Annotated in this window: 62 protein-coding genes and 1 pseudogene (1 of these 63 running past the window's edge); 35 read left to right on the top strand and 28 right to left on the bottom strand. The window is 58.8% G+C overall.

The genetic code is table 11. The features are described 5' to 3' along the window. The 3 genes from AC2FFD_RS09285 to AC2FFD_RS09295 all read right to left on the bottom strand — a co-directional run. Positions 1 to 2,330 carry the 5' portion of a chromosome segregation SMC family protein gene (locus tag AC2FFD_RS09285; protein WP_496872902.1) on the bottom strand. 1,126 nt of this gene lie to the left of the window's left edge, so only the first 2,330 of its 3,456 coding nucleotides appear in the window; its start codon is at positions 2,328 to 2,330; its stop codon lies off the left edge, out of view. A 140-nt stretch (positions 2,331 to 2,470) separates the two neighbouring features. Beyond that, positions 2,471 to 2,878 (bottom strand): hypothetical protein, encoded by a 408-nt coding sequence (locus tag AC2FFD_RS09290; protein ID WP_170344808.1) that lies wholly within the window; start codon positions 2,876 to 2,878, stop codon positions 2,471 to 2,473. A 44-nt stretch (positions 2,879 to 2,922) separates the two neighbouring features. Beyond that, complete coding sequence (locus AC2FFD_RS09295) at positions 2,923 to 4,116, bottom strand: aminotransferase-like domain-containing protein (protein WP_496872903.1); 1,194 nt, start codon at positions 4,114 to 4,116, stop codon at positions 2,923 to 2,925. A 150-nt stretch (positions 4,117 to 4,266) separates the two neighbouring features. On the opposite strand from AC2FFD_RS09295, the gene AC2FFD_RS09300 reads away from it, so the two are divergent. Then, positions 4,267 to 5,037: a FadR/GntR family transcriptional regulator gene (locus AC2FFD_RS09300; protein WP_257600105.1), complete on the top strand. Its 771-nt coding sequence runs from the start codon at positions 4,267 to 4,269 to the stop codon at positions 5,035 to 5,037. A gap of 42 nt (positions 5,038 to 5,079) precedes the next feature. Here AC2FFD_RS09300 and AC2FFD_RS09305 read toward each other — a convergent pair whose 3' ends face one another. From AC2FFD_RS09305 to AC2FFD_RS09330, 6 genes are all read right to left on the bottom strand, one after another. Next, positions 5,080 to 5,913 (bottom strand): hypothetical protein, encoded by an 834-nt coding sequence (locus AC2FFD_RS09305; RefSeq protein ID WP_480685263.1) that lies wholly within the window; start codon positions 5,911 to 5,913, stop codon positions 5,080 to 5,082. Positions 5,914 to 6,114: 201 nt separating this feature from the next. Further along, positions 6,115 to 6,675 carry a F0F1 ATP synthase subunit B gene (locus AC2FFD_RS09310; protein ID WP_170344804.1) on the bottom strand — a complete coding sequence of 187 codons (561 nt, stop codon included), beginning with the start codon at positions 6,673 to 6,675 and terminating at the stop codon, positions 6,115 to 6,117. A 5-nt stretch (positions 6,676 to 6,680) separates the two neighbouring features. Continuing rightward, positions 6,681 to 7,232 (bottom strand): F0F1 ATP synthase subunit B', encoded by a 552-nt coding sequence (locus AC2FFD_RS09315; protein WP_171205726.1) that lies wholly within the window; start codon positions 7,230 to 7,232, stop codon positions 6,681 to 6,683. Between the two features lie 86 nt (positions 7,233 to 7,318). Continuing rightward, positions 7,319 to 7,543 carry a F0F1 ATP synthase subunit C gene (locus AC2FFD_RS09320; protein ID WP_005981269.1) on the bottom strand — a complete coding sequence of 75 codons (225 nt, stop codon included), beginning with the start codon at positions 7,541 to 7,543 and terminating at the stop codon, positions 7,319 to 7,321. Between the two features lie 48 nt (positions 7,544 to 7,591). Beyond that, entirely contained in the window at positions 7,592 to 8,350 is a 759-nt protein-coding gene (locus tag AC2FFD_RS09325) for a F0F1 ATP synthase subunit A (protein ID WP_171205725.1), read from the bottom strand. A gap of 2 nt (positions 8,351 to 8,352) precedes the next feature. Next, positions 8,353 to 8,685, bottom strand: coding sequence for an AtpZ/AtpI family protein (locus AC2FFD_RS09330; RefSeq protein ID WP_170344799.1), 333 nt, complete (start codon positions 8,683 to 8,685; stop codon positions 8,353 to 8,355). A 231-nt stretch (positions 8,686 to 8,916) separates the two neighbouring features. Here AC2FFD_RS09330 and AC2FFD_RS09335 point away from each other — a divergent pair, with 231 nt between their 5' ends. Further along, the gene (locus tag AC2FFD_RS09335) at positions 8,917 to 9,252 is read left to right on the top strand and encodes an ArsR/SmtB family transcription factor (protein ID WP_170344797.1); all 336 of its coding nucleotides are present in this window, start codon (positions 8,917 to 8,919) and stop codon (positions 9,250 to 9,252) included. Here the strand turns inward: AC2FFD_RS09335 and AC2FFD_RS09340 are convergent. The 3 genes from AC2FFD_RS09340 to AC2FFD_RS09350 form a co-directional block, all read right to left on the bottom strand. Continuing rightward, positions 9,249 to 9,662 carry a universal stress protein gene (locus AC2FFD_RS09340; RefSeq protein ID WP_170344796.1) on the bottom strand — a complete coding sequence of 138 codons (414 nt, stop codon included), beginning with the start codon at positions 9,660 to 9,662 and terminating at the stop codon, positions 9,249 to 9,251. The two genes, AC2FFD_RS09335 and AC2FFD_RS09340, sit on opposite strands and share 4 nt — an antisense overlap. A gap of 126 nt (positions 9,663 to 9,788) precedes the next feature. Beyond that, positions 9,789 to 10,703: a DMT family transporter gene (locus AC2FFD_RS09345; protein ID WP_496872904.1), complete on the bottom strand. Its 915-nt coding sequence runs from the start codon at positions 10,701 to 10,703 to the stop codon at positions 9,789 to 9,791. Continuing rightward, a complete protein-coding gene (locus AC2FFD_RS09350; protein ID WP_425080183.1) occupies positions 10,700 to 11,578 on the bottom strand; it encodes a LysR family transcriptional regulator in 879 nt (292 codons plus the stop codon). The genes AC2FFD_RS09345 and AC2FFD_RS09350 overlap by 4 nt, the downstream gene beginning before the upstream one ends. Positions 11,579 to 11,698: 120 nt before the next feature. On the opposite strand from AC2FFD_RS09350, the gene AC2FFD_RS09355 reads away from it, so the two are divergent. Both AC2FFD_RS09355 and AC2FFD_RS09360 read left to right on the top strand, forming a co-directional pair. After that, a complete protein-coding gene (locus tag AC2FFD_RS09355) occupies positions 11,699 to 12,280 on the top strand; it encodes an FMN-dependent NADH-azoreductase (RefSeq protein WP_257600101.1) in 582 nt (193 codons plus the stop codon). Between the two features lie 70 nt (positions 12,281 to 12,350). After that, positions 12,351 to 13,088, top strand: coding sequence for an aspartate/glutamate racemase family protein (locus tag AC2FFD_RS09360; protein ID WP_425080184.1), 738 nt, complete (start codon positions 12,351 to 12,353; stop codon positions 13,086 to 13,088). Here the strand turns inward: AC2FFD_RS09360 and AC2FFD_RS09365 are convergent, their stop codons facing one another. Continuing rightward, positions 13,089 to 13,619, bottom strand: coding sequence for a prolyl-tRNA synthetase associated domain-containing protein (locus AC2FFD_RS09365; RefSeq protein ID WP_425080185.1), 531 nt, complete (start codon positions 13,617 to 13,619; stop codon positions 13,089 to 13,091). It lies immediately after the preceding gene. A gap of 89 nt (positions 13,620 to 13,708) precedes the next feature. On the opposite strand from AC2FFD_RS09365, the gene AC2FFD_RS09370 reads away from it, so the two are divergent. Then, the gene (locus AC2FFD_RS09370) at positions 13,709 to 14,227 is read left to right on the top strand and encodes a hypothetical protein (RefSeq protein ID WP_496872905.1); all 519 of its coding nucleotides are present in this window, start codon (positions 13,709 to 13,711) and stop codon (positions 14,225 to 14,227) included. Between the two features lie 107 nt (positions 14,228 to 14,334). Next, positions 14,335 to 14,859: a hypothetical protein gene (locus AC2FFD_RS09375; RefSeq protein WP_496872906.1), complete on the top strand. Its 525-nt coding sequence runs from the start codon at positions 14,335 to 14,337 to the stop codon at positions 14,857 to 14,859. Here AC2FFD_RS09375 and AC2FFD_RS09380 read toward each other — a convergent pair. Beyond that, on the bottom strand, positions 14,856 to 15,743 hold the full coding sequence (locus AC2FFD_RS09380) for a sulfotransferase domain-containing protein (RefSeq protein ID WP_496872907.1): 888 nt from the start codon (positions 15,741 to 15,743) through the stop codon (positions 14,856 to 14,858). The two genes, AC2FFD_RS09375 and AC2FFD_RS09380, sit on opposite strands and share 4 nt — an antisense overlap. 250 nt (positions 15,744 to 15,993) lie before the next feature. Between AC2FFD_RS09380 and ffh the strand changes: the two genes are divergently transcribed. The 12 genes from ffh (at position 15,994) to AC2FFD_RS09440 (ending at position 23,364) form a co-directional block, all read left to right on the top strand. Then, positions 15,994 to 17,490, top strand: a complete 1,497-nt coding sequence (gene ffh / locus AC2FFD_RS09385; RefSeq protein WP_170344787.1) for a signal recognition particle protein — start codon at positions 15,994 to 15,996, stop codon at positions 17,488 to 17,490. Positions 17,491 to 17,531: 41 nt separating this feature from the next. Beyond that, complete coding sequence (locus AC2FFD_RS09390; protein ID WP_496872908.1) at positions 17,532 to 18,044, top strand: GNAT family N-acetyltransferase; 513 nt, start codon at positions 17,532 to 17,534, stop codon at positions 18,042 to 18,044. Beyond that, a complete protein-coding gene (locus AC2FFD_RS09395; RefSeq protein ID WP_496872909.1) occupies positions 18,041 to 18,592 on the top strand; it encodes a GNAT family N-acetyltransferase in 552 nt (183 codons plus the stop codon). Before AC2FFD_RS09390 ends, AC2FFD_RS09395 begins: the two co-directional genes overlap by 4 nt. Then, the gene (locus AC2FFD_RS09400) at positions 18,589 to 19,128 is read left to right on the top strand and encodes a GNAT family N-acetyltransferase (RefSeq protein ID WP_425080191.1); all 540 of its coding nucleotides are present in this window, start codon (positions 18,589 to 18,591) and stop codon (positions 19,126 to 19,128) included. The genes AC2FFD_RS09395 and AC2FFD_RS09400 overlap by 4 nt, the downstream gene beginning before the upstream one ends. Next, the gene (locus AC2FFD_RS09405; RefSeq protein ID WP_170344783.1) at positions 19,125 to 19,421 is read left to right on the top strand and encodes a chorismate mutase; all 297 of its coding nucleotides are present in this window, start codon (positions 19,125 to 19,127) and stop codon (positions 19,419 to 19,421) included. The genes AC2FFD_RS09400 and AC2FFD_RS09405 overlap by 4 nt, the downstream gene beginning before the upstream one ends. 71 nt (positions 19,422 to 19,492) lie before the next feature. Next, positions 19,493 to 19,882, top strand: a complete 390-nt coding sequence (rpsP, locus tag AC2FFD_RS09410; RefSeq protein ID WP_010437590.1) for a 30S ribosomal protein S16 — start codon at positions 19,493 to 19,495, stop codon at positions 19,880 to 19,882. A 12-nt stretch (positions 19,883 to 19,894) separates the two neighbouring features. Further along, on the top strand, positions 19,895 to 20,530 hold the full coding sequence (bluB, locus tag AC2FFD_RS09415) for a 5,6-dimethylbenzimidazole synthase (protein ID WP_480486700.1): 636 nt from the start codon (positions 19,895 to 19,897) through the stop codon (positions 20,528 to 20,530). Between the two features lie 6 nt (positions 20,531 to 20,536). Further along, positions 20,537 to 20,686 (top strand): hypothetical protein, encoded by a 150-nt coding sequence (locus AC2FFD_RS09420; protein ID WP_162896811.1) that lies wholly within the window; start codon positions 20,537 to 20,539, stop codon positions 20,684 to 20,686. Beyond that, positions 20,679 to 21,182, top strand: a complete 504-nt coding sequence (gene rimM / locus AC2FFD_RS09425; protein ID WP_171205715.1) for a ribosome maturation factor RimM — start codon at positions 20,679 to 20,681, stop codon at positions 21,180 to 21,182. Before AC2FFD_RS09420 ends, rimM begins: the two co-directional genes overlap by 8 nt. Further along, the gene (locus AC2FFD_RS09430) at positions 21,182 to 21,997 is read left to right on the top strand and encodes a hypothetical protein (protein ID WP_496872910.1); all 816 of its coding nucleotides are present in this window, start codon (positions 21,182 to 21,184) and stop codon (positions 21,995 to 21,997) included. Before rimM ends, AC2FFD_RS09430 begins: the two co-directional genes overlap by 1 nt. Then, positions 21,994 to 22,803, top strand: coding sequence for a tRNA (guanosine(37)-N1)-methyltransferase TrmD (gene trmD, locus AC2FFD_RS09435; protein ID WP_496872911.1), 810 nt, complete (start codon positions 21,994 to 21,996; stop codon positions 22,801 to 22,803). Before AC2FFD_RS09430 ends, trmD begins: the two co-directional genes overlap by 4 nt. A gap of 135 nt (positions 22,804 to 22,938) precedes the next feature. Continuing rightward, a complete protein-coding gene (locus tag AC2FFD_RS09440) occupies positions 22,939 to 23,364 on the top strand; it encodes a hypothetical protein (protein WP_496872912.1) in 426 nt (141 codons plus the stop codon). Here AC2FFD_RS09440 and AC2FFD_RS09445 read toward each other — a convergent pair. Beyond that, positions 23,361 to 24,161, bottom strand: coding sequence for a glycoside hydrolase family 25 protein (locus AC2FFD_RS09445; RefSeq protein WP_496872913.1), 801 nt, complete (start codon positions 24,159 to 24,161; stop codon positions 23,361 to 23,363). The genes AC2FFD_RS09440 and AC2FFD_RS09445 overlap by 4 nt on opposite strands. Before the next feature lie 369 nt (positions 24,162 to 24,530). Here AC2FFD_RS09445 and rplS point away from each other — a divergent pair, with 369 nt between their 5' ends. The 3 genes from rplS (at position 24,531) to AC2FFD_RS09460 (ending at position 25,540) form a co-directional block, all read left to right on the top strand. Beyond that, the gene (gene rplS / locus AC2FFD_RS09450) at positions 24,531 to 24,914 is read left to right on the top strand and encodes a 50S ribosomal protein L19 (RefSeq protein ID WP_152457026.1); all 384 of its coding nucleotides are present in this window, start codon (positions 24,531 to 24,533) and stop codon (positions 24,912 to 24,914) included. Positions 24,915 to 24,925: 11 nt separating this feature from the next. Beyond that, the gene (rpmE, locus tag AC2FFD_RS09455; RefSeq protein WP_050605278.1) at positions 24,926 to 25,147 is read left to right on the top strand and encodes a 50S ribosomal protein L31; all 222 of its coding nucleotides are present in this window, start codon (positions 24,926 to 24,928) and stop codon (positions 25,145 to 25,147) included. A gap of 165 nt (positions 25,148 to 25,312) precedes the next feature. Then, positions 25,313 to 25,540 (top strand): hypothetical protein, encoded by a 228-nt coding sequence (locus tag AC2FFD_RS09460; RefSeq protein WP_496872914.1) that lies wholly within the window; start codon positions 25,313 to 25,315, stop codon positions 25,538 to 25,540. An 8-nt stretch (positions 25,541 to 25,548) separates the two neighbouring features. Here AC2FFD_RS09460 and AC2FFD_RS09465 read toward each other — a convergent pair whose 3' ends face one another. Beyond that, complete coding sequence (locus tag AC2FFD_RS09465) at positions 25,549 to 27,144, bottom strand: MFS transporter (RefSeq protein WP_496872915.1); 1,596 nt, start codon at positions 27,142 to 27,144, stop codon at positions 25,549 to 25,551. Positions 27,145 to 27,221: 77 nt separating this feature from the next. Beyond that, a complete protein-coding gene (locus tag AC2FFD_RS09470) occupies positions 27,222 to 28,109 on the bottom strand; it encodes an AEC family transporter (protein ID WP_496872916.1) in 888 nt (295 codons plus the stop codon). Positions 28,110 to 28,326: 217 nt separating this feature from the next. Here AC2FFD_RS09470 and AC2FFD_RS09475 point away from each other — a divergent pair, with 217 nt between their 5' ends. Next, the gene (locus AC2FFD_RS09475; protein ID WP_152457022.1) at positions 28,327 to 29,136 is read left to right on the top strand and encodes a division plane positioning ATPase MipZ; all 810 of its coding nucleotides are present in this window, start codon (positions 28,327 to 28,329) and stop codon (positions 29,134 to 29,136) included. A gap of 91 nt (positions 29,137 to 29,227) precedes the next feature. Here the strand turns inward: AC2FFD_RS09475 and AC2FFD_RS09480 are convergent, their stop codons facing one another. Beyond that, positions 29,228 to 29,713, bottom strand: a complete 486-nt coding sequence (locus tag AC2FFD_RS09480; RefSeq protein WP_170344772.1) for a GNAT family N-acetyltransferase — start codon at positions 29,711 to 29,713, stop codon at positions 29,228 to 29,230. Positions 29,714 to 30,191: 478 nt separating this feature from the next. Between AC2FFD_RS09480 and AC2FFD_RS09485 the strand changes: the two are divergent. Then, positions 30,192 to 30,432, top strand: a pseudogene (locus AC2FFD_RS09485) (transposase); the annotation flags it as partial. A gap of 285 nt (positions 30,433 to 30,717) precedes the next feature. On the opposite strand, the gene AC2FFD_RS09490 reads toward AC2FFD_RS09485, so the two are convergent. Further along, a complete protein-coding gene (locus AC2FFD_RS09490; RefSeq protein WP_257600083.1) occupies positions 30,718 to 31,968 on the bottom strand; it encodes an adenylate/guanylate cyclase domain-containing protein in 1,251 nt (416 codons plus the stop codon). A 60-nt stretch (positions 31,969 to 32,028) separates the two neighbouring features. After that, on the bottom strand, positions 32,029 to 32,481 hold the full coding sequence (locus AC2FFD_RS09495) for a MarR family winged helix-turn-helix transcriptional regulator (protein WP_170344770.1): 453 nt from the start codon (positions 32,479 to 32,481) through the stop codon (positions 32,029 to 32,031). A gap of 57 nt (positions 32,482 to 32,538) precedes the next feature. Here AC2FFD_RS09495 and hmgA point away from each other — a divergent pair, with 57 nt between their 5' ends. The 7 genes from hmgA to AC2FFD_RS09530 all read left to right on the top strand — a co-directional run bounded on the left by hmgA (position 32,539) and on the right by AC2FFD_RS09530 (position 39,444). Beyond that, positions 32,539 to 33,894 carry a homogentisate 1,2-dioxygenase gene (gene hmgA / locus AC2FFD_RS09500; protein ID WP_170344769.1) on the top strand — a complete coding sequence of 452 codons (1,356 nt, stop codon included), beginning with the start codon at positions 32,539 to 32,541 and terminating at the stop codon, positions 33,892 to 33,894. A gap of 217 nt (positions 33,895 to 34,111) precedes the next feature. Next, positions 34,112 to 35,368, top strand: a complete 1,257-nt coding sequence (gene fahA, locus AC2FFD_RS09505; RefSeq protein WP_496872917.1) for a fumarylacetoacetase — start codon at positions 34,112 to 34,114, stop codon at positions 35,366 to 35,368. Between the two features lie 87 nt (positions 35,369 to 35,455). Then, positions 35,456 to 36,406 (top strand): MBL fold metallo-hydrolase, encoded by a 951-nt coding sequence (locus tag AC2FFD_RS09510; protein ID WP_039541551.1) that lies wholly within the window; start codon positions 35,456 to 35,458, stop codon positions 36,404 to 36,406. Positions 36,407 to 36,540: 134 nt separating this feature from the next. Beyond that, on the top strand, positions 36,541 to 38,151 hold the full coding sequence (locus tag AC2FFD_RS09515) for an FAD-dependent oxidoreductase (RefSeq protein ID WP_496872918.1): 1,611 nt from the start codon (positions 36,541 to 36,543) through the stop codon (positions 38,149 to 38,151). 5 nt (positions 38,152 to 38,156) lie between these two features. Further along, positions 38,157 to 38,354 carry a DUF2783 domain-containing protein gene (locus AC2FFD_RS09520; RefSeq protein WP_496872919.1) on the top strand — a complete coding sequence of 66 codons (198 nt, stop codon included), beginning with the start codon at positions 38,157 to 38,159 and terminating at the stop codon, positions 38,352 to 38,354. An 11-nt stretch (positions 38,355 to 38,365) separates the two neighbouring features. Further along, a complete protein-coding gene (gene maiA, locus AC2FFD_RS09525; RefSeq protein WP_496872920.1) occupies positions 38,366 to 39,004 on the top strand; it encodes a maleylacetoacetate isomerase in 639 nt (212 codons plus the stop codon). Positions 39,005 to 39,090: 86 nt separating this feature from the next. After that, positions 39,091 to 39,444, top strand: a complete 354-nt coding sequence (locus tag AC2FFD_RS09530; protein WP_171329913.1) for a DOPA 4,5-dioxygenase family protein — start codon at positions 39,091 to 39,093, stop codon at positions 39,442 to 39,444. On the opposite strand, the gene AC2FFD_RS09535 is transcribed toward AC2FFD_RS09530, so the two are convergent. Next, positions 39,423 to 41,051 carry an acyl-CoA synthetase gene (locus AC2FFD_RS09535; RefSeq protein WP_496872921.1) on the bottom strand — a complete coding sequence of 543 codons (1,629 nt, stop codon included), beginning with the start codon at positions 41,049 to 41,051 and terminating at the stop codon, positions 39,423 to 39,425. The two genes, AC2FFD_RS09530 and AC2FFD_RS09535, sit on opposite strands and share 22 nt — an antisense overlap. Positions 41,052 to 41,272: 221 nt before the next feature. Here AC2FFD_RS09535 and AC2FFD_RS09540 point away from each other — a divergent pair, with 221 nt between their 5' ends. Next, positions 41,273 to 42,664 carry an aminotransferase family protein gene (locus AC2FFD_RS09540; RefSeq protein WP_496872922.1) on the top strand — a complete coding sequence of 464 codons (1,392 nt, stop codon included), beginning with the start codon at positions 41,273 to 41,275 and terminating at the stop codon, positions 42,662 to 42,664. Between the two features lie 97 nt (positions 42,665 to 42,761). Here the strand turns inward: AC2FFD_RS09540 and AC2FFD_RS09545 are convergent, their stop codons facing one another. The 6 genes from AC2FFD_RS09545 to AC2FFD_RS09570 all read right to left on the bottom strand — a co-directional run bounded on the left by AC2FFD_RS09545 (position 42,762) and on the right by AC2FFD_RS09570 (position 46,897). Further along, entirely contained in the window at positions 42,762 to 43,352 is a 591-nt protein-coding gene (locus AC2FFD_RS09545) for a YeeE/YedE thiosulfate transporter family protein (protein ID WP_496872923.1), read from the bottom strand. A gap of 4 nt (positions 43,353 to 43,356) precedes the next feature. After that, positions 43,357 to 43,905, bottom strand: coding sequence for a YeeE/YedE thiosulfate transporter family protein (locus AC2FFD_RS09550; RefSeq protein WP_496872924.1), 549 nt, complete (start codon positions 43,903 to 43,905; stop codon positions 43,357 to 43,359). A gap of 226 nt (positions 43,906 to 44,131) precedes the next feature. Continuing rightward, positions 44,132 to 44,497, bottom strand: a complete 366-nt coding sequence (gene rplT, locus AC2FFD_RS09555; RefSeq protein ID WP_170344760.1) for a 50S ribosomal protein L20 — start codon at positions 44,495 to 44,497, stop codon at positions 44,132 to 44,134. A 14-nt stretch (positions 44,498 to 44,511) separates the two neighbouring features. Continuing rightward, on the bottom strand, positions 44,512 to 44,712 hold the full coding sequence (gene rpmI, locus AC2FFD_RS09560; protein ID WP_010443552.1) for a 50S ribosomal protein L35: 201 nt from the start codon (positions 44,710 to 44,712) through the stop codon (positions 44,512 to 44,514). Positions 44,713 to 44,895: 183 nt separating this feature from the next. Continuing rightward, entirely contained in the window at positions 44,896 to 46,446 is a 1,551-nt protein-coding gene (locus tag AC2FFD_RS09565) for an alanine/glycine:cation symporter family protein (RefSeq protein WP_170344759.1), read from the bottom strand. Between the two features lie 13 nt (positions 46,447 to 46,459). Then, positions 46,460 to 46,897 (bottom strand): universal stress protein, encoded by a 438-nt coding sequence (locus AC2FFD_RS09570; RefSeq protein ID WP_170344758.1) that lies wholly within the window; start codon positions 46,895 to 46,897, stop codon positions 46,460 to 46,462. A 197-nt stretch (positions 46,898 to 47,094) separates the two neighbouring features. Between AC2FFD_RS09570 and AC2FFD_RS09575 the strand changes: the two genes are divergently transcribed. After that, positions 47,095 to 47,556 carry an Lrp/AsnC family transcriptional regulator gene (locus AC2FFD_RS09575; RefSeq protein ID WP_496872925.1) on the top strand — a complete coding sequence of 154 codons (462 nt, stop codon included), beginning with the start codon at positions 47,095 to 47,097 and terminating at the stop codon, positions 47,554 to 47,556. Between the two features lie 12 nt (positions 47,557 to 47,568). Here AC2FFD_RS09575 and pyk read toward each other — a convergent pair whose 3' ends face one another. Beyond that, positions 47,569 to 49,014 (bottom strand): pyruvate kinase, encoded by a 1,446-nt coding sequence (pyk, locus tag AC2FFD_RS09580; RefSeq protein ID WP_496872926.1) that lies wholly within the window; start codon positions 49,012 to 49,014, stop codon positions 47,569 to 47,571. Positions 49,015 to 49,156: 142 nt separating this feature from the next. Here pyk and AC2FFD_RS09585 point away from each other — a divergent pair, with 142 nt between their 5' ends. The 3 genes from AC2FFD_RS09585 to AC2FFD_RS09595 all read left to right on the top strand — a co-directional run bounded on the left by AC2FFD_RS09585 (position 49,157) and on the right by AC2FFD_RS09595 (position 50,623). After that, positions 49,157 to 49,894 carry an N-formylglutamate amidohydrolase gene (locus AC2FFD_RS09585; protein WP_496872927.1) on the top strand — a complete coding sequence of 246 codons (738 nt, stop codon included), beginning with the start codon at positions 49,157 to 49,159 and terminating at the stop codon, positions 49,892 to 49,894. An 87-nt stretch (positions 49,895 to 49,981) separates the two neighbouring features. Then, positions 49,982 to 50,221 carry a DUF6868 family protein gene (locus AC2FFD_RS09590; RefSeq protein WP_152456995.1) on the top strand — a complete coding sequence of 80 codons (240 nt, stop codon included), beginning with the start codon at positions 49,982 to 49,984 and terminating at the stop codon, positions 50,219 to 50,221. Positions 50,222 to 50,308: 87 nt separating this feature from the next. After that, a complete protein-coding gene (locus tag AC2FFD_RS09595; RefSeq protein WP_257600073.1) occupies positions 50,309 to 50,623 on the top strand; it encodes a DUF1244 domain-containing protein in 315 nt (104 codons plus the stop codon). Positions 50,624 to 50,827 lie beyond the last annotated feature (204 nt).

Below are 50,827 nucleotides of genomic sequence, written 5' to 3' on the forward strand. Positions count from 1 at the left end.
TCGCGGCGCAATTCGTCATGGGTCGAGCGGTGGGTCAGCATGGTGATCCGCGCCGCCTCGACGGTCTGCTTGATGTCTTCCACTTCCGCGCGGGCGCTGTCGAGATCGCCCAGACCGGCCAAAGCCGCTTCGGCCTCGCGCAGTTGCGCACGGGCGGCCATGGCATCGTCCTTGTGGCGATCAACGGCGAGGGTCAGGGTTTCCAGCTTGCCCTGCGCCAGATTGCGGTCGGCCTCGGCCCGCGACAGTGCGCGCGCGGTTTCGGCCATGCGCTGGTCAGCAGCACGGCGGGCTTCTCGCGCACGGCGGTCTGCCTCGGTCACATCCGCCAATTGCTGAGACAGTGCTTCATGTGCGGCACGGGCACCGTCAGCCTGTGCTTCGGCACGGGCAAGGTCCTGTTTCAGCGCTTCCAGCCTGTTGAGCTGCTCCAACCGCAGAGCAGCAGCACTTGGCGCGTCTTCTGCCCAGGCACGGAACCCATCCCAGCGCCACAGGTCGCCCGAGCGGGACACCAGACGCTGGCCGGGTTTCAACGACGCCTGCAACCGTGCGCCCTGATCCGCATCCACCAACCCGATCTGGGCAATTCGGCGGCTGAGACGATCCGGCCCCGACACATGAAGCGCCAGTGGTTCAGCCCCTTCAGGCAACGGCTGGTCGCTGTCATATCCAGCCACCTGCACCCAGCCGGACGGGCCGTCGCCCTCGACCAGCGGTGCGCGCAGATCGTCAGCCAGAGCAGCACCCAGAGCCTTTTCATAGCCGGGTTCGACGCGCAGCAGATCCAGCACCTGACCACCTTCCGCCGTGTCGCGTTCCACCAGCTTGGCCAGCGCCGTGGTTTCGGCCCGGATCGCCCCCAGCTCGCCTTCCGCTTCGGAACGTCGCGCCCGGGCCTCGGCTTCGCGCCCTTGTGTTTCGTTGCGCAGTTCATCCGCCGCGGCAAGTGCCTCTTCAGCGGCTTCGACCGCTTCTCGGGCTTCTTCCTCGCCCATTTGGGCTTCTGCAAACGCCTCGCTGGCGCGGATCAGGGCGGTTTTCGCCTCGTCCACGGCCTGCCGGGCTTTTTCCTCTTCACCCTCGGATCGGGCCAGCGTCTTGCGACTGTCTTCGACCAGACGCTGGGCTGACTGGTGCCGGGCGACCAGGCGGGCCATATCCTCGGTTTGCTGCGACAGGTTGTCTTCGCGTTCCTGTAGGATCGAGGCCGCCTCGCGGGCGATTTCCGCCGCCTCGGCCACTTTTTCATCGTGACCTTCAGCTGCCTTGGCCAACTCGCGCGCTTCCCATTCCAGCCGTTCAATCATTTGTCCCGCATCGCGGTTCAGACCGGCTTCGCGTTCGATATCGTTGCCCAGCTGCTGGATTCGGTTGGTCAGTGTTTCGATCGTCTGACGCGCGCGGGTTTCCTGATCGGACAATTGATCGCGCTGCACCTGCTGGCGTTGCAGCACGGCGGCGGCAATGGCCTCTTCCTCGCGCAGCGGCGGAAGGGTTTCCTCGATCTCGGCACGTTTCGCGGCAGCAGCGCGGGCTTCAGCCTCGGCACGGGACGCTTCGGTGATCCGCTCACGCAGTTTTTCTTCGGCCTGCTGGCGGGCCATGTCGGCCTCTTTCCAGCGTCGATAAAGCAGCATCCCCTCGGCCTGACGCAGCTGTTCGCCAATTTCCCGATAGCGGGCCGCCTGACGGGCCTGACGCGCAAGCTGGGCCAGTTGTCCGCCCAACTGCTCCAGCACGTCATCGACGCGGGTCAGGTTGGCTTCGGTGCCTTTCAGCTTGAGCTCGGCCTCATGGCGACGCTGATAGAGGCCCGAGATCCCGGCGGCCTCTTCCAGAATGCGGCGACGGGCGCGCGGCTTGGCGTTGATCAACTCGGCAATGCGGTTCTGTCCGACCAACGCGGGCGAATGCGCGCCGGTCGAAGCATCGGCAAACAGCATCTGCACATCACGCGCCCGAACGTCTTTACCATTGGTCTTGTAGGCACTGCCCACATCGCGGGTGATGCGGCGTACGATTTCCAGTTGATCGCTGTCGTTGAACCCCGACGGTGCCAGCCTTTCCGAGTTGTCCAAGGTCAGAACGACTTCGGCAAAGTTGCGCGCCGGGCGTGTCGCCGCACCGGCAAAGATCACGTCTTCCATCGCGCCGCCGCGCATGGATTTGGGGCGGTTTTCCCCCATCACCCAGCGCAACGCTTCCAGAAGGTTGGACTTGCCGCAGCCGTTCGGGCCCACCACACCGGTCAACCCGTCCGCGATGATCAGATCGGTCGGATCAACAAAGCTTTTGAAGCCGGTCAGTTTGAGCTTGCTGAAACGCAATGGCTGCGTGTCCCATGATTCCTGTGCATTGGAAGTCTGCGCAAGGGATGGGGTCTGAGTCAACGGAGTTGCGCAGGATATGGGATATCACCCCGAGTTATCCACAACATCTTGCCGAAGTACTCAAGAATGCACGTGTTTTAATAAGGGGTGCATTCAAAGACCTGGTAACCGTAGTCGTCACCGACATTTTCATAGGTACCGTAGTCGATGCACTCGTAGTTCGGGGTCGAGACGGCCGTCAGCAACAGCCGTTCACCCGCTTCCCGGTCACACCCCAGAACACCAACCGTGACCGCCGCATCACCCAGAACATCCAGGATCGGACAGCCTGAAACCTGCGCCATCGCCAACCCGGCCCGATCCCGGACCGGTCCCAGCCGAGGGGCGTATTGTGCGTTGATCCGCACAGCCTCGGCCAGATCGCCGCGCACGCGCACGTCGAACACACTGCCGTTTACGGCCACGCGTGTGGCAGGAACATCGCGAAAATGCGGAGTGCCGGCGGCACAGGCGGCCAGAAAGAGAGGTGCGAGAAACCTGATCATGCCTCAGAATTGCAGCATTTTGGTTAACAGAACCTTTCCGGACGTCAGGCCCGCAGCACCTCTCCCAGTCGGCGAATGCCTTCGCGGATCGTCGCCTCGTCGGAATTTGAAAAACTGAGACGGATCGTGTTTGCACCGCTGCCATCCGGGAAAAACGCCTGGCCCGGAACAAATGCCACTTTGACGGTGTCCAGCGCACGCGCCAGCAGGTCAGAGCCAATCATCCCCTCGGGCAACGTGACCCAGATGAACATTCCACCCTCGGGACGTGTCCAATCCACCCCCTCCGGCATATGCTGTTCCAACGCGTTCAGCATCACATCACGACGGGCGCGATAGACGTTTCGTACTTTCGGAATATGGGTGTCAAAACAGGCCTGCGCCACCTGATGCACGGCCATCTGGTTGATGGTCGCGGAATGAAGGTCGGCTGCCTGTTTCAGCAGTACCATCTGAGAAATGACTGGCTTGGATGCAACGACCCATCCCATGCGCAAACCCGGCGACAGCGTTTTCGAGAAACTGCCGCAATAGATCGTCCGGCAGTCCTCGATTGACCCTTTGCGGGCCTGCTCCAATGACAGTATGGGGGGGATCGGGTCCCCGTCATAGCGCAGAGCCTGATAGGCTCCGTCCTCGATCAACGCGCAATCCAGTTCCTCGGCCAGATCCAGCAGAGCCTCCCTGCCCTGCAAATCCACGGTTTCTCCTGTCGGGTTTGCAAAATCCGCCGACAGATAGGCGAATTTAACTGCGCCTTCGCCTGCTGCGGCCTTGTATTCCTTGGCCCCCTGATTGCCATTGAGCCGGTCAAAGCGCGGCTCATAAGCGTTGAATGCCGCCAGCGCACCCAGGTAAGTGGGCCACCCAACCAGGGCCGTATCGCCGGGGGACAGGAACAGCTTTCCCAGATAGTCCAGCGCCTGCTGCGAGCCCGAGGTGATCAGGATGTTGTCGATGTCACACTCCACCCCGATTTCGTGCATGTGCTGCACCAGCCATTGCCGCAAGGGGACATAGCCTTCGCTGACCGAATATTGCAGCGCCTGCGCTTGCATATCTGGCCCCAGGGCCTGCTGAAACGCCTGTGCAAATGCATCGGCGGGAAACAGGGCGGGATCAGGAATCCCTCCGGCAAAGGAAATGATGCCGGGTTGGTTGAGCAGCTTCAGCAATTCGCGAATCTCTGACGCTTTCATCCGCGAAGTCCGGGTGGCAAACAAAGGGTGTTGGGACATGAGGCTCCTCCGATCTCAATTCGACGCAGCTTATGCCCTCTTGTATTAAAGTCAACATTGCTGACCTTATTTTTCGGCGGATGTGAACGGGGTTTCTTGAACAGCACCGGCGTCCATGGTCAAATGAATTGACCAATTTCGGAAGATGAGATGCCCTTTCACAAAGTTCAGACGGAAAAGCTGTCGCTCGCGGTCGTTCGCCAGATCGAGCTTCTGATCCTGCGTGGCATCCTGCGCCCCGGCGAGCGCCTGCCATCCGAGCGGGAGTTGGCAGAGCGCATGGGCGTTTCGCGCCCGTCCTTGCGTGATGCGATTTCCGAACTTCAGGAACAGGGGCTTTTGACCGCGAAAGCCGGATCCGGGATCTATGTGGCCGAGGTTCTGGGCTCTGCCTTTTCCCCGGCGCTGATCCGTTTGTTCGGCAGCCACGAGGAAGCGGTATTCGATTACCTGTCCTTTCGCCGTGACATGGAAGGGCTGGCGGCAGAACGGGCCGCGCGGTTGGGATCAGACAGCGACCTGAAAGTCGTTCAGGCGATCTTTGACAAGATGCAGGCGGCCCACAACCGAAACGCCGCGAATGACGAGGCGCAGCTGGACGCCGAGTTCCACATGGCCATCATCGAAGCCAGCCACAATGTGGTGATGCTGCACATGATGCGGTCGATGTATGACCTTCTGGTGCAGGGGGTGTTCTACAACCGTCAGACCATGTTCCGTCAGCGCGCCACCCGCGAGGCCATCCTGGATCAGCACCGCGCCATCAATGTGGCGCTGCAAGAGCGTGATCCTTTGGCTGCACGAAATGCAATTGAACGCCATTTGGACTTTGTGGAACGCTGTATGGCGGACCAGCAAAAGGCCGATCGAAACGAAGCTATTGCGCAACAAAGGCTGCAACACGAAACCGGGCGGACCTAAAGGCCATCCCGATTTTTAAGACAGTGCAGCGCAAGGCCGGGACTAGGCAGCCCCTGACGCGGCTGGCAGCAGATGTCGGGGGAACGGAGCGCCGCTGCCTTCTCCCAGACGGTCCTCGGTGGCCAGAGTTGTCAGCGCCGGGTCGATGAACAGCCTTGCGCCGCGATCCCTCAGACGTTTGTGCAGCATAACATGTTCGCACACCTGTTGGCCTTTTTCGTCCCGGCAAGAATAGCGCACCCCCCGCAGCGCGCGGGATTTATACAACCCGGCGCCGCCGAATGCGCTGTCGACCGGGATCAGGGGCGTGTCGGCAGGAATGTGAAACTGGCGGTCGAAAACTGCGGACTTCATGACAGACCGGCGCCACTTGCGACGCCCGAACAGCGGCCTGCGTGTGCTTTGAATGCGTTGCCACACGTCTTCATCACACCAACCCGAACACCGCAGAGCGTAGATATCGTCATACGCTGGTTTGGGGTTGGCGAAAACGCCCTCCCACAAAGGGGCGACCCGCTGCGCTGCTGTCAGAACCGCCTGAGCATCCAGGCAGGTATTCGGGCCATCCAGATCCAACACCAGCGTCAACTCCAGGTCCCTGTCCTGATCCTCGAGTTTTTTGAGAACCGCGTTTCTGGCCGCCGTGATACGCTCGACCCGGTTTGGCAATTCTGACGCCAGACCATCCAGTCGCATGATATCGACATGCCGGCTTTGGCCCGCATAGTCGGACAACACTTGATCCGTGCCATCCGTGTTGTCGTTCGTGGCAATGGTGACGGTGAACCGATGCAACTGCGCAGACAGGTTTTCGATCCTGTTGATCGTGTCGATCAGCGCCGACCCGCCATTTCGGACGACACCGACAATATTCATCGAAACTGCGTTGCCTGACACCGCCTGTCTTTCCCTGTAAATGTCACGCCCCCATCAGGGCGCTCCTATCAACCTGATCCCCGGCAGGTCGTAGGATTCGGAGTGTTTGAAACAACAGAAACAGAAGCACGACAAAAACAAAAGACCCGACAGCCAAAAGCTCTCGGGTCGTCTGTATCACTTGTCTGTCGGGGTCACCCGTCAGTGCAGCTTGGCATCCACGTCTGCAATCGATGCATCGATCAGCTTGTTGGCCTGCGCTGCGGTCATTTGCTTTGCCAGAACCGAGCTGGCCGCCGAAACCGCAACCGAAACGGCCTGATCGCGCACTTCCTTCAGTGCAGACGCTTCGGCCGAAGCGATCTGGTCCTGAGCTGCGGCAAGACGACGCTCGATCGACTTTTCCAAGTCAGCTTTCGCCTGTTCTGCCGCCAAGGCTGCGTCTTCCTTCGCTGCCGCGACAATCGCATCGGCCTGCCCCTGAACTTCACGCTGCTTGCGCTCGTACGAGGCCAGCAAACTGCGTGCTTCTTCATGCAGAGCACGGGCTTCGTCCAGTTCGGATTTGATGCCTTCGGCACGGTTGTCCAGCGCGCCGCCGATCATACCGGGGACCTTGAAGTAGAACAGGACCGCGATGAAGACGATAAAGCCCAGCAGGACGACAAAGTCGGTATTGCCAAGCGAAAAGAACGGGCCGCTTGCCGCCAGCGCGGGGCTGGCTGCACCAACGGTCAGGATAAGGGCAAGAGTGTTCCGCATGTCACTTATCCTTTCGTCTGTGCGTCTACTGCACTGTTGATGGCTTTGGCATCTGCCTCGCCGCCCAGTGCGGTGACCAGTTCAGCCGCCGTATCCTTGGCAACCACTTGAATGCTTTCCAGTGCACCGGCACGGATTTCGGCGATTGCCTTTTCCGATTCAGCCGCCTTGGCAGCGATTTCCGCATCCGCCTTGGCAATCGCGTCATCCAGTCCAGCCTGAATTTCAGCGCGTGCTTCGGCAGCGATCCGCTGCGCTTCGGCACGGGCATCGGCCAGCGCCTTGTTATAGGCCTCTTCGGCCTCGACCGCCTTGGCCTTCAGATCTTCGGCCGCAGCCAGGTCATTTGTAATGGTCCCCTGACGTTCAGCCAGGATTGCCGCGATGCGCGGCAGGGCCACGCGGGACAGGACCAGAAAGATGACGACCAGCGTAATGACCAGCCAGAAAATCTGGTTGGGGAACCAATCGAAGCAGAGCTGCGGCATCCCGATGGCAGAGCCATGCGAGTCGACGCACGAGCCAACCACTTCTTCGCTAATGGGTTCAGTCGCCATGATGTCCTCCGTCGGAACGTTGTCTTTACAACAGGTGGGCCGCTATGGCTTGGGCCCACCTGCGCGTAAGGATCAGGTTCCGCAGATCAGACGGCGAACATCAGCAGCAGCGAGACCAGGAATGCGAAGATGCCCAGCGCTTCTGCGAATGCGATACCGATGAACAGGGTCGCGGTCTGCGAAGCAGCCGCCGAAGGGTTGCGCAGGGCGCCGGCCAGGAAGTTGCCTGCTACGTTGCCCACCCCGATTGCGGCTGCGCCGGAACCGATTGCTGCCAGGCCTGCGCCGATGTGTGCGAGATCGCCTTCCATGATGTATCTCCTTACGAATTGGAAGTTTCGATGTTGGGGTATCGGACCTTAGTGCGAAGGATGCAGCGCATCTTTCAGATAAACACAGGTCAGAATGGTGAATACGTAGGCCTGAATGAAGGCCACCAGGACCTCAAGGCCGTACATTGCGGTGATCGCCAGAACCGACACGGGCGAGATCACGGCAATCGCGGCGAAGCCTGCGAAAACCTTGATAACCGCGTGGCCTGCCATGACGTTGCCGGCAAGACGAATGGAGTGGCTGACCGGCCGCACGAAGTACGAGATCAGCTCGATGATCGCCAGAATCGGACGCAGCGCCAGCGGCGCGCTGGACACCCAGAACAGACCCAGGAACGCGGCGCCGTTCTTGACGAAACCCAGAATGGTCACAGTCAGGAACACGGCCAGTGCCAGCGGGATGGTCACGGCGAAATGCGACGTGGTGGTGAACGAGGTCGGGATCAGACCCAGGAAGTTCGCCACGACAATGAACATGAACAGGGTCATGACATAAGGGAAGTACTTGACGCCTTCCTTGCCGCAGATGTCTTCCAGCATCTTGTAGATGAAGCCATAGGCCAGCTCGGCCACCGACTGCATACGCGTCGGCACAATGGCACGTTTGGATGTGGGCAGAACCAGCAGAGCTGTTACGGCCAGCACCGCAAAGAACAACCACAGAGTCACGTTGGTGACCGTGAACATGCCTACCGCACCGTCGCCGAACAGCGGCTTGACGATGAACTGATCCATCGGGTGGAATACCAGGCTGCTGCCTTCTGCTGCGGTGGTCTCAGTTGCCACGTTCAGTCCCTCTCGTCCTTCTCGGCAGCCGATGCCGCCGTTTGTTTATCTTGAGCCTCTTTCGCGCTGCGGAGCATAACCTTCACGCCCGCGACAAGGCCCAGCAGTGTGAACAGCACCAGAAAGATCGGGATCGTCCCGAGCAGGCTGTCCAGCCCGTATCCGATGCCAAATCCGATCCCAAGACCGGAAACCATTTCGATGACCATCCGCCAGGCAAGCTCGCCCCCGGACACGTCAGCGTCCGCACGAGGTTTTGGCGCCTTGGCCTTTTTCGCCGCCTCGATCTTGGCCTCCAGCTGCGCCATACGCTGCTTTTGGTCATCATCGGTCACGGGCGTTTCCCTCGTACAGTCTTGGGCATGGTGCTAAGGCGCGGCGCGCGCAGAGTCAACGACCTTGAATGCCCTCGTTGACGCAGCCTAAAATATTGAATTTGTTATGATTTTCACAATACCCAAGACGCGCCATTCGTTTCGATGACCGCCGTTGCACCGCCAAAGCCCTGAATCCGCATATTCAACCAAATGGTTGACCAATCCCGACGGCTATGGTTGAGCGGTCACATGTCCAACGATCTCGACACAGTCTTTGCGGCCCTCGCCGACCCCACCCGCCGCGCCATTCTGGCGATGCTGCTGGAGGATGACATGGCGGTGACGGATGTGGCCGAACCGTTCGAGATGTCGCTGGCCGCGATCTCCAAACACCTGGTCATCCTGACCAAGGCCGGTCTGATCAGTCAGGAAAAACGCGGGCGGGTAAAATGGTGCAAGCTGGAACCTGACGCCTTGCGCGCCGCCTCGGTCTGGATGCAGGGGTTCGGACAATTCGAGCCTGTCAATCTGGACGCGTTCGAGCGGTTTCTGGAAGCTGAACTGCCAAAGTCGGGCGAGGCCTAGCGCACCACAAAAACCGACATGCTGGCGTGTTTCGCCAGATAACCGGCGTGGCTGGAAAAAATATAGTCGGTGATCCGGGGCGCGTGGGTGCCGACAATGACCAGATCTGCGCCGATCTCCTCGGCCGCGCGGGTCAGATCGCTGTCCACCTCTGCGGCAACGTCGACCGAGTGGATTTTGCGCATGGAAACGTCTGATCCACTTTCTGCGGCCAACTGTTCGGTGAACTCTGCCAGTTCCTTGTCAATCTCGGCTTCGGTTTCCGAGGATTCGCCCATATGGGCCCCGGTGACGCTGACCAGAGTGATTTTGGCCCCCTGCCATTTCGCAACTTGTGCAGCGACATCGGCCGCTTTGCGAACCTCGGGCGGTAGATGCCGGTCAACCGGCAACATGATGTGTTTGAACATGATCTCCTCCTTTAGCCTGCTGACGAAGCTAATGGAGGTGCCGCAGGGGCGCCTTGATCTGGCTCAACAAATTTCACCTCTGGAATACATCTTGGACCTGCCGTGTATTTCCAGCGCAGATGTGGCTTATTCCCTGGCGCGACGAACTGGAACCGAGGGCGGGACTTCCTCTTTCAACAACATCAGCAGGGCGATGATTGTCAGCGCCACACCACCCAGGATCAAACCCGGTGGCACGCCTTTGCCCAGCGCAATCTCCCACAGAATGACCCAGCTGGGTACCAGATAGGTATAGGCCATGACCTTGGCCGACGGCAGCCGGAGTGAGGAAAACTGCACCAGCACAAAACTGGCTGCCGTGGCAAAGAACGAAATATAGAACAGGCCGATCCAGACAATAGCCGGAAGCGCAACCCAATCGGTGGCCATCAGGTCGGACCAGCCGAACACGACCAACAACAGGCACCCGGCGACCAGCGTTCCGAAGGTGAACACCACGGCGGGCTCTCCTCGGTTCAGTTTGCGGATCATGGGCGTGTAGATCGCATGGGCGACGCAGCCCCAGAAATAGATGATTTCTCCGCCACCGATTTCAAAGGCGCGGAACATCTGCCAGTCGGCCCGAAAGATCACCCATAGCGCGCCCACAGCGCCAATGCTCAGGGCCAGCGCCATGCGCGGCGTGGTGATCTGACGCAACAAGACCCACCCCGCCATGGCAGAGACAACTGGTGTCAGGGTGAACACCGCCGCCGCACTGACAGGCGGGGCGGTTTGCAACCCATAAAACATCAGGACGAAATAGGTGGCGAACAAAGCCCCGAGCACCAGATAGCGCCAAGGGGCCTGCGCGGCGCTGCGCGGCAGGCCGGTTGTCGCCAGTGCGGCCAAACCAATCACGGCAGCGGCAATGGCAAAGCGCACCGCGTTCAGAGCAGCCGGGGCGATTTCGTTGGCGATCATGGACCCCAGCGAAAAGCTGCCTGCCACAAGGGCTGAAAAAGCGAGCATGGCCAGATGGCCACGCATCTGCGGGCTCATGGCTGCCAGCCTTTGGCTTCTTCCTTCAGAAAGCTCAGGAACGCCTGTACCTTTGTGGTGCGGTGCAAATCCACGTGGGTCACCAGCCACAGATTGCCGAACCATTCCGGCAGCGGATCAATCACCTCGACCAGATTGTCGTGGCGGGCGGCCTCCCAACGGGCCATGAAGCCGATGCCGGCACCAGCCAGAACGGCCTCGCGCATGCAGAAGTTGTTGGTGCAGCGGAAAGTGATGCGTTCGGCGGGTACCGTCGCGCGCAGCCAGCGTGTGAACGGCGCGCGGCTGGTCTCATCATCGGAACTGACGAAGTGATGGCGTGTGAAATCCTCGATTCCGGATGGTTTGCCGAACCGTTCGATGTACGAGGTGCTGGCATAAAGACCAACCTCCTGCTGCCGGAAAGGCTGGACAACGTTGTCAGGTTGGTCGGGGGCCGATCCGGCGCGGATCGCCACATGCGCCTCGCCATACTCCAGCCGGAACAGCCGGTCGCCCGTCAGGTATCGCACGATCAGGTCCGGATGCATCTTTTGAAACGTGGTGAGCGTCGGCACGACCAACGGCGCAAGAGACCCCAGAGAAGTCACGACCAATTCACCCGAGACGTCGTCTCCGCGACCCTTCATCCGGCCGACAAGCTGATTGAACTGATCTTCGGTCGCCTGCGCCACACGCAGCAGATCGTCGCCTGCTTCGGTCGGCGTATACCCACGCGCGTGGCGCTGGAATAATTTGACACCCAACCGCGACTCGATCGCATCGATGTGACGGATCACGGTGGCATGGTGAACGCCCAGAACCTCTGCCGCGCCGCTGACCGTCCCCATGCGCGCCACCTGATAGGCGGTTCTCACTTCATCCCAATTGTCCATGGCAATGTCGTCACTGTGCAATTTCCAACAATAACTGTTGATATATCCGAGTTTTGTTCACCAGCGCAATAATCATATTGGGCGCAGGACAAGATTCCCGTGACCCAAAGGACCAGAACAATGGCTAAAACTATCCTTCATATCGACTCTTCCGCCCGCCGCGTGAACTCGACCACGCGCGATCTGTCTGACCGTGTGGTCAAGCAACTGGGCGCATATCGCATCATCCGTCGTGATCTGGCTACCCCCCTGCCCCTGCTGACGGAAGACTGGATCGCCGCCAATTTCACCCCCGCCGACCAGCGCGACGATCTTCAACGCGACCGGCTGGCCCTGTCGGATGAACTGGTTTCCGAATTGCAAGACGCCGACACCATCGTCATCGGCCTGCCGATCTACAACTTCTCGGTCCCCGCGGCGTTCAAGGCGTGGATCGACCTGGTTGCCCGCGCGGGTCTGACCTTTTCCTACACGGAAAACGGCCCCAAAGGCCTGCTGGAAGGAAAACGTGCCATTCTGGCCATTGCATCGGGCGGTGTTCCCGTCGGATCCGAAGCAGATTTCGCCACCAATTACGCACGCCACGTTCTGGGTTTCATCGGCATTCATGACGTCGACGTCATCGCCGCGGATCAGATGGCCGTGAACCCGGATGCGGCGCTGGAACATGCCCACAAGGCCGTAGCCGAGCTTGCTGCCTGATCGCCTCTGGCCAACAGGCGCTGAAACGTCCAGTCTGCCAGCGAGCAAACAGGCAGACTGGATGGGCCGCATGAAGAAAATCGGCATTCTGGGCGGTGTGGGCTGGGCCTCGACCGTCGATTACTACCGGGCGATTGCCGAAGGGGCTGGGCGTTGTTTCGCTGAACGTGGTCACGGCTCGCCTTTGCCAATCCCACCGATGACCATCGAATCCGTTACGCAGGCCAGAACGCGCGCCCTGCGCGGTGTCGCCGGGGATGAGGCAAGCTGGGCGGATTTTGACGCGGTGTTCCGCGACGCCCTGCTGACTCTCGAACGCGCCGGGTGCGATTTCGGCATCATCGCGTCCAACACCCCCCATGCGCGGCTTCACGCGATACGGCAGGGTGTCTCGATGCCGATCCTCAGCATCTTTGACGCGACCGCCGAAGCCACTGCAAGAACCGGCGCGTCCAAGGCTCTGGTCTTGGGAACAGCCGTGACGATGCAGGCCGCCAACTATGCGGATCGTCTGGCCGCCGAAGGCATTGCCGCAAATGAACGGCTGCCCGAACCCGAGATTTCCCAGATGCAGGCCATGATCGACAGTGATTTCTATGGTGGTGCGTCTGACATGGCCCGCGCCCGACTTCTGGCGTTTTGCGACAAGCATGCCAGCCCCGGAACCGCGATCCTGCTGGCCTGTACCGAGCTTCCACTGGCTTTTCCGAACCACCTGGACGATCCGGTGTTCGAGGCTGACGGACACCTGTTCGTCAACCCGTCAGCCGCGCATGTCGCCGCCGCACTGAAAGAGGCACTGACGTAATCAGGGCAACCAGGTGATCTCGCACCCGATGCGATCGAAGAAGGCCATCATATCGGCCCGCGTCAGGGCCACGGTGCGGTCGTTGACAAGGGGGTGCATGTAAATCACCTCGGCCTGCTGCGCCGCCGCATCCATGAAGAACCGTACATCATTCTGAACACCGTTGATCATCGCCAGCGGACTGACCGCGCCGGGGCGTATGCCGAGGTTCTGCAACAGCCGGTCCGCCGAGCCGAAGGACAGGTTGCCTAGGCCCAGCTCGGCCCCCAAAGCTTTGAGATCAATCTCGCGGCTTTGTTCCAAGGTCACCAGATAGTTACGCTTTTTCTTGTCGCGCAGATACAGATTCTTGACCCGCAGCGCGTTCTCTCCCGGCACCTTGAACTGGTCTTCGACGGCCTTGGCATCCTCAACCGTACGCAAAGGCACATGGGTATGCAGGCGATAGGCCAGCCCCCAATCTTCCATCTGCGTCAACAATGCGTCGGAGCTCAGCGGTAGTGTGTCCTGATAGGCGGATGAAGCGTCCATGAAACCCTCCTGTTTGGACTGCTCATCGCGCACCAAGGCTTGGAATTCAAGCGCGGGACATACAATCGCCCGGGTGATATCCTGCCCGAATGAAAGTCGCGCGCAACACACTCCAACAGCTGATCCTCAGCGATACCCCTTGGTTCTTCGGAATTCTGTTTGCTTTGAACACCCTGATTTTCGCAGCGCTTGGCCTGTTGCTGACATGGGCTGGCGGGTCGGCTTTCTGGTACGGGTTGAGCATGATCATCTTTGGTGGCGCTATGGGTTTATGGAGCTTTCACCTGCTGGTGAGACGCGTTCAGGTAATATTTGACCGGACCAAGGGCACGTTGGTGATCCGTCAGAAATCCATTTTCGGATATGAAGCCATAGAGCACGCTCTGTCCGACCTGTCCCATGCAGAAGTTGAAACCATACTGAACAAGCCCGCATGGTTGTTCGCAAGCCGTCATCGTCCGGTTCTGTTGCTGGACAAGGGTATGAGTGCGGGTCGTCATCCGATCATCCAAGCTTTTTCGACCGGAACCTGTGCCGAACGCATCACCGGCACGGTCAATGACTGGCTTGCTGCGCGTGGAAGTGACCCCGGCAACCGCTCTGCCTGAAATCAACGAGATTCGGTCTTTTTGCCCGCCTGCTTGCAATTCCATTCGCGCAAGGCGCGGGCAAATCAAACTGGAACAGGGTGTTGGAACGGTGCTAGCGTACCGCCATGAAAGTGACCCGAGACACCCCGAACCAACTGATCATCGCCAATACGCCCTGGTTCATCGGTATCATGTTGGTCATTTTCATTCTGGCCTTTGTCGGCCCCGGTATTTTCCTGATGAGCACGGGCGGCGAAGGCATCTGGTTCGGCCTGATCTTCGCCCTTGGCGGAGGTGGTCTTGGCTTTGGTGCGTTTTGCGTTTTCGTAAGGCGGGTTCAGATCATCCTGGATCGGCACAAGGACAGTATCCTGATCCGCCGCCAATCCGTTTTCGGGTATCAAGCGGTTGAACACAAACTGTCCAACCTGTCCCACGCTGAAGTCGAAAGTACGACATCCCGCGGCAAAAACGGCACCTCGACGCTGTATCGCCCGGTCCTTGTTCTTGAGAAAGGCATGAGTTCGGGTCGCCATCCCATTGTCGAAGCGTTTTCCAGCGGCTCCGGCTCTCACCGGTTGGCCGAGGCGGTGAATGACTGGCTTCCATCGAAGCCTGCCCAAGACCATCGCGAAGCCGGGACGGATTAAGCGGCCAGGCCGCGTTCCAGCCACAAGCGTTCTTCGGCTGAGACCAGCCGGGACATGCAGGCGTCATATCGTGCCATGTCCTGCTCGGCCAGCTTGCCCTCCCACTTGTTGCTTGTGCCCGAAGAGAAGAACTGCGCAAAGTCGTGAAACCCACTGGTGAATCCGGGGGTTTGCTTTAGACGAATGGCATTGTCTTTCATCGATCCGAAACTGCCGGCTTCGGCGATATCCTTGACCAGGTCCGGGTCAATTTCGATGTCCATGATCCGTGCAAGCCGCGCGACCTGTCCCGGAAGATCCCGGCTGAGCTCGGCATAGTGCAGAAAATGTATGTTGGGCAGGTCGCGATACACCCAAAAGGAATGGAAGTGATGAATGATCGATCTGAGGGTCAGGTCATCTGTGCCCTTGGACGACGCGGGCCGGGTCAAAAACATGTCGAAAGCTTCCGACAGATCGTCGGGGAACAGGTAATCAAGCCAGTCATGCTTCATATTCTCGACATGGCGGCGCAGGGAAAAATGAATGTCAACCGGATGACGGTGAACAACCAGATATTGCGCATTTGGCGAGAACACGATGCCATCAAGCGGGGTATGTGTCTTGATACAGCGCCGATGGCTTTGCGCACTCAGGTCATCCGCCTGCGCGACCCGATCGCGAAAACTGCAATCAAGCCACGGTGAGACCTTGTTGTCGTACACGCCGGGGTCGGCCGTTTCGGTGATGAGCATGCGCACCAGTGTTTGCGTCCAAGTGGTGCCGCATTTGGGCGGTGTGCACACAAAGACGTCGCTGGGCCGTATCTCGAATCCGGACCAGATATCGGTGTTGGTGACTTCGCCGACATAGTCGGTCGTCTTTCGCGGCGGACCGTTCTTCATTGCCCCCTCCCTCTGCTGCATTCACGCAGAATAACCCGCAATGTGACACCCATACAGCTTATCTTGACTCACGCGGCCCAGAGGCGTAGATGACGCCCCAACATCCGGAAGCGTTTGATCTTCCGGTCCCTCGAGTCGTTCAGGGATCGCCCCCCACCAGCGAGTTTCGCCCGTGGGGGCGTTTGTGCATTGACCCGTCTGCCCTTATCTATGGGGCGCCAAATCAGAACCGGCTAAGGAGGCCGCAGGCATGTTTGAAAATCTATCCGAACGCCTCTCTGGCGTCTTCGACCGGTTGACCAAACAGGGCGCCCTGTCTGAAGAAGACGTCAAAACCGCCCTGCGCGAGGTCCGCGTTGCCCTGCTTGAGGCCGACGTCTCGCTGCCGGTTGCCCGGGAATTCGTCAAGAAGGTGCAGGAACAGGCGACCGGTCAGGCGGTCACCAAGTCGATCACACCCGGCCAGCAGGTCGTCAAGATCGTGCATGACGCTTTGGTTGACACCCTGCGTGGCGAGGAAGACCCCGGTGCGTTGAAGATCGACAACCCGCCTGCCCCGATCCTGATGGTCGGCTTGCAGGGCTCGGGCAAGACGACGACCACCGGCAAGCTGGCGAAACGTCTGAAAGAGAAAGAGGGCAAGAAGGTCCTGATGGCCTCGCTGGACGTCTACCGCCCGGCGGCGATGGATCAGCTGGCGGTTCTGGGCACGCAGGTTGGTGTGGACACTCTGCCGATCGTGCCGGGCCAGAAACCGGTCGATATTGCCAAACGCGCCAAGCAACAGGCAACGCTGGGCGGCTATGACGTCTATATGCTGGACACCGCGGGTCGTCTGCATATCGACGAGGTTCTGATGGACGAGGTCGAGCAGGTCCGCAACGCCGTTGACCCGCGCGAGACGCTGCTGGTGGTTGACGGCCTGACCGGTCAGGTCGCCGTCGAGGTGGCCGAGGAGTTCGACGCCAAGGTCGGCATCTCGGGCGTGGTCCTGACCCGGATGGACGGTGACGGGCGCGGCGGTGCGGCCCTGTCGATGCGCGCCGTGACCGGCAAGCCGATCCGCTTTGTCGGTCTGGGCGAGAAGATGGACGCGCTCGAAACTTTCGAGCCGGACCGGATCGCCGGTCGTATTCTGGGCATGGGCGACATCGTTGCCCTGGTCGAAAAGGCCCAGGAAACGATGGAGATGGAACAGACCGAGCGCATGATGAAGCGCATGGTCAAGGGTCAGTTCAACATGAACGACCTGAAGATGCAGCTTGAACAGATGATCCAGATGGGCGGCATGCAGGGCATGATGGGCATGATGCCGGGCATGGGCAAGATGGCCAAGCAGATGGATCAGGCCGGTCTGGACGACAGGATTCTGCGCCAGCAGATCGCCATGATCCAGTCGATGACCAAGCGCGAACGCGCGAACCCGCAGATCCTTCAGGCCAGCCGCAAAAAGCGTATCGCAGCGGGGTCCGGGATGGAGGTCAGCGACCTCAACAAGCTGCTCAAGATGCACCGGCAGATGTCGGACATGATGAAGAAGATGGGCAAGATGGGCAAAGGCAAGATGCTGAAACAGGCCATGAAAGGCATGTTCGGCAAAGGCGGCCCCAGCCCCGAGGACATGGCCGCAGGCATGGATCCCAAGGCGCTGGAACAGGCGGCCAAGGCCATGGGCGGCAAGATGCCCGGTCTGGGTGGCGGCATGGGTCTGCCACCGGGCCTGAGCGGGTTCGGAAAGAAAAAGTGACGCCAGCACGCTGCACCCAGCCCCCGCCCGGAAAGGCGGCGATGGCAGCAGCGCAATACCGCGCAGCTCTGCCGGTCATTCAGACCCGGCGGCTGGTACTGCGTGTGCCCACTCTGGACGACCTGCCGGTGTGGACGTCGATCTGCAAAGACAGCTTTGGCGATACCGACCGAGAAGCCTGGACCGAGTTTTCCTATTATACCTCGGGCTGGCTTCTGCATGGTCACGGGCTGTTTTCGGTCACGCTCAGGGGTGATGATCGGGCAATTGGCTTCGTCGTTCTGGGCCTGGAATGGGACGATCACGAACCGGAACTTGGCTATATGTTCAGCGCTGAACACCGCATGCAGGGCTATGCCACCGAAGCTTGCGCCGCCGTGCGTGATTTCGGATTTGACCTGCTCGGATCGGGGCAGTTCGTAAGCTACGTTTCACAATCCAACACCCGTTCGAACGCACTTGCACAACGACTGGGCGCAGCGCGTGATGCCAACGCAGAAAGCGCCTTTGGACCAACCCAGCATGTCTGGCGGTACAGCGAGGTGCAGGAATGACATTCGCGATGCCAATCCCGACGCTGGAAACCGAACGTCTGATCATGCGTGCGCCGTCCGAGGCTGATGTCAACGCGGACACTACCTTCTTTGCCAGCGACGCCGCGAAGTTCGTCGGCGGTCCCCTGCGCAAGGATGAGGTATGGCGGGTGGTTGCCTCTCTGCTGGGCCACTGGGCCCTGCGCGGCTATGGGTATTGGAGCGTCGATGAAAAGGACACCGGCACCTATGTCGGGCGGATCGGGCTTTGGTTTCCCGAAGGCTGGCCGGAACCCGAGGTCGGCTGGACCCTGTTGAACCACGCCACAGGCAAGGGCTATGCGACCGAGGCCGCGCTGACTGCACGCGCCTACGCCTATGATGTACTGGGTTGGGAAACCGCGATTTCACTGATCGACCAGGACAATCACGCCAGCAAGGCCGTGGCCAAGCGTCTGGGCGCACAGTTCGAGCATCACTATGACCACCCCAAATTCGGAAAGTCCGAAATCTGGCGGCACCCGGCACCCTCGGATCTGGTGAATGGCGGAGTGGAGGCTTACGCATGACCTCTTTCACCATCCCCACGCTCGAGACCGAACGCCTGATCCTGCGTGCGCCGCATCTGGATGACCTGCCGGCGATGACCGCATTCTTCGCGACCGCGCGCAGCCATATGGTGGGCGGCCCCAGGGATGCGTTCGAATGCTGGAACTCGTTGTCGAACCGGCTGGGTCATTGGGCGCTGCGGGGTTATGGCCTGTGGCACCTGACCGAAAAGGCCGGCGGCACATTCGTCGGCTGGGCCGGAATGATCTACGTGCCGGGCTGGGCCGAACCGGAACTGGGTTGGACCCTGATGGAAGAAGCCGAAGGCAAGGGGCTGGCCTTTGAAGCTGCATCGGCTGCGCGTGACCATGCCGCCCGGCACCAGGGCCTGAACGGTGTGATCTCGTACATCGCCCATGCAAATGATCGTTCGCGCGCTTTGGCTGAACGGCTTGGTGCAACGCTTGAGCTTGAGAATGCCGAACTTCTGGGCAAGCACGCTCAGATCTGGCGCCACCCGCAGATAGACTTGACCACCGAGAGGACCGGCCAATGACCAACCCCGTGACACAGGCTGCCACGCTGTTGAAAGAGCATCGCGAAAGCATCGACCGGCTGGACGCGATCCTCGTCTATACGCTGGGCGAGCGGTTCAAGCACACGCAGGCCGTTGGCAAGCTCAAGGCCGAACACGACCTTCCCCCGTCCGATCCCTCGCGCGAAGCTGCGCAGATCGCACGGTTAGAAGACCTGGCGAATGAAGCCGATCTGGACCCCGATTTCGCCAAGGCTTTCCTGAATTTCATCATTCAGGAAGTCATCCGACACCACCGGAAGCATCAAGAGTGAACCTCTGGTTCAACAAACACCAGAACTAACCGGCACCCACGCCGGATACGCCATTCAAAGGAGATACCACCATGGCAATGAAAATTCGTCTCGCCCGCGGCGGCTCGAAAAAGCGTCCCTTCTACCGCATCGTGGCTGCTGACAGCCGCATGCCGCGCGATGGCCGTTTCATCGAGAAACTGGGCACCTACAACCCGCTGCTACCGAAAGACAGCGAAGAGCGCGTGAAAATGAACATGGAGCGCATCCAGTACTGGCTGGACCAGGGCGCACAGCCCACCGACCGTATCGCGCGTATGCTGGAAGCGGCCGGTGCCCGTGACAAGGCCGAGCGCAACAACCCCAACAAGGGCACCCCGGGCAAGAAAGCCCAGGAGCGCGCCGAAGAGAAAGCCGCCAAGGCTGCTGAAGCAGCCGAAGCCGCTGCTGCTCCGGCAGAAGAAGCCGCAGCAGAAGAATAAGCAGGCGCACGCGTGCGGGATCACCCCTTTACAGACGATTTTCGCACGCAGTTCGACCTGTTGTTGCGGCTCCGGCGGGATGTGCGCCGGTTCCGCACCGATGCGATTGACGAGGCAGTGCTGGCGCGCTGCCTCGACGCATTTCGACTGGCCCCTTCAGTGGGGCTCAGCGAACCCTGGCGCGTGATCCGCGTCGAAAGCGAAGCGGCAAGGGCCGCAGCGCTGAAGAATTTTCGCACCGCCAATGACCACGCTTTGGCGGGCTACTCGGGTGACAAGGCGCAGCTGTACAGCAGCCTGAAGCTGTCCGGGATGCAGGAAGCGCCCGTGCAACTGGCCGTCTTCTGCGACGACAGCACCGAAAAAGGGCTGGGACTTGGCGCCGGCACGATGCCCGAGATGCGGCGCTATTCTGTCGTGTCCGCGATCACTTTGTTCTGGCTTGCACTTCGGGTGGAAGGTCTGGGGCTGGGCTGGGTTTCCATTCTGGATCCCGACCAGATGAAGCGCGATCTGAATGTTCCTGAAACCTGGCGCCTGATCGGCTATTTCTGTGTCGGCCGGCCGGAACAGATGTCGGATACGCCTGAACTGGAACAGGTCGGCTGGGAAACCCGGGCGCAGGGCCTGGCGATCGAAACACGGTAAGACCTCATGTTCGGATTGATACGACTTCCCATTCTGCTGCTGATCGCCTTTATTGTGGGCGTGTTCTTCGAGCGCAACAACCAGCGCGAAGCCTGCAACGGGCTTGGCGAATGGAGAAACGGGATATGTTTGACGACTGGGGCAGCCAATGAGTGATCTGATCTGCGTCGGCAGCATTGCCGGGGCTTACGGTGTGCGAGGCGAGGTGAGGCTGAAAAGCTTTTGCGCCGTTCCCGAAGATATCGAGACCTATTCGCCGCTGACCGATGAAGCGGGCAAAGAGCGTTATCCGGTGGTATTGACGCGCACCATCAAGAACGGATTCGCGGCCCGCCTTGGTGGCGTTGAAACCAAGGAACAGGCGGATGCCCTGAATGGGTTGCGCCTTTATGCAAGGCGCGATCAGCTGCCTTCGCTGCCCGATGATGAGTTCTATCACAACGATCTGATCGGGCTGGATGTCTATGACACCGGAGGCACCCTGCTGGGCAAGGTCAAATCGGTGCAGAACCACGGGGCCGCGGACTTGTTGGAATTGCACGGGCCGGGCCTGAAGACCACGGTTTTTCTGCCTTTCACGATGCAAGTTGTACCCACGGTGGATCTGGAACAAGGCCGTATCGTGGCCGACCCGCCCGAAGGCCTGATCTGATGCGTCGGGTCCTGCTGCATCTGGGCCTGCACAAGACAGGCATGACCGCAGCACAGTCCTTCCTCCATGAAAACCGGAAACTGATCTGGCCACGCTTCGCATTGGTTCTGCCCTACAAGACACGCAACAGCGGCATGAGCGAGGCGGCCACGCGTCACTCGCTTTACCGGCTGGATTCCACATTGGCGGGTTTTGGAAGCCACCTGCACGCGTTTCTGGACGATCTGGATTTCGGCGCACGCCGGGGGTTGATCCTGAGCGAAGAGAATTTCGCAGGCTTGCGCCCCAGCAGAAACAAGCGTGAAGGTTACGGTGCCGCACCGGAACTGGCGGAAACTCTGGTCAGCGTCGTGCGGCGGCGGTTCCTGGGCAATCAGACCGATATCACGATCTACATATCCTTGCGCGCCCGCGATCAATGGCTGCGGAGCCTGTGGGCCCATGACTTGCAGAAATCACGCATGGTGCAGGATTTGGACGCCTTTTCTTCCGACCTTGCCCATCTGCCATCCCTTCAGGAAACCGCTGACGCCGTCCGAAACCGGCTGCCATCCGTTACCGTCAGAACGGAATGGATGGAGGCGTTGCAGAATCACCGCCTTGGTGCGGGTGCGCCGTTGGCCGAATTTCTGAACCTGCCGCCCGATCTTTCGTCACAGCTTGTTGGGCCTGCTCATGGCACGCCTGCATTTTCAGACGATGTACTACAGGAAATCCTGGCGCTGAACCGATCCTCGCTGGACGACGCCGCCATGATCGCCCAGAAGAAAGCACTGATTCACTCCGCACAGAACGAACTGGCCCGCCAGATATGACAGAGAAACCCAGCAGATCCCATGGCCGCAAGGCGATCCGTCCTGCCCTGAAACCACGCGAGCTGATGACGCCGAGCCCTGACCTGCACGGGGTCTGGAAAGCCAAGATCATCACTCTGTTCCCGTCCGCCTTTCCCGGTGTTCTTGGCGAAAGCCTGACAGGCAAGGCCTTGCAGGAAGGGCTCTGGCAACTGGAAACAGTGGATTTGCGACAGTTCGGTATAGGCAAACACCGCAACGTTGATGACACCCCGGCCGGGGGTGGCGCCGGCATGGTTCTGCGGGCCGATGTTCTGGGTGACGCGATCGAGCATGCGATGGCAGGCGTTCAAGGGAACTGGCCGCTGATCTACCTCAGCCCGCGCGGGCGCCGCATGGATCAGCGCATGATGCAGAATCTTGCCCGTTGTGACGGCATGACCCTTCTGTGCGGTCGTTTTGAAGGCGTGGACGAGCGCGTTTTGGAACATTATGGCGTGCAAGAGGTGTCGTTGGGTGATTTCGTCATGACCGGCGGCGAAATCGCGGCACAAGCCCTGATCGATGCCACAGTACGGCTAATTCCCGGAGTGCTTGGAAATCAGGCTTCGACCGAAGAGGAAAGCTTTGCCTCGGGTCTGCTGGAGCACCCCCAGTATACCCGCCCCGCAGATTGGAAAGGGCGTCCGATCCCCGAGGTTCTGATGTCGGGCCATCATGGCCGGATCGCGGAATGGCGGCATAAAACGGCACAAGACATCACGCGCGAACGGCGTCCTGATATCTGGGTGGAATATGTCAAAGCCACATCGGAAACCCAGGACTAGACCCACTTGTTGTGGCCGGGATGCCTCAGTTTCGATGTTTGTCAGAATGCCATTTGAAGTTGAACGTACCTGAACTTATTCACCTCCAGGTCCCATAGGTTTTTTCGGGCAACAAGAAGTGAAACAGAAGGCATTATGAAAAAGCTATTTTTTGGCATGTTACTGGTTGCCTCCGCCTGCACCACCAAACCGCTCGGGATGTCCGTTCCGACGCAAGCCGGTCACAATCTGCATTCTGCGAAGGTTGCCGTTGATTCCTGTTCTCAGGAAGCTGACGAGGGCGGCAACAGCGCCGTTATCGGAGGTTATGCAACCAATATCCTGCTTTGGGGCATCGTCATCGGGCCTGCGGTCACCGCACCGTTTCAGGACGAGTTGCGCGCGCAGGGTGAAATCGATCAGGTTGACCGCTGCCTGCGTGCACGCGGTTTCGAACGACGCGAACTGACCGCGGGTGAGTCGTTCTGGGTGCGCAATGCTTTCGGTGACGAACGCGAACGGCGGCTGGACCACCTGGTCGGGGGCGGCACTATTGAAACCTACGGAACACCGAACTCCTAACGCCGTGCTTTCCAACTGGCCCAAGTCTCTGGGGTGCCGTTGAACGTGTTGATGTCCACCCGGCCCTGAACCCCCGGCACCAGCCCGGTGCCGGTGTATTGCCAAAATCGCCAGACCGTGCGGGGATAGACCTGACGCGGATGGCCCGCGACGGATCGCAACCAGAACTCGGTTTTGGGCAAACGCCCGATATCCGTATCCGCGAAGAAATCCACTGTCGTATAGACGATGGGACGCCGGCCATAGTGTCGTTCGAGAATGTCCAGAAAGCGCTGCGCTTCGGCGCGGATGGTTCTGCCATCGGGCCGCAACGTGCAGGTCTTGGAATGCGGTGTCCACTCCATGTCAAGCACATGCGGCAGGTCTGCCCCTTTCGGCACGTTCTGAATGAACCAACGCGCCTGTTCCCGAGCCGATCGGCAGAAATAATAGTAGTGATACGCCCCCCAGGGTACGCCCGCCGCCTGCGCACCGCGCCTGTGGTCGTCGAACATCGGATCCGCCACATCGCCGCCTTCGGTCGCTTTCAGAAACGCAAAGCTCACGCCCGAAGCTTTGGCCGTGCGCCAGTCTATCGGTCCCTGCCAGCGCGAGACGTCAAGCCCGTGGATCGGATACAATCCGGGATGACGACCGTCCCAGTCATGCGGATCGGCGTCACCAAAATCAGGGTAGATTGCGGACGGAGCTGTCCTGTCCACGCCCGGCGTAGGTTCCACGACCTGCGGTTTCGGGCCGCCGCGTCCGCACGACATAAGCAAAGCGGCTGCAATCGTCAGCGTAAGTGCAATTCGCATCATTGGGTCCTGTCTGAAATTTCTGCTCTTTCAATTTTCTTCAGAATGCCTGATCTGACCGCTGTGGCAACGGTGTGATTTTCGAAAGGCGGATTCCCACTGCCTGCCACACGATTTGTCCTTGATCCCGGCACACAATACCCTTAAACGACCGCAATCCGGTGCCGCATTCTGCGACTCCGGTGTTTTGGTTTGATTGGTGGCTTGAAGCCCGGCTTTCTTCGGCGGGGATGTGTCAGATCAGACCAGACCAAAGGAACATTCGATCTGACCTCTGGCGGGCTGCGTGCAGGACCCGGTGAAGACCAAGAGCTCTCAGGCCGTGCCCAAACTTCGTGGACCAACCACGAGCAGATAGGAGAACCTGCGATGGACCTGATCGCACAGCTTGAGGCGGAACAGATTGCCGCCCTGGGGAAAGACATCCCCGACTTCAAAGCCGGTGACACCATCCGTGTCGGCTATAAGGTGACCGAAGGGTCGCGCACCCGTGTGCAGAACTACGAAGGCGTCTGCATCGCGCGCAACAACGGCAATGGCATTGCCGGGTCGTTCACCGTTCGCAAGATTTCGTTTGGCGAAGGCGTGGAGCGTGTGTTCCCGCTGTATTCGACCAACATCGACAGCATCACCGTTGTCCGCCGTGGCCGCGTTCGTCGCGCCAAACTGTACTATCTGCGCACCCGCCGCGGTAAATCCGCGCGTATCGCAGAAGTCACCAACTACAAGCCCAAGGCTGGCGCCGAAGCGTAAGGAACGGAAAGATGAAAAAAGACATCCATCCCGATTATCACGTCATCGACGTCAAAATGACCGATGGCACCGTGGTTCAGATGAAGTCCACCTGGGGCGCCGAAGGCGATCAGCTGGCTCTGGAAATCGACCCCTCCGTGCACCCTGCATGGACTGGTGGTTCGTCGCGCCTGATGGACGCCGGCGGCCGCGTGTCGAAGTTCAAAAAGAAATACGAAGGTCTGGGCTTCTAAGTCTGACTGGTTTCGCATTCGAAAGGCCGTCCCTTGGGGGCGGCCTTTTTCTTGGAAGCTTCCATGTGTCTTATGGACGCGACAGCGGACAAGATGCGTTTTGGCACAGGCCCAGTGATGCTACACTCCGGGTGACCAACGCCCAGCTTCCACGGAGACCCGGACATGCCCCAGTACAACGACATGATCGAGCTATCGGTCGAGGATATGGACCTGATTGAAACGGCATTGCGCGGTTCGATCGCTACGTTGTCACAAGTTGCACTGGACGAGCCAGAGAACGGCAGAACCGACCGGGAAGACACATTGCGGCGCATTCACGAACTTCTGGGCAAGCTGCACGATCAGAAGGTCTTTTTTCGTCCTCAAAAGGGGGTTTACCTCGGCGGTTAGGGACAAGGTTATCGCGGTTTGCGGGTCAAGTCCGCCGCACTGTGTACGGGCGGAACCGGCCCACGCAACAACATCAGTGCCAGAGCCATCCCGGCCAGCGCCGCAATCGCGGCAACCAACATGGCATTGTCAAAGGCGTTGTCCTGCATATCCCGCAGGGCCTTCGCCAGTGCATCTCCCGCAGCCGGATCCATCCCCGAGATCAATTGCTGTATCTGGCTCGGTGTTCCATGTGTCAGCGCATGGGCCAGATTCTCGCGCTGGGTTGACCCGGCAGGCAACGCGTCGATCACCTCGGACAGACCACGGCGTTTCGTGATTGCTTCAGCCAGGCCTCCGACCACGGCGCCAAGTGTTGCTCCGAAATAGAGACAGGCATTTATGACCCCCGAACCCTGCCCGACGTGTTGCTCGGGCAGCAGGCGCAGACCAAGACGAGGCAACAGCGAAAAGCAGATGCCCAGCCCGACCCCGACGATCAGCAGCTTCCACCAGATTTCGGAAAACTGCGTGGTGTTCGTGGTTGCCATCAACAGCAGGAACCCGCAGGCCATTGCCCCCAGGCCAATCGCGATCGGCCACTGAAAGCTGTAGGGGGCAAGAAAGCGGGGCGCGGTGACCGATATAACAAACATGCTGAGGCTGAGCGGCATGATCGCCAGCCCCGCACCGATGGACGAATACCCAAAAGCATCGGGCGATTGGACGAACGTGTTGAAATAGACAAAGAAGCAGAACAGCGTAAAGCCGGTAAAGAACATCCCCGCCGCCGCCATCAGATAACGCGGATGGCGAAAGTACCGAAGCTCGATCAGGGGGTCGTCGCTGTGGCGGGATACGATGACAAGGGCAATTGCCGACACGGCCGCCACGCCCAAAGGCACTAGTGTCAGAGGCGAAGTCCACCCGCCGCTTTCACCGTTGCTGAGCGCAAAGGATAAGGGCCCGAGGAAAAACAATATGGCAACGGCCCCCGCATAATCGAACTTTGCCCCGGCAAGGCGGGTATCGGGAACATATTTCCGTTTGCTGACATGCAGCCCGATGGCAAAGGCCACAGCCAGCAGAACCAGGTCGGCTGCAAAAACCGCGCGCCAACTGACATAGTGGCCGAATGCGCCGCCGACGACAGGCCCGACACCAATCGCCAGTCCGACAATCGCCCCCCAGATGCCGGTGACGCTGGCGCGCTGCTCCTCGGGCGTGGCTGCCGTCAACAATGACAAAGAGGTGCCAAACAACGCCGCCGCGCCTGCACCTTGCGCGCAGCGCCCGACGAGCAGCATGGCCCCATCCTGCGCCAACAGGGCCGAGGCTGACCCGATTGCAAAGACGATCATGCCAATGAAGAAAACACCCATCTTGCCGGTGATGTCCCCCAACCGGCTAACGATACAGACAAGCGTCGCGCTGGTCACGGAATACGCGGCCATCACCCATTGCACTCCTGAAGGGGTCAAATCGAACTCGGCCTTGAGGTTGGGCAAGATGGTGGTCACAGCAGTGGTGTTGAACCCCACGACCATCATGCAGATGGCAGTCATGGCCAGCACCACGCGGGCGCGGGACTGCGGAGATACATTCACCGAGCTCTCGTCGCCCATAAAACACCCACTGACCAAGACTGTTGAATACAATCAACATCAGTTTAACGATTTCTGGCCTTGCGCATAGGGGTGCGTCAGATCCAGTAAGACAGCGCAATGGGCAGCACCAGGACAGTGCTGAGCGTCGAGACAAGAATGAACCCGGCCACATCTGGCCCGTATTGCGGAACATGCTGGTCGACGAACAGATAAGTCGCCACGGATGAAGGCATCAGGCAACACAGAATCAGCGCACCCCGCTCGGTTCCCGTGAAACCAAACAACCAGATCAGAACACTGGCAATTGCAACGGCCATCGCCAGATGCAGGGCCGTCAGCAGAACCGCGCGACCCAGGCTTTTCACACGCAGCGTCGCGAGCGTATGCCCCAGGGTCAGCAGCATGAGCGGAATCGACAATCCACCCAAGATGTCAAAGGACTTCGCGACCGGTTGCGGCAGGCTCTGCCCCGTTGCCATCAGGATCAGAGCGAGGCCCACGGCGTAGATAATCGGGGACGTCGCCAGTTTCCTGGGCGAGAATTCTCCGGCCGGGATCCACATGCCGACGGTAAAGATGCTGATCAGCACCACCACCACGAACGCCATGGTATAGGCCATACCTGCATCGCCCAGCGCCAGCAAAGTGATTGGCAGGCCGATATTGCCGACATTCCCGTGCATCAACGGCGTCAGAAATGCCCTCACCGGCAAGCGAAGAACCTTGAGCCCGACATATCCCAAAACCCCGAAACCGGCCACCGCAAGGGCAGCGGCGGTCATCATGTCAAGAAACGTGCCCACGGCCAGTTTGGTGTTCGACAGATGAGAAATGATCAATGTCGGATAGCCGACTTTTGAGACGATCCCGCCAATGACCCTGTTGTCGAAAGGCGCCTGAATCACGGCCAGAGCATAGCCAATTCCAGCGCAGATCAGAACTGGCAGAACCACGTTCAGTACGTTCAGGAACAGGTGCTCCAAACAGAATTCTCCTTGCTGAAACCGTTTTTCGACAGTGAATCAGCGCCATTGCAATGGCAAGCACCCTGTGTAACCCGTGCACGGCGTTGGGTTTTCCCGATTAGAGTCTGATAATGCCCGAAAGCGCCGCTTGAGGTTCTTTCCTTCGCCGCCGACACAACATATAGTGGCTGACAACAACGTGTAGTGAAGCACGGCGAGACTTGGGAATACAAGCATGGCACATATCATTGTGGTCGGGAACGAAAAGGGTGGCGCAGGCAAATCGACCGTGTCGATGCATGTGGCGACCGCGCTGGCCCGATTGGGACACAAGGTCAGCACGTTGGATCTGGACCTGCGCCAGCGCAGTCTGGGACGATACTTCGAGAACCGCAACAACTTCCTCAAAAGCTCGGACCTGACTCTGCCCAGCCCGCGCCACCATGACCTGCCCGAGATCGACGCCGCAACGTTGAAACCGGGCGAGAACATCTATGACCATCGCCTGTCTGCTGCCGTATCCCAACTGGAAAGCGACAGCGACTTTATTCTGATCGACTGCCCGGGGTCTCATACCCGTCTGAGTCAGGTGGCGCATTCACTGGCCGACACGCTGATCACCCCGTTGAACGACAGCTTCATTGACTTCGACCTTTTGGCGCGGATCGACTCGAAGGGAGAGAAGATCCTTGGCCCGTCCGTCTATTCCGAAATGGTCTGGAATGCTCGTCAACTGCGGGCACAGGCCGGGCTGAAGCCGATCGACTGGGTCGTCGTTCGCAACCGGGTCGGTACGCAGCGCATGGTCAACAAGGAAAAGATGCAGCGCGCGATCGAGATGCTGTCCCAGCGCATCGGCTTTCGGGTCGCCTCGGGCTTTTCCGAGCGGGTTATCTTCCGCGAACTGTTCCCGCGCGGCCTGACCCTTCTGGACCTGAAGGACATCGGCGTCAAACAGCTGAACATCTCGAACATCGCCGCCCGGCAGGAACTGCGTGACATGATGAAAGAGCTGAACCTGCCGGGTGTGGAGATTGATTTCTGATCTGTTGTTTCGGCGGCCGCTCTGCGGACAAAGCTGCCGTTCCGTTTGGAGGGCCGTATGTCCGTTTAGCTGAGGGTCAGTAAGCTTTGCTTCAAAGTCCCATACTCATCTCATGCCATGCCATTCCTCCGTGGTCGGAAGCAGACCGTCTCAGGTAGCTATAGCCGAACTTCTCATAGAGCGACACATGATGCTCTTTGCACATCAGATGGATCGTTGCCTTGTTCATCTGCTGCATGCGCCTGACAAACTCATCCATCAGAGACCTTGAATAACCCTTGCCTTGTTCGGTCGGGTCTACGACGACGGACATGATGACCACATTGGGCGCGTCAGGGTCGTGGCCGATAAGTTCCTTGAACTCCTCGTTAGACATTTCAACCACATGAGCGCATCCGCAGTTGATAAAGCCAACGACCGTTCCATCCACTTCAAGGATCAGAAAGCCATCGGGGTAGGTCTCGATCCGTTTGCAGATTTTGGCGTGTGTCGCAGCCTCTTCACCTTCGTAAGCCGCGGTCTCGATTTCGAAGCAGCGATCCGCATCGGCGGCTTGGGCATTTCTAAACTCGCGCATACAGTTCTCCTATGTCTTATGGAGAAATATAGCCCAAGAAACCCGAAGCTGTCTCGCGGCCGGCAAAGCGTATCGATAACCAGACAAAGGCGCGAATTGCGGCCTCTGCCGATTTGGCTCGAACTGTTCATCTGACGGTTTCTGTAGGTCATCCGCTCGGTTCAGGCGAAATCAAAATCCGGCGAGCGGGACAAAGATGCCAGTCGGTGCACGCGCATAATCACAAAGAATTTGCAAAAGTCAGCAGCGAACGGCCGAAACGATGACGGACGGAGCCGGGACCAGAAAACCGCCATTGTGTTTCATACCTTGAGAGCGAGTACGTGCCGCCAGATCAGAGCGAATTGCGTCTCGCTTTATGACTGGCTACGCTCCCAAAAGCGATGCTGCGCATGTCTGACATCAGCGCTCATGGAACAGAATAGGTTGATTGCGTAGCGGAGGATTTCAGGCTCATCGTAACCATTAGATAGTGGAGATGAGAATGAAGTCCGGGAAACACAAAGTACCGGCAGAGAGGGTTGTCAAAGACATCCGCAGGAAGACGCGGCGACAACATTCAGCAGAGGAAAAGATCCGCATTGTTTTGGATGGGCTTCGTGGTGAGGACAGCATAGCGGAGTTGTGTCGCCGCGAAGGAATAGCCACGAGCCTGTATTACAGTTGGTCGAAAGAGTTCCTTGAGGCTGGCAAGAAGCGGTTAGCTGGATTGGCCCGGCCTTCGCGCTCCATCTTCTCAAAATCATTGAGGTCGGTCATGCATCCTCAAAAACAGGCCAGCGTAGCATCAGCAATTTTCTGAAGCCAATGGAAGCGCTCTTTGCGCAGGACGATAGCCTCCCGGCAGTCTTGCCACGACCTCCGCTGGAAGCTCAAACCAGCTATTGGATTAAAGTCGCATTTTTCTTGAACATTCGGGCTAACCCGCCGCTCGTGTCCAGCTGAACCGAGACGCGCCATCACGTCTTTCAGCTTCGGTACCGCTGAACGAAATAACCGCAGTTTCACTTGGTTTCTGATGGCCCGCCGGGACTGTATACCGTAAACAGCTCCTTCGGCTCATTCACACCGCGAAGCATGTAGCGGCCGACCGAGACAAGTTCCTGCGCGCAGCGCTGTGCAGCGCGGGCGACGTCGTCCGAGATCAGGATCCTCTGACCCAAAGACCGGTGCATTCCCGCGATGCGGGCGGCCTGGTTGACAGCCGGGCCGATCACGGTGAAATCCAGCCGCGTTTCGGACCCGATATTGCCATAGAGAATCTCGCCCGAATGCAGGGCCAGCGTGTAGTTGACCACCGGCAGACCTTGCGCGCGGCGCCTTGCGTTCAATTCATCCATGCGGGACTGCAACAAGGGCACGGCATCAAGCGCGGCACGGGCGTCTTCGTCGATCTCTCCGACATCGAACATTGCCATCAGCCCGTCACCCATGAATTTCAGGATGTTACCGCCCTTGTCATGCACCACACCCACGGCAACGGCCAGATAGTCGTTCAGCATGTCGATGATCTCATGGCCCGGCAGGTCTTCGGACAGCGTGGTGAAGCCTTCGAGGTCGAAATTCCAGATCACCGCATCGATTTGCTGCAAGGACCCGCGCCGAATTTCACCCGACAGAACCCGGCGACCGGCATCCCGGCCCAGGTAGACCCGCATCAGATCCTTGGCCAGATCGTGGTTCTTGGCGGATTTGAGCGCCAGCCCCAGATGCGGCAGTACAGTTTGTATTCGGTTCAGATCACTGTCTTCGAATCCGTTCGGCGCGTCGCTGGTCCAGGACATCAGAACGCCATCGCTGACCTTTTTCGTGCCGTCGGGGCGCAGCTGTTTCGCCCCTTCATAAGACAGGCCCGTGGCATAATAATCGGTTGCTCCGACTTCGCGCAGATCGTTCAGCAGGGGAAAGCGGCTGGGTTCGTTGTGCTCGACCAGTTTGACCCGGATTTCATCCAGATCTTCATTCAGCAGCGCATAGAGAGGGCTTTGCTGCCAAACTTCGCTGGGCGTGTCCGTGTATTCAAACGTCTCGGATTCGCCACCCGCGCCGTTGTACCAGCTGTAACCGGTGCCGCCGTAAACCGGATGCAGGGTCGATTGCGCCGCATGAAAGCGCATCAACGGAACACCCATATCTACCAATCGGGTACAAAACCCTTCCAACAACTCTTCTTGCCCGGCGCCCTCAAGCCCCTTGTTGACCAGCCAATCGATCAGAGAATCTGTGGAAGCCGAAGCGGAATCTAGCGAGGTCATTTTAATGTCCGTATCAAGCATGATCCCCATTTGGGGGCTACACGCATCAATTGCCATAGGTCAGTCCAAACCGGACAACCTTTGCAGCATTTGACGCAACAACGCGGCCTCTTCCGGTTTGAACAGGCCTGACAGTTTCGCATCGTACTTGGCAGCAACACCGCGCAGGTCACGATACACAGCCTGTCCTGCCGGTGTCAGTGTCAGCCATTCCGCCCGCCGATCCGCTTCGTCCCGCGTGCGTTTCAGATATCGACGCTCTTCCAGCTTGGCGACCGCACGGCTGATCTTGGTTTTGTGCATTCTGGCACGCGCGCCGATTTCCTTGGCGGTCATCTCGCCAAACAGCCCCAGATGGAACAACACCCGCCATTCGGTTCTGAGCATCCCATAGCGGCCCTTGTAAACGGCCTGAAACTCAAGCGAAGCCCGCTCGGCCGCCTGATTCAGCAGGAAGGGCAGAAAATTCTGCAAATCAAAGTCATCATTTTTTTCGGATTCATCGTGTGTCATGCTTGTTAGTTACAAAATCAACTATTAACCGACAAGCAGCAAACGGAGGAAAACGCAATGAATCGTCCGACTGATCCGCATACGCTGACACAGGCTGCGACGCCTGTCGGAACTCATGCAGGTTATATGCCAGGCTTTGGGAACGACTTTGAAACCGAGGCCTTGCCCGAGGCCCTGCCGCAAGGGATGAACAGCCCGCAACGGTGCAACTATGGTCTTTACGGAGAGCAGCTGAGCGGCACGGCCTTTACCGCCAACCCGCCTGAGCGTACGTGGTGCTATCGCATTCGCCCGTCCGTAAAGCACTCGCATCGTTATGAAAAAATCGATCTTCCCTACTGGAAATCGGCCCCCTGCATTGATCCGGATGTGATCAGCCTTGGCCAGTACCGCTGGGATCCCATCCCGCATTCCGATGAAGGTCTGAACTGGATGACCGGTATGCGGACCATGACAACCGCAGGTGATGTGAACACGCAGGTCGGCATGGCGAGCCACATCTATCTGGTCACGGAATCCATGGTCGATGACTATTTCTTCTCGGCTGATTCCGAATTGCTGGTTGTGCCACAGGAAGGGCGCCTGCGATTTGCGACGGAATTGGGGATCATCGACCTGGAGCCCAAGGAAATCGCGATCATTCCGCGTGGTTTGCTGTACCGGGTTGAGGTTCTGGAAGGCCCCGCACGCGGCTTTGTCTGCGAGAATTACGGTCAGAAGTTTGAGCTGCCGGGTCGCGGACCGATCGGGGCCAATTGCATGGCGAACCCACGCGATTTCAAGGCACCTGTGGCGGCTTACGAGGATCGTGAAACCCCATCTACCGTGACAATCAAATGGTGCGGGCAATTCCACACCACCAGGATCGGCCACAGCCCGCTGGATGTCGTTGCATGGCACGGCAACTATGCGCCCTATAAATACGACCTGCGCAACTATTGCCCCGTCGGCGCGATCCTGTTTGACCATCCCGACCCGTCGATCTTTACCGTTCTGACGGCCCCGTCCGGCCAGCCCGGCACGGCCAATATCGACTTTGTCCTGTTCCGCGAACGCTGGATGGTGATGGAAGACACGTTCCGCCCGCCGTGGTACCACAAGAATATAATGTCCGAGCTGATGGGCAACATCTACGGCCAGTACGACGCGAAACCGCAGGGATTTGTTCCCGGCGGCACAAGCCTGCACAACATGATGATCCCACACGGCCCCGACAGGGAAGCTTTTGACAAGGCGTCATATTCCAACCTGGGGCCGGACAAGCTGGACCAGACGATGTCGTTCATGTTCGAAACCCGTTTCCCGCAGCACCTGACCCCGTTTGCCGCCACCGAGGCGCCGTTGCAGGATGATTACATCGACTGCTGGACATCGCTTGAGAAGAAGTTCGACGGAACGCCGGGCAAGAAATGAACCGCCATTGGTTCAGTTTCATTGCCGTCGTCCTGCCCGCGCTGAACATGCCGGAGTTGAACCGGTTGCCGAGCCGACACGCCTCGGCAACCGGTGTGCAGCGATGCCTCGTGCATATGACATGCCACAACCGCGGCGGCTTCGTGCTATTGCTATCTCCGTTCCAAAGCCAAAATCCTTCCGAACCTCTTAGAACATAACAAAATAGGGGCAAGACATGCCTTTGATGACTTCCTGGGTTGCGTCGGCCAATGACGCGACACATCCGTTCCCACTGAACAACCTGCCTTATGGTGTCTTCTCGACCGAAGGCGATGATCCGCGCTGCGGCGTGGCCATCGGTGACATGATCCTCGACGTCACCGCCGCCGAAGCCGAGGGGTTGATCTCCCTGACCGATGAGCCTCTGTTCGACATGCCGTTCTGGAACCCCCTCATGGAAGAAGGTCCGGCCGTCTGGACCGCGCTGCGCGAACGGCTGATCAGCCTTCTGGCCGAAGGTTCAGATGAACAAGTCAAGGTCGAGCCGCTGCTTGTCAAACAAGAAGATGCGGAAATGCATCTGCCCTTTGCGGTCAGCGAATACACCGATTTCTACGCAGGCCGAAACCATGCCTTCAACGTGGGCACCATGTTCCGGGGGCCGGAAAACGCCCTGCCGCCGAACTGGCTGCACATTCCCATTGGTTACAACGGACGTGCATCTTCGGTCGTAGTATCGGGCACGGATGTTCGCCGCCCCTGGGGTCAGCTGAAAGCCCCCGATCAGGACTTGCCCGCCTTCCTGCCCAGCCGTCGCTTTGACATCGAGCTTGAGATGGGCGCGATTGTCGGAACACCCTCGGATGGTCCGATCACCGTGCAGGAAGCGGATGACAATATTTTCGGCTACGTGCTTCTGAATGACTGGTCCGCACGGGACATCCAGGCATGGGAATACCAGCCGCTGGGTCCGTTTCAGGCAAAGGCCACGGCAACCTCGATCAGCCCATGGATCGTGACCAAGGCGGCCCTCGAGCCATTCCGCTGTGACACGCCGCCCCGCGAATTCGAACTGCTGGATCACCTCAAGGATTGCGGCCCGATGCTCTATGACATCGATCTGGCGATCACCATGGCACCTGCCGGGCAACCCGCCACGACGATTGCCCGGACCAACTACAACCAGATGTACTATTCCGCTGCGCAGCAATTGGCGCATCACACCACATCAGGATGCCCGATGAACACGGGCGACCTGCTGGGGTCGGGCACGATCTCGGGGCCGACGAAGGACAGCCGCGGTTCGCTTCTGGAACTCAGCTGGGGCGGCAAGGAACCGATCACACTGGATACCGGCGAATCCCGCAGCTTCATCGAGGACGGCGATACCCTGACCCTTAAAGGGGCTGCCAAGGGCGATGGCTACACGATCGGCTTCGGCGACTGTGTGGGCAAGCTGCTGCCCGCGCTCGAGAACCCTTACGAAAGATGACGCACTGATCTTCATCTTTTCCCAAATACTCCCGCCGGAGGCATCCAACCTCTGCCTTCCGCGCAACCGCAAAAGGACAAAACCAAGATGGCCAAAGCATTCGCGTCCCAGGGGGACATGTCGGAAAAAAAGATCAGCTTCACTGAAGTCGGAGAAGGGCTCTATGCCTTTACCGCCGAAGGCGACCCGAACTCGGGTGTGATCATCGGTGACGACAGCGTGATGATCGTCGAGGCGCAGGCGACTCCGCGTCTGGCAAACAAGGTGATCGAATGCGTGCGTTCCGTCACCGACAAACCGATCACGCATGTGGCCCTGACCCACTACCACGCAGTACGTGTTCTGGGCGCAAGCGCGTTCGGCGCGCAGCAGATCCTGATGTCGGACATGGCCCGCGCCATGGTCGTCGAGCGGGGTCAGGAAGACTGGGACAGCGAATTCCAGCGCTTCCCGCGCCTGTTCGAAGGGCATGAAAGCATCCCCGGCCTGACCTGGCCCACCACCACCTTCAGCGATACGATGACGGTGTATCTGGGCAACCGCCGGATCGACCTGATGCATCTGGGTCGCGCGCATACGGCAGGCGACATCGTCATCCATGTGCCGGATCAGAACGTTATGTTCACCGGCGATATCGTCGAATATCACTCGGCCTGCTATTGCGGCGATGGTCATTTCAGCGACTGGGGTGACACGCTGGACGAGATCAAGTGGTTCGATGTCGACGCCATTGCACCGGGGCGCGGCGATGCGCTGGTCGGCAAGGATATGGTGAATGCGGCCATCGAGAACACCCGCGATTTTGTCGAAAGCACATACCGGCCGGCGGCGAAGGTCGCGGCGCGCGGCGGCTCCCTGAAAGAGGCCTGGGACGCAGTCCGCGCTGAATGTGACCCCAAATTTGCCGATTACGCGATCTACGAGCACTGCCTGCCGTTCAACGTGGCCCGCGCCTATGACGAGGCGCGCGGCATTGACACGCCCCGCATCTGGACCGCCCAGCGCGACCTCGAGATGTGGGAAGCGCTGCAAGGCTGACGAAAAACGGTCGAGTTTGATCCAGATCGTTTTTTGCGGCGGGATTCGATGAAACCATAATCCAAGACCTCCGGCGCCCGCCGCCGGGGGACAGGACATGCAGCACAACGGTGCATCTGTTTTGGGGGGAGCCCATGAACAAGATCTTTGAAACGCCGCTTTACGGATATGAACGCAGCCCGGATCAGGACAGCCCGACGCCCGTCAGGCACAAGGTCATCGTGATCGGTGCGGGGCCGGTTGGTCTGGCCGCCGCCATCGACCTGGCCCAGCAAGGGGTCGAAGTTGTGGTTCTGGACGAAAATGACAAGGTCAGCTTTGGCAGCCGCGCCATCTGTTTTTCCCAACGCACGCTGGAAATTGCAGACCGGCTGGGCTGCGGCCAGCGATTGGTCGACAAAGGCGTTCTATGGGACCGCGGCAAGGTCTTTTTCGATGATCGTCAGGTCTATGAATTCAACCTGCAACCGGACGAAGGTTACGCCAACCCGGCCTTCATCAACTTGCAGCAATACCATCTTGAAAACTTCTTTGTGGAACGCGTGCGCGAGTTGCAGGCAGACGGCGCACCGATCGAGATTCGCGGGCGCAACAAGGTTGATGCAATCGGTACGCACGAAGATCACGTTCGGCTGGAGGTCGAAACCCCCGAAGGCCCTTATACACTCGAGGCCGAGTGGCTGATCGCCTGCGATGGTGCCGCGTCGCCCACCCGGCGGATGCTGGGCATCGATTTCGAAGGGCGTGTTTTCGAAGACAATTTCCTGATCGCGGACGTGATCATGGATGCCGATTTCCCCTCGGAACGCTGGTTCTGGTTTGACCCTCCGTTCAATCGCGGGCAATCCGCGCTTTTGCACAAACAGCCCGACAATGTCTGGCGTATCGACCTGCAACTGGGTTGGGACATCGACAAGGAACGCGAAAAGCGCCCCGAGAATGTGATCCCGCGCCTCAAGGCGATGCTGGGCGACGACGTCGAGTTTCAGCTGGAGTGGGTCTCGATTTATACCTTCCAGTGCCGCCGCATGGAAAGCTTCCGCAAAGGACGGGTCCTTTTCGCAGGCGACAGCGCGCATCAGGTCAGCCCCTTTGGCGCGCGCGGCGCCAATTCCGGCCTGCAAGACACTGACAACCTGTGCTGGAAACTGAAACTGGTGCTGGATGGGAAAGCCCCCGAAAGCCTGCTGGACAGCTACGACGCGGAACGCGTGCACGGGGCTGATGAGAACATCCAGAAATCCAGCCGGTCCACCGATTTCATTACTCCGAAATCCGAAATGTCGCGAGTTCTGCGGGATGCGGTTCTGGACCTGAGCGAGCAGTACGAGTTTGCCCGTCCGTTGGTGAATTCAGGACGCCTGAGTCAACCTTGCACCTATGACGGCTCTACCCTGAATTCTGCCGACGCGCTGGATGGCCCAGCCGAGACGCGCCCCGGCTCGGCCTGCCCGGACGCGCCGCTGGGTGATGCGTTCCTGTTGCCCAAACTGGCAGGCAAATTCACCCTTCTGACGATTGACGCGGATGCCCCGGAGGTGCTGGAAGAAGACGGGGTCGAGGTCACGCGGTTGGCGCTGTCGGTCAAGGATGATCTGACCCTGGCGCTGAAACGTCGCTATCTGGGCGACGCAACCAGCGCCGTTTATCTGATCCGCCCCGATCAGCACGTGGCGGCGCGGCGGGACAGCTATGAAGAAAACAGTTTCCGCCATGCGATCCGCAGAGCCTGCGGCAAGGAGTAAGCGCGATGTCTGACCTGATCCTAACCCCGAATATCGACGATGCCGACGACTTCTATGCCGAGCTGCTGGCCGCGCATGAAGGGCTTGAAAAAGCCGACAGTGACGCGCTGAACGCCCGGCTGGTTCTGGTGCTGGCCAATCACATCGGCGACAAGGCGGTGTTGTCTGACGCCATTCGCGCCGCCACCCTGGCCGACAAGTGACGGATTCGAATGTGAGCAAAACCGTCCTTTATGACTATTGGCGGTCCTCGGCCAGCTATCGGGTGCGGATCGCCCTGAATCTGGCCGGGATCGACTATCGCGCGGTTGTCGTCGACCTGGTGGATGGCGAACACAAGGGCGATGCACATATTGCCCGAAACCCACAAGGGTTCGTTCCGGTTCTGGATATTGACGGGCTGCGGCTGACGCAATCTCTGGCCATTCTCGACTATCTGGACAAGACACGTGAATTGAACCTTCTGCCCGACGATGCAGCAGGGCGCGCGCGCGTGCAGGCGCTGGCCTATGCGATTGCGGTGGACATTCACCCTGTTTGCAACCTTTCAGTTGCACGTCATGCGACCGCCCTCAGCAAAGACCCATCCGACATGCCCGGAGAGTGGATGCGGCACTTCATCCGGCCGGGGTTGCAGGCCTTCGAGACCATGTTGGGTGAGTTTGAACAAACCCCCTATTGCGTCGGTTCACAGCCCGGCCTCGCCGACATCTGCCTGATCCCGCAGATCTACAATGCGCGCCGGTGGAAGGTCGACTTGTCGGACATGCCGCGTCTGCTGGGTGTCGAAAAGGCCTGCGCCGGTCACCCGGCATTTGTCGCGGCGCATCCTGACAGGCACGCACCCCAATAAGCTTGCACAGGCCCTGTGTGCCTGTGTGCCTAGGCGTCTGGCCCGATCGGACTTAGCTTTGTTTCATCAAAGCAAAAGAGGTTCTGATGCCCCAGATCACCGGATACCACGCCCATGTCTATTTTGACGCCGACACGCAGAACACGGCACAACAGGTCTGCGAAGAGGCCGCCCGTCTGTTCCCCGTGCGGATGGGACGCATGCATAGCCGCAATGTCGGCCCCCACCCGCGCTGGAGCTGCCAGTTGAGCTTTGCGGCTGATGCCTTCGACCAGGTCACACCGTGGTTGATGCTGAACCGGCGGGGCCTTACCGTTTTCACCCACCCGGAAACCGGCGACCATCTGGCCGATCACCGCGATCGCGCGATTTGGATGGGTGAAATGCTGGATCTGGACCTGTCGATCTTTGGCACGCTTCAGCCCAGCGCCCGCGCCTGATCCCGCAGAACGAATTTCTGCACCTTGCCGGTTGACGTTTTCGGCAGGGTGCCAAACACCACGGTCTTGGGCGCTTTGAAATGGGCCATGTTGTTTCGGCAAAAAGCAATCAGCTCTGCCTCGGTCGCGGTTGCGTCAGGCTTCAGCTCGACAAAGGCGCAGGGGGTTTCGCCCCATTTCTCGTCTGGCCGGGCCACAACCGCCGCTTCCATGACTGCCGGGTGTTTGTAGAGGATACCCTCGACCTCGACGGACGAGATATTCTCGCCGCCTGAAATGATGATGTCCTTGGACCGGTCTTTGAGCGCGATATAGCCATCCGGATGCATGACGCCCAAATCGCCGGATGCAAACCAGCCGCCCTTGAAGGCCCCATCGGTGGCATCAGGGTTCTTGAGATACCCTTTCATCACCACGTTGCCCTGCATAAAGATCTCGCCCATGGTTTCGCCATCTGCGGGCACGGGTTCCATCGTTTCGGGATCGGCCACCATCAGACCAGACAGCGCCGTATACCGCACGCCCTGCCTTACTTTCAGGGCGGCGCGGTCTTCGGGTCCCTTGTCGTTCCATTCATCCTTCCACGCACAAACGACCGAAGGTCCGTAAGTCTCGGTCAGGCCATAAACGTGCGTGACTTCGACCCCCATCGCCTCCATCGCTTCGATCACGGCGGCCGGCGGCGGAGCGCCCGCGGTCATCACCTTGATCTGATGGTCAAAGTCCTTCAGTTCATCCGGCGCGTGGGCCAACATGTTCAAAACGATGGGAGCGCCACAGAAATGGGTGACTTTCTCATCCCGGAATGCCGCATAGATCGGCTCGGCGCGCACGGCGCGCAGACAGACGGACACGCCCGCATTGGCGGCCATGGCCCAGGGGAAGCACCAGCCATTGCAGTGAAACATCGGCAAGGTCCACAGATAGATCGAATGCTTGGGCATATCCCAGTCCAGCAGATCCGATTGTGCATTCAGGGTGGCGCCGCGGTGGTGATAGACCACGCCCTTGGGATTGCCCGTTGTGCCGGACGTATAGTTCAGCGTGATCGCGTCCCATTCATCCTCGGGCAGTGACCAGTCAAATTCCGGGTCTCCCTCTGAAATCAGGGCGTCATAGGTCAGGCTGCCCAGCCTTTCACCGCCTTCAATGCTGGGATCCTCGATGTCGATTACCAGAATGTCATGATCAACCTGCTCCAGCGCCTCTTTCACGACACCGGAAAACTCGGGGTCAACCAACAACGCCTTGGCTTCGGCGTGGTTCAGGATGAAAGCGACTATCGGCGCATCCAGGCGCGTGTTGATGGCGTTCAATACGGCGCCCGCCATGGGCACACCAAAATGCGCTTCGTACAGTTCGGGGATGTTTGCAGCGATAACTGATACGGTATCACCCTTTCCGATACCCCGCGCATTCAGGGCACCTGCCAGCCGGCGGCACCGGGCATAGGTTTCAGCCCAGGTATACCGCCGCTCGCCATAAACGACCGACGGGTAATCGGGATAAACCTGCGCCGTGCGCTCGATGAACGAGAGGGGCGACAAGGGTGTGTAATTCGCCCGGCATTTGTCCAAATGACGCTCATAGATATTGGTCGCTGCCAACTGCTGATCCTCCCTGCACTCGATTTGCGCGACTTGAGCACAAACTTGGTGCTCTGACAAATCCGTAGTATTACGATGCCCTAATTGACTGGCAATACGGGATGGTGCGATCTGGCCCTACTTAGATCCGGCCATTCGCGGTGATCTGAAGCATCTTAAACATATGCCGGGGCACACCATTTCCGCACCCCGTGCACCGCACCTCACTGAAAGGACTTGTCATGGACGGCACGTTCAACGAAAACGATCTTTCCCGCGTGGTCGAGGCCGACCGCGCCCATATCTGGCATCATCTGATCCAGCACAAACCCTTTGAAACCAATGACCCCCGCATCATTGTCGAAGGCAAGGGCATGCGCGTCTGGGACCAGAAAGGCAAAGAGCATCTGGATGCGGTTTCCGGCGGTGTCTGGACCGTCAACGTCGGCTATGGCCGCGAATCGATCTGCAAGGCCGTTTACGACCAGCTAATGAAGCTGTGCTATTTCGCCAATTCGGCCGGTTCGATCCCCGGCGCGATCTTTGCCGAGCAACTGATCGACAAGATGCCCGGCATGAGCCGCGTGTATTACACCAACTCAGGGAGCGAGGCGAACGAGAAAGCCTTCAAGATGGTGCGCCAGATCGCGCACAAGAAGTACGGCGGCAAAAAGACCAAGATTCTGTATCGTGACCGCGATTATCACGGCTCGACGCTGGCAACCATGTCGGCAGGCGGTCAGGACGAGCGCACCGCACAATACGGCCCCTTTGCACCTGATTTCGTGCGCGTGCCCCACTGCATGGAATATCGCAAGCACGAACTGGACGGTGCCCCCGAAGAGAATTTCGGCGAATGGGCGGCAGACCAGATCGAACAGGTCATCCTGCGCGAAGGCCCCGACACCGTTGGCGCGCTGTGCCTTGAGCCGGTGACCGCAGGTGGCGGCGTGATCGAAGCGCCCGAGGGTTACTGGCAGCGCGTGCAGGAGATCTGCAAAAAATACGACGTGCTGCTGCATATCGACGAGGTTGTCTGCGGCGTGGGCCGCACCGGCACATGGTTCGGTTATCAGCAATACGGCATCAAGCCGGATTTCGTGACCATGGCCAAGGGCGTGGCCTCGGGCTATGCCGCGATTGCCTGCATGGTCACCACCGAGGAGGTCTTTGACATGTTCAAGGATGATGCTTCGGACCCGATGAGCTATTTCCGCGACATCTCGACCTTTGGTGGTTGCACTGCCGGTCCGGCTGCTGCGATCGAAAACATGCGCATCATCGAGGATGAAAACCTGCTGGGCAATTGCGCGGCCATGGGTGACCGCATGATGGGCAACCTTCAGGCACTGATGGAAAAGCACCAGGTCATCGGCGACGTGCGCGGCAAGGGCCTGTTCCTGGGTGCCGAGCTGGTTGCAGACCGTGCCAGCAGAGAGCCTGTGGACGAGAAACTGGCACAGGCGGTAGTGGCCGACTGTATGAACCAGGGCGTGATCATCGGTGTCACAAACCGCTCGATCCCAAGCCGCAACAACACGCTTTGCTTCTCGCCCGCCCTGATCGCGACGGCGGATGACATCGACCAGATCACCGACGCTGTGGATGGCGCGCTGGGGCGTGTGTTCGGGTAAGTTCACCGAACTTGGCAAGTAAAACTGAAACCGGCGCATTTCGCGCCGGTTTTTTTTGTCGGGTGTCCGGTCTTGAATCTGTACGGCCCCGTCGCGGTTATTCGGCCGCAACGCCAACTTTTTCGTCCGTTCCGATCAAGCTGTCCGGCAGAATGAATGCAACCAGAACGAAAACTGCACCCAGAGCGATACCGAGAATGTCGCCAGATACTGACAAGACGCCCTCGTAAGCTGACCCCGGAACTGTACCGAGGGTAACTTTGCCACCCGCAATTCCATCGAGAAGGCCCGTGGCCTTCCAGGCCGGAAATGTCGCCATATAGGCCGCGGCCCCGAGCAGACCTCCGAAGATGAAGAACAAGGCGTCACGGCGACCCGAGGCCGCTGCGCAAACCCCTGTTCCTGGGCAGTACCCCGATGCAGCCCAGCCCGCACCCAGCAACAACCCGCCGATGAAGACGCCGACATATGCCGACTTCACCGACATGTGGCCGACATCCACAAAACCAAGCATCTGCCCGCCAAACATCAGGATCGAACCGGTTCCGATTGCAAGGAGGATCGTTTTCATCAAGTGGAGCCGCCGCAGCGTCAACATGCCGACAATCCAATTTGGGTTTGCCGCGCCGACCCGGTCGAGAACGGCTCCGAAAGCGGCACCAATGATGATCGCAAGAGTGATTTCCATCGCCTTATCCTTTCCGATAGACCAGCATTGCCGTGGGAATTGCCGCCGCAAATGCCCCAGCTGCAAAGATATATCCGGACAGTGCCGTCTGCATCATGCCGGACATCATGTGACCGGATGTGCACCCTCCGGCCAACCTGGCCCCATACAGAACGACGAAGCCGCCCAGAAGCGCGACCGCGTATCGGGCCCAAGGGGTATCGCCATAGTTTTCGCGCCAGACCTTGGGCAGCTTGCTTTCTTCGGGTTCCAGACCGCCACGGGCCTTGACCGACAAGAATGCCCCCACAGCCATCGCCAGAACGAAGACAAAGCTGTAGTTCAACGGATTGGATACGTGTTTGGCGTATTTTCCATTGGATTTCGCCAAGTAGGCATTGGTTGAACTGTAGCCGTCAACCGTCTGAGTTACGAATTCCGGATTGACGGCATCCGCGATGATCCCGTCGAGAATGACGAATTGGGTCGAAACACCGATTGGCTTGACCAGAAGAACGGCTCCGAAGAACACGAGCCCCAGCAGCACACCTCCAATTTTCCAGTTTAGTGTCATGATTTCACCTTTCCCCTAAACATTCAAAAAATCATATACATCATCTTGGAGTAATAACTGCATGATCTAGATCAAACCGCGCATGCATGAAGAATGTTGGGCAAACGTCGATGCGACAAGGCGGGATCATTCTGGTCCAACAAGCGCACGGATTACGCCGCTGGCCACAAGAAAAAGGCCGCCCCAAAATGGGACGGCCTTTCTTTCACTGTCTCTCGAAAGAGGATCAGGCTGTCAGAGCAGCCTGAGCTTTGGCGACGATCGCGCCGAACGCTTCCGGTTCGTGCACGGCCAGGTCGGCCAGAACTTTGCGGTCCACTTCGATACCGGCCAGGTTCAGGCCGTTGATGAAGCGGGAATATGTCAGTGCTTCGTCATGCGAACGCACAGCAGCGTTGATCCGCTGGATCCACAGTGCGCGGAAGTTGCGCTTGCGGTTCTTACGGTCGCGGGTTGCATACTGGTTGGCCTTGTCGACGGCCTGACGGGCAACCTTGAAGGTGTTCTTGCGGCGGCCATAGTAACCTTTGGCGGCCTTGATGACCTTCTTGTGACGGGCGTGAGTTACGGTTCCACCTTTAACGCGGGACATGTCTTAATCTCCTCTTAGCGGTCGTAGGGCATGTAGCCCTTGACGATCTTGGCGTCGGGGGCGGACAGGGTGGTGTTGCCACGGGCGTCGCGGATGAATTTCTTGGTCCGCTTGATCATGCCGTGACGTTTGCCGGCCTGGCCAGCAAGGACCTTACCGGTCGCAGTCACCTTGAAGCGCTTCTTGGCGCTCGACTTTGTCTTCATCTTAGGCATTTCCGTCTCCTTTTTCGGGTTCGGTTCCAGACGCGACTCGGCATGCCATCTCGGCCGGTCACGCGATCAGAAGCGCCGTTTACGCAAGTTCGGTCATACTGGCAAGGGGGTTTGGATCAGATTCTGCGCTTTTTGCAGGCTGATCAGGCACTGGGGCGACAGAAGCCGCCCCAGTGATTGGATTTAGTGTTCGAATTTGCGGATTTCACCGGTTTTCAAACGCTCGGAGTACGAGGCCAGCTCCTGACGCACCACTTTCATCAGGAAGTAGAGCGCAAAGACGTTGACCACCGCCATCGCAAAGATCGCCGCATCCGAGAAGTCGATGACCGGGCCAAGGTTGGCTGCGGCGCCGATGACGACGAAGATGCAGAAGATGATCTTGAAGATCAGCTCTTTGGTGTGGCCCTCACCGAACAGGTAGGTCCAGGCCTTGAGGCCATAGTAGGACCAGCTGATCATGGTCGAGAAGGCAAACAGAATCACCGCAACCGCCAGGATATACGGGAAGAAACCGAATGCGCTGCCGAAGGCGGCAGAGGTCAGGCTGACACCCGAGTTGCCGTCAACAGTAGCAATCGCCGTACCGGCCTCATTCAGCATGTAGTTGCCAGTTTCCGGATCGATGATCAATTGCTGGGTGATGATGATGACCAGAGCGGTCATTGTGCAGATCACCACGGTGTCGATGAACGGTTCCAGCAAGGAAACGAAGCCTTCGGTGATCGGCTCCTTGGTCCGAACAGCCGAGTGTGCAATCGCTGCCGAGCCAACACCCGCTTCGTTCGAAAACGCCGCACGTTTGAAGCCCTGGATCAGCGCGCCGACCATGCCGCCTGCAACACCCAGACCGGTGAAGGCACCGGCGAAGATCTGGCCAAAGGCCCAGCCGATCATATCCGCATTCATCAGGATAATGACCAGAGCGGTCAGAACGTAGAGAACGCCCATGAACGGTACGACCTTTTCAGTCACCCGTGCGATGGACTTCAGGCCGCCGACGATGACCATGAAAACAACCGCTGCAAAGACCAGCCCGGTAATCCAGCCCGGATAATCGCCCACGATGCCTGCGATCTGCTGATGCGCCTGATTGGCCTGGAACATGTTGCCCCCACCCAGCGCGCCAAGGATACAGAAGATCGAGAACAAAACCGCAAGGATCTTGCCACCCGGCAAGCCCAATTCGTTGAACCCTTTGGACATATAGTACATCGGGCCACCCGAAACGGTGCCATCTTCGTACTCGTTGCGGTATTTCACACCCAGCGTACATTCGGTGAATTTCGACGCCATCCCCAGAAGACCCGCCAGGATCATCCAGAAGGTTGCACCCGGTCCGCCGATGCCGACGGCAACAGCGACACCCGCGATATTCCCCAGGCCGACTGTGCCCGAAAGCGCCGTGGCCAGAGCCTGAAAGTGGCTGACCTCGCCTGCATCGTTGGGGTCGGAATAGTCACCTTTGACAAGACTGATTGCGTGACTGAAGAACCGCATCTGCACAAAAGCAAAGTACAGAGTGAAGACCGTCGCAGCGATGACCAGCCACATCACGATCCACGGGAAGCTGGTCCCGGGGAATGGTGCGAAGATAAAGCTGACGAATGGGCCGGTCAGGTCAGCGAAAGCCTGGTTGATTTTTTCATCAAGCCCCGGAGCATCTTGCGCAAAGGCAGGGCTGGCGACAATAGCGGCGGCCGTTGAGGCGCCGAGTTGTTTAAGCATTCTCATTTTGTCCCTCCCTTCAGTTCACAACCGTGACCGGAACATCGGCATGCATCACAAGGTTCTGGGTCGAACTGCCGAAGATACGTTTCTTGATCCCGTCTGCCGAAGACCGGCCGACAACGATCTGCGAGCCGCCCATTTCCATTGTAATGGCGTTCAAGGTCTCCGCCACGTCGCCATGACGAACAACACCCTGCGCTTCGAAACCAGCCTCTCTGAGGGCCTCAACGGCAGGCGTCACGATACGCGACGTTGCCAGATCAACCTCTTCTTCCCTTCGCTTGTGACGCTGTGCGTTTTCTTCCGGTGTCTGAAAGGTGTAAGGGGACCATTCGATCACATAAGCGACCACCAGTTCACACGAGCCGATCAACCTTGCCAAATCCTTGGCAAAGGCAATCACGCGCTCACCGGTCTCTGTCCCGTCGAGTCCTATGACAATCTTTGTTGTCATGTCGTTCCTCCATTTTTTTCATTTGGCCGGGGCCCGTGCCCCCGGCAGGGCAGCCGGAACTTGGAACTTTCAATAAGACCGCCCTTTGGTAAGTATCAGGAATTTTCACTAGGAATTGGGGATTTTTTTGGCCTATACTCAGTGTAAATTATCGTTCTGCACTAAAAAAACAGGAAGATTTACTGATTAGTAGAGAATTGGACAATATCGATCAGCGCATCCTACACGAGCTTGAGGCCAATGGCCGGCTCTCAATAGTTGAGCTTGCGGCGCGCGTAAACCTTACAAACACGCCCTGTTCCGAACGCGTGAAACGGCTGGAAAAGAACGGCTATATCAAGGGCTACAGCGCCATCGTCGACAAAGAGAGAATGGGGCTGGCCCTTCTGACCGTCGTACAGGTGTCGCTGACCGCAACGGCCGAGCAATCCCTGGATAAATTCAACGAGGCCGTACGCGATGTGCCGGAAATCGAAAGCTGCCTGATGGTGGCGGGGTCGTTCGATTACCTGCTGACTGTCCGCACCCGCGATATCGCGCATTTCCGGATGATACTGGGTGAGAAAATCAACAAGCTGCCCGGGATTCACCAAACCAGCTCTTTCACGGTCATGGAGGCCGTGAAAGAGCCTGTTGGCCAACGGGTGTCCGGGTTTTGATACCCGTTCTGATTATTCGGGATCCGTGCTGTAGATCAGTCGCTCGTCACACGGGGCCACGCGCAGAATGTTGGTCGTGCCCGGCACGTTGAACGGCACGCCGGCAGTGACAACAATCTGATCGGTCTCGGTTGCAAATCCCCCAGCCCTGGCCGCACGAGCCGCGTTTACTACCGCGCTTTTGAACCGTTCAAGCTCGGGCGTCATGACGCAGTTGCAACCCCAGGTCAGGCAAAGCCTGCGCGCCGTTCCCATCAGCGACGTCATTGCGATAATCGGAACACCGGGACGTTCGCGCGCGGTCAATGCGGCTGTCGTGCCACTTTGCGTAAAACAGCAGATCGCCTTGATTTCGGTTTTCTCGGCTATTTCGCGCGCCGCGGCAACGATCCCGTCCGCAACGGTGGTTCCCTTGGCGGTACGCGAGGCGGCGATGATCTGCGTATATGTCGGGTCGGCTTCGACTTCGATGGCAACCTTGTTCATCGTCTGCACCGCTTCGATCGGATAGGCACCGGCTGCCGATTCCGCGCTGAGCATGATGGCATCCGTTCCCTCGTAGATCGCCGTCGCAACGTCCGACACTTCGGCACGGGTCGGCATCGGGCTTTCGATCATGCTTTCCAGCATCTGGGTGGCGACGATGACGGGTTTGGCTGCCCCACGGCATTTTCGAACCAGGCGTTTCTGGATCGGAGGCACGGCAGATACAGGCAGTTCCACACCCAGGTCGCCGCGGGCCACCATGATCCCGTCCGACGCATCAAGGATGTCGTCAAACGCCTCTACTGCCGCAGGTTTTTCAATCTTGGACAGAATCGCCGCGCGGCCATCGGCCAGCGCGCGCGCCTCGAAAACGTCCTTGGCGCGCTGCACGAAGCTCAGCGCCAACCAGTCGACACCCAGCTGGCAGACAAACTCCAGATCATCTCGGTCCTTGGCCGACAAAGCCGCCAGCGGCAGCACCACGTCAGGAACGTTGACGCCCTTGCGGTTCGAGATCGTGCCACCCACCTCAACCACGCAATTTGCATAATCCTGTCCGCAGTCCTGAACGATCAGACGGATCTTGCCATCATTCACCAGCAGGCGCGCGCCCGGTTCCAGCGCCGCAAAGATCTCGGGATGCGGCAGGCAGACCCGGTTGACGTCGCCAGCATCAGGGTTGAGGTCGAGCCGGAAAGCTGCACCTTCTTCCAGTTCCTCGGCCTCGTTGGCAAAGACACCAACGCGCAGCTTGGGCCCCTGAAGGTCGGCCAGAATGGCAATCGGGCTGTCCAGGTCCTTTTCCACCTGCCGAATGATTTTGTGCCGTTCGCGGATCTCATCATGGCTGCCATGGCTCATGTTCAGACGAAAGACATCCGCACCAGCCTCGTGCAGGGCACGAATCGTGTCATAGTCATTTGACGCTGGCCCCAGCGTCGCCACGATTTTCACATTTCTCAGGCGTCGCATTAGCAAAGACCTCCTTACGTCATCTCAGGTTTGCAGATCAGCTTCCGTAAAATGTTACCGCAAACATCGTTTCGGTGCTTATTGCGCAATTCCCTTTTCAAAGCAACTGCCCTACACCTGCGGCAAACTAGATGACAGGCTCATGACATACACTCCGTTTTTCGTCCACGGTGCGGATCGCCCGTCGCGCTGGCTAATCACATGCGACCACGCAACCAATACTGTTCCCCCAGACGTAAATGGCGGCGACCTCGGTCTGCCGCGCGAGGATATGGAACGCCACATCGCCTATGATGTCGGCGCGTATGAGGTGTCGAAACACTTGGGTGAGATCCTGAACGCGCCGGTGATTGCCGCCAACTTCTCGCGGTTGGTCATCGACCCGAACCGGGGTGAAGACGATCCGACGCTGTTGATGAAGCTCTATGACGGGTCAATCATCCCGGGAAATCGCCATGCAGATGATGTCGAACGCGAACGTCGCCTGAATATGTGTTACCGCCCCTACCACGAGGCACTGGCACAAATGGCTGCCCTGCCCCATGCGGTGATCGTTTCGATGCATTCCTTCACCCGCCAACTGCGTGGTCGTGAACCGCGCCCATGGCATATTGGCGTGCTGCACACCTTGGACCAGCGGTTCTCACGCCCTCTGATCGAAAGGCTTCAGGCCGAGGATGATCTGTGCGTTGGCGTCAACGAGCCGTATACCGGAATATTGCCGGGGGATGCGATCGACAAACACTGTACCGCGTTCGGACGCCCAAACGCACTGATCGAGCTGCGCAACGACTTGATCGCAGACCATGCGGGGCAAAGGGAATGGGCCGAGCGATTGGCTCCAATCCTGGAAGATGCATTGGAAGCCAGCGACCTTTGACCGCAAGTCTTTCGTGTGCTTTACCGCGCATCACGCTGTTGTGAGCACGGCCTTCATTCCCCATATAAACTGGGAAAGGGGGTCATCATGACACAAGAGTTTTTGACGACGTTTTTTGGTTGGATGGCCGTGCTCAATATAGCGGTGCTTCTGTTTACCACCCTGATGGTTCTGCTATTGCAGGATTGGATTGCCGACATTCACGGCAGGATGTTTCGGATGGAACGCCCCGACGTGAAACGCGCCTATTTCAGGTATCTTGCGAACTACAAAATCCTGACGCTGGTTTTCTGCATCGTGCCGTGGCTGGCATTGAAACTGATGTGAAAAGGCGCTTCGACACGTCTGATTCTTGTAACGGGTCCACTGGATTGTTAGGTCAGAAGCAACTCAATCGCCATCCGGAGCCACTTCATGGACAAGCAAACCGAAATTGAACTTCAGGCTGCCGCATTTCGCCGGTTGCAAAAGCACCTGATGGAAGACCGCACGGACGTTCAGAACATCGACATGATGAACCTCGCCGGGTTTTGCCGCAACTGTCTGTCGCGCTGGTATCAGGAAGCGGCAAACGAAAAGGGAATCGAACTGGGCAAGGATGAAGCCCGCGAGATTTTCTACGGCATGACGATGGACGAATGGAAATCCAAGTATCAAACCGAGGCTGGCCCCGAGAAACAGGCGGCCTTCAAGGTTGCGTTCGAAGAAAACGTCGGCAGGAAAGACTGACTGGGGTGCCCCTGTTGCGCGTTAACCACAGGCCCAGTTCGCTCCATTTGCTTCCACAGTGCTTCCATCGCCATCGCGACAACGCAAAACACCGCCGTGAGGCGGTGCGTAACATACTGTTTTATGTAGGTATTTTTGGTTGCGGGAGTAGGATTTGAACCTACGACCTTCAGGTTATGAGCCTGACGAGCTACCGGGCTGCTC

This window comes from Ruegeria sp. YTSC002 (genome assembly GCF_059609845.1).

Coding starts and splice junctions, on each gene's coding strand:
- AC2FFD_RS09290 (WP_170344808.1), bottom strand. CDS start 2,878: ATGATCAGGTTTCTCGCACCTCTCTTTCTGGCCGCCTGTGCCGCCGGC.
- AC2FFD_RS09295 (WP_496872903.1), bottom strand. CDS start 4,116: ATGTCCCAACACCCTTTGTTTGCCACCCGGACTTCGCGGATGAAAGCG.
- AC2FFD_RS09300 (WP_257600105.1), top strand. CDS start 4,267: ATGCCCTTTCACAAAGTTCAGACGGAAAAGCTGTCGCTCGCGGTCGTT.
- AC2FFD_RS09305 (WP_480685263.1), bottom strand. CDS start 5,913: ATGAATATTGTCGGTGTCGTCCGAAATGGCGGGTCGGCGCTGATCGAC.
- AC2FFD_RS09310 (WP_170344804.1), bottom strand. CDS start 6,675: ATGCGGAACACTCTTGCCCTTATCCTGACCGTTGGTGCAGCCAGCCCC.
- AC2FFD_RS09315 (WP_171205726.1), bottom strand. CDS start 7,232: ATGGCGACTGAACCCATTAGCGAAGAAGTGGTTGGCTCGTGCGTCGAC.
- AC2FFD_RS09320 (WP_005981269.1), bottom strand. CDS start 7,543: ATGGAAGGCGATCTCGCACACATCGGCGCAGGCCTGGCAGCAATCGGT.
- AC2FFD_RS09335 (WP_170344797.1), top strand. CDS start 8,917: ATGTCCAACGATCTCGACACAGTCTTTGCGGCCCTCGCCGACCCCACC.
- AC2FFD_RS09340 (WP_170344796.1), bottom strand. CDS start 9,662: ATGTTCAAACACATCATGTTGCCGGTTGACCGGCATCTACCGCCCGAG.
- AC2FFD_RS09345 (WP_496872904.1), bottom strand. CDS start 10,703: ATGAGCCCGCAGATGCGTGGCCATCTGGCCATGCTCGCTTTTTCAGCC.
- AC2FFD_RS09350 (WP_425080183.1), bottom strand. CDS start 11,578: ATGGACAATTGGGATGAAGTGAGAACCGCCTATCAGGTGGCGCGCATG.
- AC2FFD_RS09355 (WP_257600101.1), top strand. CDS start 11,699: ATGGCTAAAACTATCCTTCATATCGACTCTTCCGCCCGCCGCGTGAAC.
- AC2FFD_RS09360 (WP_425080184.1), top strand. CDS start 12,351: ATGAAGAAAATCGGCATTCTGGGCGGTGTGGGCTGGGCCTCGACCGTC.
- AC2FFD_RS09365 (WP_425080185.1), bottom strand. CDS start 13,619: ATGGACGCTTCATCCGCCTATCAGGACACACTACCGCTGAGCTCCGAC.
- AC2FFD_RS09370 (WP_496872905.1), top strand. CDS start 13,709: ATGAAAGTCGCGCGCAACACACTCCAACAGCTGATCCTCAGCGATACC.
- AC2FFD_RS09375 (WP_496872906.1), top strand. CDS start 14,335: ATGAAAGTGACCCGAGACACCCCGAACCAACTGATCATCGCCAATACG.
- AC2FFD_RS09380 (WP_496872907.1), bottom strand. CDS start 15,743: ATGAAGAACGGTCCGCCGCGAAAGACGACCGACTATGTCGGCGAAGTC.
- ffh (WP_170344787.1), top strand. CDS start 15,994: ATGTTTGAAAATCTATCCGAACGCCTCTCTGGCGTCTTCGACCGGTTG.
- AC2FFD_RS09390 (WP_496872908.1), top strand. CDS start 17,532: ATGGCAGCAGCGCAATACCGCGCAGCTCTGCCGGTCATTCAGACCCGG.
- AC2FFD_RS09395 (WP_496872909.1), top strand. CDS start 18,041: ATGACATTCGCGATGCCAATCCCGACGCTGGAAACCGAACGTCTGATC.
- AC2FFD_RS09400 (WP_425080191.1), top strand. CDS start 18,589: ATGACCTCTTTCACCATCCCCACGCTCGAGACCGAACGCCTGATCCTG.
- AC2FFD_RS09405 (WP_170344783.1), top strand. CDS start 19,125: ATGACCAACCCCGTGACACAGGCTGCCACGCTGTTGAAAGAGCATCGC.
- rpsP (WP_010437590.1), top strand. CDS start 19,493: ATGGCAATGAAAATTCGTCTCGCCCGCGGCGGCTCGAAAAAGCGTCCC.
- AC2FFD_RS09420 (WP_162896811.1), top strand. CDS start 20,537: ATGTTCGGATTGATACGACTTCCCATTCTGCTGCTGATCGCCTTTATT.
- rimM (WP_171205715.1), top strand. CDS start 20,679: ATGAGTGATCTGATCTGCGTCGGCAGCATTGCCGGGGCTTACGGTGTG.
- AC2FFD_RS09430 (WP_496872910.1), top strand. CDS start 21,182: ATGCGTCGGGTCCTGCTGCATCTGGGCCTGCACAAGACAGGCATGACC.
- trmD (WP_496872911.1), top strand. CDS start 21,994: ATGACAGAGAAACCCAGCAGATCCCATGGCCGCAAGGCGATCCGTCCT.
- AC2FFD_RS09440 (WP_496872912.1), top strand. CDS start 22,939: ATGAAAAAGCTATTTTTTGGCATGTTACTGGTTGCCTCCGCCTGCACC.
- AC2FFD_RS09445 (WP_496872913.1), bottom strand. CDS start 24,161: ATGCGAATTGCACTTACGCTGACGATTGCAGCCGCTTTGCTTATGTCG.
- rplS (WP_152457026.1), top strand. CDS start 24,531: ATGGACCTGATCGCACAGCTTGAGGCGGAACAGATTGCCGCCCTGGGG.
- rpmE (WP_050605278.1), top strand. CDS start 24,926: ATGAAAAAAGACATCCATCCCGATTATCACGTCATCGACGTCAAAATG.
- AC2FFD_RS09460 (WP_496872914.1), top strand. CDS start 25,313: ATGCCCCAGTACAACGACATGATCGAGCTATCGGTCGAGGATATGGAC.
- AC2FFD_RS09465 (WP_496872915.1), bottom strand. CDS start 27,144: ATGGGCGACGAGAGCTCGGTGAATGTATCTCCGCAGTCCCGCGCCCGC.
- AC2FFD_RS09475 (WP_152457022.1), top strand. CDS start 28,327: ATGGCACATATCATTGTGGTCGGGAACGAAAAGGGTGGCGCAGGCAAA.
- AC2FFD_RS09480 (WP_170344772.1), bottom strand. CDS start 29,713: ATGCGCGAGTTTAGAAATGCCCAAGCCGCCGATGCGGATCGCTGCTTC.
- AC2FFD_RS09490 (WP_257600083.1), bottom strand. CDS start 31,968: ATGACCTCGCTAGATTCCGCTTCGGCTTCCACAGATTCTCTGATCGAT.
- AC2FFD_RS09495 (WP_170344770.1), bottom strand. CDS start 32,481: ATGACACACGATGAATCCGAAAAAAATGATGACTTTGATTTGCAGAAT.
- hmgA (WP_170344769.1), top strand. CDS start 32,539: ATGAATCGTCCGACTGATCCGCATACGCTGACACAGGCTGCGACGCCT.
- fahA (WP_496872917.1), top strand. CDS start 34,112: ATGCCTTTGATGACTTCCTGGGTTGCGTCGGCCAATGACGCGACACAT.
- AC2FFD_RS09510 (WP_039541551.1), top strand. CDS start 35,456: ATGGCCAAAGCATTCGCGTCCCAGGGGGACATGTCGGAAAAAAAGATC.
- AC2FFD_RS09515 (WP_496872918.1), top strand. CDS start 36,541: ATGAACAAGATCTTTGAAACGCCGCTTTACGGATATGAACGCAGCCCG.
- AC2FFD_RS09520 (WP_496872919.1), top strand. CDS start 38,157: ATGTCTGACCTGATCCTAACCCCGAATATCGACGATGCCGACGACTTC.
- AC2FFD_RS09530 (WP_171329913.1), top strand. CDS start 39,091: ATGCCCCAGATCACCGGATACCACGCCCATGTCTATTTTGACGCCGAC.
- AC2FFD_RS09540 (WP_496872922.1), top strand. CDS start 41,273: ATGGACGGCACGTTCAACGAAAACGATCTTTCCCGCGTGGTCGAGGCC.
- AC2FFD_RS09545 (WP_496872923.1), bottom strand. CDS start 43,352: ATGGAAATCACTCTTGCGATCATCATTGGTGCCGCTTTCGGAGCCGTT.
- AC2FFD_RS09550 (WP_496872924.1), bottom strand. CDS start 43,905: ATGACACTAAACTGGAAAATTGGAGGTGTGCTGCTGGGGCTCGTGTTC.
- rplT (WP_170344760.1), bottom strand. CDS start 44,497: ATGTCCCGCGTTAAAGGTGGAACCGTAACTCACGCCCGTCACAAGAAG.
- rpmI (WP_010443552.1), bottom strand. CDS start 44,712: ATGCCTAAGATGAAGACAAAGTCGAGCGCCAAGAAGCGCTTCAAGGTG.
- AC2FFD_RS09565 (WP_170344759.1), bottom strand. CDS start 46,446: ATGAGAATGCTTAAACAACTCGGCGCCTCAACGGCCGCCGCTATTGTC.
- AC2FFD_RS09570 (WP_170344758.1), bottom strand. CDS start 46,897: ATGACAACAAAGATTGTCATAGGACTCGACGGGACAGAGACCGGTGAG.
- pyk (WP_496872926.1), bottom strand. CDS start 49,014: ATGCGACGCCTGAGAAATGTGAAAATCGTGGCGACGCTGGGGCCAGCG.
- AC2FFD_RS09585 (WP_496872927.1), top strand. CDS start 49,157: ATGACATACACTCCGTTTTTCGTCCACGGTGCGGATCGCCCGTCGCGC.
- AC2FFD_RS09590 (WP_152456995.1), top strand. CDS start 49,982: ATGACACAAGAGTTTTTGACGACGTTTTTTGGTTGGATGGCCGTGCTC.
- AC2FFD_RS09595 (WP_257600073.1), top strand. CDS start 50,309: ATGGACAAGCAAACCGAAATTGAACTTCAGGCTGCCGCATTTCGCCGG.